This is a genomic window from Haloarcula sp. CBA1127 (assembly GCF_001485575.1).
Classification (GTDB): domain Archaea; phylum Halobacteriota; class Halobacteria; order Halobacteriales; family Haloarculaceae; genus Haloarcula.
This window is the reverse complement of sequence record NZ_BCNB01000006.1, coordinates 2,066,595-2,123,274: the sequence shown is the minus strand read 5'-3', so window position 1 is coordinate 2,123,274 and position 56,680 is coordinate 2,066,595. Positions and strand designations below refer to the sequence as shown.

The following is a 56,680-nucleotide window of genomic DNA, read 5'->3' as shown; positions in this document are numbered from 1 at the left end:
ATCGTCGCTTTGAGAGTATCGTAACTCAAATATTTCCGTGAGGTTCCACGAGATTCATTACGCTGGGCGGCAGTGAACCGAATATATGTCGTTGCTGCCCTCCCGCGGTCCCGACACAAGCACCTCACAGGACGGGGAGCTACAGGTCGTCGGGGTCGACGAAGACGTCTCAGCCGTACTCGATGCCCTCTCCTCGGAAACGGCCAGAGAGATTCTCAACACCGTCTACGACGAGCCGGGAACGCCTTCCGAGCTGGCTGACCGACTCGATATGTCGATACAGAAGGTCTCCTATCATCTGGAGAAACTAGAAGACGAGGAACTCATCGCTGTCGCCGGGGTCCAATACTCTGAGAAAGGCCAGGAGATGAAGGTGTACGAACCCCCGGAGGACCCGCTAGTGTTGTTCGTCGGGACGCAGGAACGCAAGCAGTCGCTCCGGTCGCTTGTCCGCCGCGTCCTGCCCGTTATCGGTATCCTCACCGCGGCCAGCGTCATGCTGCAACTCCTGCTCGGACAGTTCCCGATCCAGTTCGGGAGTTCGGGGGCCGGCAGCGATGCGGGAACCGCCGGTGACGGTGCGCAGGGTGGCGGAGACGTTGAGAGTCTGGACACGGCGAACCGGACAGCCGCGACGGCCGAATCCACACCGACCCCGACAGCGTCGGATGACGGCGGATTCCAGATAGCCGAGGCGACGGAGACACCAGAGGCCACGCAGGCCCCGAGAAGCACTCCGGCTCCGGAGGCTGACACCCCGGTCGCAGCAATGACCGAGGAGGCACGGCAACTAACGACCGACGCCGCGGCCGGTGGCGGCTTCCATATCGAGCCCGGCGTGGCTTTCTTCCTCGGTGGGCTGCTTGTCCTGACGCTGTACGTCTCGTTCTGGGCGTACAGGAACTACCGCTGAGCCGGTTCAGCGACCCACCCGCTTCAGTCCGAGTCGGTCCGTTCAGCGACCAGCACGCCGGCCTGTTCGGTAACCATCTCGACAGCTGTCAGCGCGTAGCCGGCATCGGTGAAGGCATCGGCGAGGACGCCGACCGTCGCCGGGTCGTCGACTTCGGGGCTGTAAAACGGTGCGTCGGGGTCGTCATCGCCGAACAACATCACGTCCCCAAGGACGATGCGCCGCGGCCCCAGATCGGCGATGGTGTCGATAGCCTCGCGTTTCTCGTCGTCGCCGAGGTGGTGCATCGCGAAGTTCGACGTCACGATGTCGACCGAGCGGTCGACGTTCGGAGAGCGGAAGCGACCGTTGCCGAAAGAAACGTTCTCGACGCCGCGTTCCTCGGCTTTCTCCCGAGCTTTCTCTAGCATCCCGTCGCTGATGTCGCGGCCGATAATATCCGCTGCGTTGGACGCGAGCGCGAACGCGATGGCTCCGGTGCCAGTGCCGAGGTCGAGTACCACGTCGTCGCTTTCGGGGGCCGCGTGGTCGACAACGAAATCCACGCAGGCGCGATACGCCGCCGAATCCTGGTCCTCGTCGTACGCGTCAGCGTGTTCGGAGAACCGCTCGGCGTGTTCGTCGAGTGATTTCTTCATACGCGCTTCTCGTCGTGCTCGCACAAGTGTCTCCCGCTCCGTTTCGCAGTTTTGCCACAGACGCGGTTCGGTTAAAACGGTTTTTGAGCCACGGGTGAATTTTTGCTATCCCCGTCCAAAGCATGAACTGCGCCGTCGACGGGTGACCTTCCCACACGGCCGCCCTGACCCCGTCCCCGCCGACGGCCACCGCCCTCACTCCGCTGACGCTCCCTGGTGGTTCCCCTGCCGACGTGTGCCCCCAGACACCAACCCTTTGTCCGTTCGCTCGCTGTCGTCCGGTATGCGTCTCACGTTTCTCGGCACCGGCAGCGCCATGCCCACCGGCTCTCGAATGCAGTCCGGCTATCTGCTGGAACGCGACGGGAACCGGCTGCTCATCGACTGTGGTAGCGGCGTGTTGCACTCGCTGGCCCGAACAGACGCGGGATACGAAGGCGTCGACACTGTCTTGCTGACACATCACCATCTCGACCACGTCTCCGACCTCGACGTGCTGATGAAGGCCCGCTGGCTGGCCGGTGAGACGGACCTCACGATAGCTGGCCCGCCGGGGACGAGCGACCTGATTCACGACCTGCTTGAAACACACGACTACATGCAGGACCGGCTGGACTTGACACTCAAAGACCTCGACGGTGGATCGTTCGATCTGGCAGGGTTCAGCGGCGACACCTGCGAGACGTGTCACTCGATGCAGTGTTTCGCGTATAGACTTTCAGTCGGTGACGGGCCAGCAATAACGCTCGGTGCTGACTCCGAGGCGTTCACGGACCTCATCGAGTTCGCCGACGGGTCGGCCGTACTCGTTCACGACTGCTCGTTCCCGGACGACGTGGACGTGTCGAACCACCCGACGCCGAAGACCCTCGGTCAGACGCTCCGCGATGCCGACGCCGAGGTCGGCCGCGTGTATCTCACCCACCTGTACCCACACACGGAGGGACGACACGAGGAGATGCTCGAGTCGATAGCAGACAGCTACGATGGCGACGTGCAGTTCGCTGAGGACAGCCTAACGATAACAGTCAGCTAGACGCGTTCGAGCGTGACGCGGAACTCGGCCCCGCCAGCGTCGCTTTCGCCCACGCTGACCCTGCCACCGTAGGATTCCGTCAGCGCTCGAACGAACCCGAGGCCAAAGCCGGTGCCTGAACTCTCCTGGCCCTTCACACCCATCTCGAAGATATCAGCACGCAGGTCCGGCGAGACACCATTCCCGTCATCGGCGAAGCAGACCGTAACCTCGTCTGGACTGGGTTCCGCCGGGTACACTCGCATATGGACCTCGTCTCCGTTGTGGACCGCCGCGTTGGACATGATATTCGTGAACACCGAGTCGAGCAGGTCACCGCCGTACACCTGATACTCGAAGTCTGACGGCGCAAAATCGATAGTCAGTGACCCGTAGTTGGCTCTGACATCACGTACCGTATCCCCAAGGACCGATTCGAGGTCGTGCGGCTCCGGATTGTCCTGTGCTTCCAGCGTCGAGACGAGGTCGCCGACACGCTGGATGAGGTCGGCGGCGCTCTCGGCCGCGCGCTGGATCTTGCCGGCGTACTCCTCGGTCTGGCCGTCGACCTGTCCAGCGACGACGTCGGCGAACCCAGCGATGACCTGCAGGTCGTTACCCAGGTCGTGGCGGAGCAGTCGGTCGTACATCTCGATCATCTCCTTTCGCCGTTCCAGATCCCGGTGTGCCCGTTCTAGCCGTTCACGGGAACGGATATTGGAGATGGCCGTCGCGGCGTGAGTGGCAAGAATCTCCATCGGTCTGACGTACTCGTCCCCGAACTCCTCGACGGTCTGTGATCGAGTAACCAACACCGCAGTCACCTCGTCACCCATCCGAGCCGGGACGGCCAGCGCACCCGTCACATCCGAGTCGGCCGTGACAGCGGCATCAGCGCCCTGTTCGACCAGCGTTTCGCCGGCCTCCTGCGCCCGTTGAGCCAAGTCACTCGGTGGCTCGCCCTGCACGAGGTTCGGGTTTGTACTGTGGACGACGCGGAGCTCGTCGTCGCGAACCTCGACGAACGTAGAGTACGAGAACTCGAACAGCAGCGACATCGCTTCGAGCGTGAGGGAGACGACCTCGTCGACGGACTCACACCGATTGAGCGCCTGGCCGTACTTGTTCAGGTCGGCGACCTGTCTGGCAAAGTCCTGTTGTTCTTCGAACGACATATCACCCACTCCTCGCAGACATTGGAACTACGTACCAATGGAGAGCGGGGCAAAAAACGGTTTCGGGGGAACTCACCGGCGGAGTGAAAGACGGCAGACACGTCTCGTGGGGACGCGGCTCAATCGAGGCGGTAACGCAGCAGCGCCGCGACACCGCCGAGATTCGAGAGTTGCTGTCCGGGCGCGAACTCTGCGGAGAAGACGGTCACGTCCCCGCCTTTCTGTTCTGTCGTTTCGATGATCTGGTCGACATCGATATCCCAGTCGCCCTCGCCGGCCCGCTCCAGCCGGAGGCGCTCATCGAGCACGAGCAGCGTCTCGATAGCGCCGTAGTCGGCCGCTTTTGCGACTTCCTCCGGGCCGTACGCCACTTCCGAGCCCGACCCGATGCGCTCCATCAGTTCGTCGATGTAGTCCGCCTCCTCGGCGATGCGGGTCTGCTGTTGGACATCCTCGACAGCGCCGCGTTTGAGCACTTCGTGGACACCGCGGTCGCCGACGGCGGACGTGTCTACGACGGTAATCTGTTCGGCGATATCGGGAATCTCGTCCTGAAAGTGGTCCAGCGCGTCCTGCTTGGTGAAGCCGGGACCCGCGAGGATGTAGGCGTCCACGTCCTGTCGCTTGAGGACCGATGCCAGTTCGTCGAACAGTTCCTTGCGTGGACGGGCGTACTCTCCTTTCCCGGTCGTCGAGGTGATGGTCGCCCGCTCCTCGGTGCCGTACTGAGCGACGGTGTGAACATGAGCCTCCCCTTCCTCCACGGTCGCAATCGCCACGTCGGGGTTCTCCGTCGCTTCGACGGCCTCCTCAAGCCGGTCGGCCTGATCGGGCTTGAGGTGTTTCTCGACGGTGAGTTCGGTGTGTTCCTCGACGTTGAGCGTGTGGTGAAAGCCCAGCTGGTCCTCGCGGGAGCAATCGACAATTTCGCCGCCGACACGGAGGCGATTGGCGAACTTCGCGAACTCCACGTCGGTGACCTCGATCTGAATCCACATCGGCTCGCGCTCGCCGCCTTTGTCACGGAGGTTGTCGTCGTTGCGCTGGATGCGCCGCGTCGTGTCGCCGGAGACGAGGTCCCCCGGCTCGATGACATACGAGAGATGCCAGAGGTCGTCAAGGGTCTCGGGGACCACCTCGATGCGTTCTGCCCCTTCCGCGGTGGTCTCCTGACTCTGTATTTGCATACTGAAGCGTCCGCTTCAGGGACACAAGTGTTCTGCCATTCACTGCGCTGGGACAGGAAAACCGTGACCGAACTAATCAGGCGACCGAGCCTGCAGCGGGCGTCGCGGGTTCAGAGGCGATATCCGGTATCTCCCTGACAGCGGTCCCGATGGCGTAGGCCCCGGCCACGTAAGCGTAGAACACGACGAAGGGGGTCAGGACAGAACCCACGACGGTGACGCTCAGGACGCTGACGACGACGCCAGCGAGGAGGCTGATACCGAACGCCACGAGCCAGCCGGTCGCGTAGGTGCGACTGAACAAGAGCGGGCGGAGGTCGTTCGGCGAGAACGCCGCGGCGACGCTGTCAGTCCGAACGTAGGCGACGACAGCGGCCGGAACAATGTACACTGCGGCCATGGAAATCGCGAGCATTCCGAGCGCGGCGACTGTGAGGACCAATCCCATGACTAGGCCACCGAAGGCGGTATCGCTGGGTCCGAAAGTGGCAACAGTGAGGAACAGTGCCGCCGCAACGATTACGGTCGGGACCAGCGAGTAGACGAATCCGATAGCGGACGCCTTCAGCCCGTCCATGCCCAGGTCGCCCCATTCGTCAAACTCCGGCGTCGTCGTCTCCCCATTCATCACGGCCCGGAGTGATCGGACGACGTACCCGAACACGAAGAACAGCGGAACGAGGAGGAAGCTCAGGAACAGCAACGCGCCCCCGATAGCGATGGTTTTCACTGCGCTGTCGCTGTCCCGCGGATACGATAGTGCTTCTTGGAACATGATGGTACTTCGTGACATCGGCCTGGCCGGCGTGGCTGCTGCCACGTCAGTCTCGACAATATGTCACATCAATTTATAATACGACCTACAGGTATATATAGCAGTACGTGCGCCGTGCTGTCCGGTGTAGCCAGACAGTTCTCCGTGTTACTGCTGGTCAGTGCAGCCGGACAGTTCTCGGTGTCACTACGTGTCGGCGTCGCCCTCAGCAGTTGCCTGCAGTCGCGCGAACGCCTCCCACGAGGGGTCAGCGCCGGGGTGTGACTGCCGAGTCCCATCGACGTACAGTCCTGAACCGTCCGTCACCTCGCCGACAACGGCGGCCGGCGTCCCGCGGTCCCTGAGCGCGTCGACGACACTATCAGCGTCCGCAGGGTCGACGGCAGCCAGAAGCGTCCCGCAACTACTGACGTGCCAGGGGTCGATGTCGAGCGCGTCACAGAGCGCGCCGACGCCGTCGGCGACCGGTACCGCGTCGCTGTCCACGTCGAACCGGACGCCTGCGCCGTCAGCCATCTCGATGAGCGCGCCGGTGATGCCGCCCTCGGTGGCGTCATGCATCGCGGTCACGTTTCCGGCGTTCGTCGCGGCCATGGCGTCCTCGACGAGTGCGGTGTCAGCCAGACGTTCCTGTGCGGTGGCGGTTCGGTCGGGCGACAGCCCGATCTGCGCCGGGAAGAGGGTCGAAAACAGGCCCGTGATCTCCGCACCGGGACCGGTCCCGACGACCAGTTTATCGCCCGGTCGTGCGCCGTCCGGCCGGACGATGTCTTCGTGGGACCCGACGCCAAGCACCGTTGCGCCGCCGACCCATGAGTAGTCGACGCCCGAATACCGGGCGGTGTGGCCGGTGACGACGCTTACGCCGACTTCTTCGGCCCGCCCGGCGAAGCCGTGCCACATCGCCGCCAGTTCGTCGTCGGTCATCTCGGGCGGGAGTGTGAACGTCACCGAGAGGTGGGTCGGTGGGACGCCGGAGACGGCAACGTCGGCCAGTACCACGTCGAGTGCAAACCGACCAGCCCGCTCAAACCCCAGGTCGGGGAGAACTGACAGCGGGTCGGTGGCTGTGACGAGAGCGTCACCGCCCACGTCGATGACGCCGAAGTCAATGCCGTGCGTCGGCCCCAGCGTCACGTCCTCTCGGTCCGCGCCCAGTTCCGGGTAGATGACGCTGTCGAACAGTTCGCGGTCAATTTTCCCGAGGTCACTCATGCAGTCGGTCACCCCCGGCGCGGTGTTCTCTCCGTCCAGACATGGTCAGTCCTCGGCCATTCGGCTGCCGCCGGGCGGCAGGAACTCCTGTATCTGGTCCGGGCTGGCGACCTTGCGGACGAACGACTCGTCGGCGAAGCGGGACCTGAACTCCCGGTACAGGCGCTTGGCGATGTCGTTCTGGGCGAACTGTCCCGGTTCGACAGTGATGCTGGTCGCGGCCTGTCCCTCGATGGCCGCGGGTGGGCCGCCGATGACCCGCGTCTCGTCGTCACAGGTGATGCCGACCGCGACACCGACCGGCGTGGACTCGAAGTACGTTCGGTCGCCACGGATGGCGAACCCGCCTTTCTCCAGATACTCGCCGCTTTCGGGCGTCTTCGACACCTGATCGGGGTCGACCATGTACACGTCGCCGGCGAACTTCCCGTCTTTCCAGACCGAGGAATACGAAACCGCAAACTGGGCGGCCTGGTCCAGCGAGGACTGGGGGAACTCCACCTCTTTGGACGGCTCGCTGGGGCCGGTGGCCTTGAGCACCGTGACCGGGCCGCCATGTGCCTGCGCGTGGAAGAACTTGTCACCGCCCTCCAGATACTTCTGGACGAGTTCCTCGTTGTCGTCGGCGTCGCGGCCGCCGATGACGAGGAATCCATCCGACGTGTGGAACCAGCGGAACTGCTCGTACCAGCGCTCGGTCGATCGGGTCGGAATGGACTGCATCGAGAGCCAGTCGGTCGGTTCGTCCTCGGCCTCGTCTTCCGCAACCTCGTCCTCACCCTCGTCGGCCTCCCACTCCTCGCGCCGCTCTTTGACCGCTTCGAGGTCCTCGCGCGTGTTCTCGATGGCGGCGAGGGCACCCTCTTTCTTCTCCTCGATGCGTTTGGCCTCCTTGTACAGCTCGTCGGCGTTCTTCTCGACGCCGGTGAAGGCGTCAACTGTGACGCGCGTCCCGTCGATGTCGAGGGTCACCGTCCCCTCGCTCCCGTCAAGCGAGACAACTGCTTCGGCGGCCGCGATGCCGCGGTCGGCCCCCTCGTCGAACTTCGCCTCGATGTCGTCCCAGGACACGTCGTCCTCGCGGGCAGCCTGCACCGTCGAGAGCACGTCGTCGACGAGGTCGTAGTTGGCGTACAGCAGCTCGGCCTTCTCCCGCTCGGCCTCGGCGTCGGCTTCGAAGTCCTCGATAGCCTGCTCCTGTTGCTGGATGATGCGCTGCTGTTTCTCTATCTCGGCCTCGAAGTCCGGGCGCTGTGTCTCGCCGCCTTCGACTTCCTCCTCCCGCTGGAAATTGAAGAAGTAGTCGTCCAGCGCGGGATTGAACTCCGTGAAAGATTCGCTGTAGAGTTCCTCGTACTCCGACAGCGGAATCGGGGTCACGTCGACGCGCCGGCGGTCCGGGTCCTCGTCGGTCTCACCGCCGCTTGCCCCGTCACCGTCATCGAGCGTCTCGTAGTACACCCGTGGGTCGACGTTCCCCTCACGCAGGCGCGTTCCCAGCTCGTCGATGAGTTCGTACAGCCGCTCGAAATCGGATTCGTCGAGGTCGTCGACGGCGACGTTGTAGTCGATGCCGGCGCGGGTACACAGCTCCTCGCCGTAGAGGCCGCCGAAGTTCAGTTGCGTCGCCAGCGTCCGCACGAGGTCAGCGTCGGATTCCTTGATACGGGCGACGAAGCCGTCGTAATCGACAGTCATCGGATTGAACCGCGCCGACGGGAACTCGTAGGGCGTCCCGGGTGCGACGGTGCGGGATTTGAGTCGCACCGTCTCCAGACAGTCGATGACCTCGCCGTATTCGTCCAGCACGGCGACGTTCCCGTCGCCGAACAGCTCCGCAACGATAGTCGTCGACGCGTCCTCGCGGTCGAACTCCAGTTCGATGATGCGGTCGAACTCGAACTGTTCGACGCGGACGAGGTCAGCGCCCGACAGCCGGTTCCGGAGCATCATCGCGAAGTCCGGCGGCCGACCCGGCGCGTCGGGGACGTGGCTCTGGTCGGCAACGTGGGCGCGCTTGACGTCACCGACCTCGATGAGGAACTCGACGCGCCCGCGGTCGAAGTCCCGGAGCTTCAGTCTGACGAGGTCGTCCTCGGGGTAGAGGTACGCCTTGTCGAGCTTCGCGCCCTCGTAGCCGGCGAGTTCTCCCTCAAGAGCGGCGAGGTCGACGCTCGTCAGTTCCCGCTTGTGGTCCATGTCGGTGGCTGTCGGCGGGCACCCAAAGGCGTTCCGTTACCCGCTGTCGGCGATTGCCTCGCCCGTCTCCAGTCCGTTCCGTAGCGCCGCGTGGAGTCGCCCCTTGCCGGCCACCCAGTCGCCGGCGAAGTGCAGGTCGTGCTCGGCCGCACACGACAGCAGGTCGTGGTCGACCTCGCCCTCGGGCTGGGAGTAGCGCCAGTGCTGGTGGTCGGTCCAGTCGGGGTCGGCCAGCCGGTCGTCGTCCAGCAGTCGGGCCGTCCGCGACGCGATGTCGTCGATGAGCGTGTCGGGGTGTTCGTCGTAGTTCGCAATCGACCATGGTTCGTTCATCTGGACCAGCAGCAGGGACTCGCCGTCGGGAACGTGCCCGTCTTTGCACTCTTCGCGGCCGACCCAGCCGATGTCGTGGTCTTTGTCGCTGTTGACCGCGGCGTACCACGGCACGTCGAGTTCGAAGGGGTAGTGCAACACGCCGGCGATGACCGTTCGATAAGGGACCGTGGCGACCTCCTGCCGAAGCTCCCGGCAGTCGTCGTGGTCCCACCGCGACTGTCCCAGCAGGTCTGCCGTCTGGGGCGCTGGCGGTGTTAGCAGCGTGGCGTCGAAGTGTCCAAGGTCCACCCCCTCATCGTCCTCAAGCCGCCAGCCGTCGCGCTGTCGCTCCAGACGCTCGACCCGCACGCCGTTCTCTACGTCGGCGTCTGCCTCGTTGAACAGCCGCTTTGCGACCTGTGTAATGCCCGCCTCGTACGTCCATTTGTGTTCGTCAGCATCCCGGCCGGCGTCGATGCCGCCGGTCCTGTCGAACGCGTACACCGGTTCCTCGATATCGACGAGTCCCTCGGTCGGGAGGGCCTCTGTGACCAGTTCTGTCACGCGGCCGTCGTCGGCCTTGAGATAATTCGCCCCGTACTCGTACGTACAGTCGCCGTGTCGCCGGGTCGCAGCGCGCCCGCAGACGCCGCGGCTCTTCTCGAACACTGTTACGTCGACGTCTGCATCGTGAAGCGCGTACGCTGCCGCCGCACCGGCACCACCGGCACCAACGACTGCGAGGTTACGAGCCATACCGGACTGTCGGACGGTGTGAGTAAAAATCCACCACACAACCAGTTCGGATCGCCCGCCCGTGGTCCGATTCAGCGGTCCCGCTGGCGTCTGAGGGCCCGGCGCGTCCAGCCGACGACGGTGAGTATCGCGACACCGACGCCCACCTGTGCGAGTGAGAACCCGGGGCCCTGCGCCGCGGTCGTCGCCTGTTCGTCGCCGTCAGTAACCGGAACGGATTGGTTTTCGACTGTGAGCGGGCCCGCCGTCTCGCCGTTGACCCGAACGGTTCCGTTGACCGCCTCGAACTCGGTCTCGACGACCGCCTCTTCCTCGGGGTCAAGCGCCACCCGGTCCGTCGTCACCGGTTCGCCGTCGACCGTCACAGTCAGTGTCTCGTTAACCGGCCGCTGACGGGCATTCTTTACTGTCGTTCGCACAGTCGTATTGAACCCGGATCGAACCCAGTCAGCCGACAATGACGCCTCCCTGATCTGCAAATCGGCGTTCCCCCGTCGTTCGGGAGTGGGTTCCCCACCGGTACTCACTTCGGTCCCGAAACCGGCGGTTTCGTTCCCGTCGCCAGTCGTGTTGCCGGCAGGCGCGCCCCCGCCTGCTGTTCCGTTCCGCGCGGTTGCGTTCTTCGCATCGGTCGACGTCCCGTTTTCATTGCCATCCGACCCCGTGATATCGTCATAGAGTCCATCGTCGGACTGGGAGTCATCGTCGTTGTCCGAACCGTCAAAGTCATCGGAGCCGCTATTGTCGGAGTCGCCTGAATCGTTCGAACCACCACCATTGGTATCGCTGTCGTCGTCGGAGTTGTCATCCGAGTCGTCGGTGTCGGCAGCACCGACATTGTCATCTGTTTCAGTTGCGTTCTGTGTCCCGTTTTCAGTCTCCTCGCTGTCAGTTGGTTGTTCAGTCCCTTCACCCTCAGTCGGCTCCTCGGTCTCTCCGCTGTCCGTCGGTTCCTCGGTCTCCCCATCGTCCGTCGGTTCCTCGGTCTCCCCATCGTCCGTCGGTTCCTCGGTCTCCCCATCGTCCGTCGGTTCTTCGGTCTCTTCACTGTCGGTCGGCTCCTCGGTCTCTTCACTGTCGGTCGGCTCCTCGGTCTCTTCACTGTCTGTTGGTCCCTCGGTTTCCTCATTGTCCGTCGGCTCCTCGGTCTCTTCACTGTTGGTCGGTTCTTCGGTTTCCTCATTGTCCGTCGGTTCCTCGGTCTCTTCACTGTTGGTCGGTTCTTCGGTTTCCTCATTGTCCGTCGGTTCCTCGGTCTCTTCACTGTTGGTCGGTTCTTCGGTTTCCTCATTGTCCGTCGGTTCCTCGGTCTCTCCACTGTCGGTTGGTTCTTCGGTCTCCTCGCTGTCAGTTGGCTCTCCAGTTTCCTCACCGTCCGTCGGTCCTTCAGTCTGGGTCTGCCTCTCGGTATCTCTTTCTGTGGGGTCCTCGGTTTGCGTCGGCTCTTCCGTTTCTTCGTTTTCGGTCGATTCCTCCGTTTCCTCGCTCTCAGTCGGAGTCTCCGGGCTCTCCGTGGGTTCCTCCGTCTGATCGCTTTCAGTCGGTGTGTCCGTTTCGTTCACCTGCCCGAGTACTCTCTCAGAGTCGGCCTCAACGATAGATTCGACGGTGACTTCAGGTGTGCTTACTGTGGCAGCCGATACACCGTTCTGGGAGCCGGCGTCGGAGGCGCCCACGCTGCCGACAGCGAATACAGATACGAGTGCAGCGGTGCCGAAAACGATAGTGACAGCAGCAAAGAGTTTTTTGACCTCGCTCATACAGGGAGGTACGCGAGTAAAGGATTAGTTACCCAGCAGCCAAACCCTCGGTAAGGTCGTCCTTCATACACACAACCGGTAGTGAGGCCGGAAAATCTGCCGTCCGTACGACCGCTACACGCTACGATGGACTCTGACGAGACCGGCGACCAACGCCAGCACAAGTGCGACCAGCTGAACGGTGAATCCGGGTCCAGAGGCTGAGACCGTCTCGGAGGCTGGCTCCGCGCCGCCGCCGCTTTCACCAGTCTCGTCAGTCCCGGACCCACCCGTGCTCTGGGCGGTAGTCGAGCCGACACGCAGGTCACCGGCACTGACGCCGTTGACCGCGACTGCGCCGTCGACAGCCTCGAACTCTATTGTCACAGTAGTCTGTTCGCCAGCGTTAAGCCGGACAGTCCGAGAAGCGACCGAGTCGCCGTCAACAGTGACCGTCAGCGTCTGTTCGACGGTTTCGTTGGTCGGGTTCTCGACTGTCGCCCGCGCCGACGTGTTGAATCCGGACCGGACCCAGTCAGCCATCAGGGACGCATCGGCAACGGTGAGTTCTGCGGGTGTCGGAGTCGATGTATCCGTATTCGAAGGACCAGATGCCTTCGGAGTGGACGCATTAGTGGCCGGGGAAACGACAGCGATAGTTGATAAATTGGACGCCGTCGCCTGAATGGACCTGTTAGTTATATTGACAGTACTGGGCAGCTGACTCCAGGACCCGTTGTGGTACTGGAACACCCGGACAGCGTCCATCGACCCGTTGGCCGGAAGCGCCGATTCGTTGAGCCGCAGGGTGTACGTCGCCCGGCTGATGGCAGACGCATTTGCGCCGGAAGTGACGGTCACGTATCCGCGCACGCCGTCTTCTTGGACCGCAGCCATATCGTTTGGCGTGGCGTGTGGGCCGAGCAGCGTCGTGTTGAACCCATCGCTTTCGTTGGTCACGTTGAGCGAGAGTTCAGAGAGGGTAAACGCCGGCGCGGTCTCAGACGGACCGGAGCGGTTCAGCGACTGGGTGACCGTCGAGTTCGCAGCGTCGGCAGTCACTTGGACAGTGACTCCGTTGTCGATCTGTGACTGCGAGATGGGGGGAGCCTCTGCGCCGCCGCCGTTGTCGGTCTCGTCCGACTCGTCACTGAGATCGAAGCCGCCGCCGCCTCCACCGCCTCCGCCGCCACCACCACCGCCTCCACCGCCGTCGCTACTGCTTTCAGCTTCGACGGCGAGCGTTTCGGTGGTTGCGTTGCCAATAGCGAGCGACCGGTTGCCCTCATTGTCGAAGGAGATACTGAATGACACAGTTGCTGTCTCACCGCCGGCAATCGGACCGATGCTTTTGGACTTGAGCGTCTGGTTGCTCTCTGTGAGCGCCGCGGTGTAGTTCCCACTCTCTGTGCCGACATTTGCAACAGTCGCTGTCACGTCAACTGATTCGCCGGTTGCAACGGATGAACTGCTCAGTTTTGCGTCACGAATCTTGAACGTCGCGGGCTGGGTTACTGAGATGTTTCCGCCGGAGTCACTGTTGACTGCCACGTCGTACTCCCCGCCACTCTCGAAGACGTAGACGAAGGAGACCTCGGTCTGTTGCCCGCCCGAGAGCGTAACGTTCCTCGTGTCCACGATGTCGTCGTTGGTCTGCAGGCGAACTGGGGAAGTCCCCTCCTCGTCACCATCGTTGACGACCGTTGCAGTCACCTCAACGGGCTCGCCTGTTCGAGCGCTCGTCCGGTTCAGTTCGACAGCAGTCGTGTCGAACGCCGCCGGCTCCTTGACCGTGACAGTGCCAGCCCGCTCGCCGTTGACGTCGACAAGGTAGTTCCCGCTGTCGTTGAAGACGTGGTTATACGTGATTTCCGTCGCCTCACCCCCCTCTAGCGTCACTTCCCGGCGCTCCACAACAGAGCCTGCGACGGCGAATTCGCCGGTTACAGTCCCCGCTTGGCCACCGGTGTTCGTGAGGGTCGCGCTAAGCTCGACAGACCCCCCCTGGGTCACGGACTCGCTACTGACCGCCGCGTTGCTGACCTCGAACGTCGCCGGTTCCGTGACCGTCACGCTGGCTCCGAACTGGTTGTCGACGGCGATGTCCCGCGTCCCCGCATTGCTGAACGACTGGACGAACGTGACGGTCACTTCCTCGCCGCCGTCGAGTGTCACCGACTGCGTGTCTATCGTGTTGCCGTCCTCCTGCAGCCGCACGTCCGCAGTGCCTTCCTCGTCGCCCTCGTTGCGGACCGTCGCCGTGACGGATATCGGCTCGCCCGTAGCGACATCAGTCCGGTTTATGTCTACTGTCGTTGTCTCGAAGGTCGCTGACTCAGATACCTGAACGGTGCCGACGCGCCCACCGTCGAGGTTGATCGCATAGTTTCCGACGGCACTGAACGTCTGGGTGAACGAGACAGTCGTCGATTCGCCAGGGTCGAGTTCCACCTCAGTCGTGTCGACCACTTCATCGGACACCGTCAGCGGCATCTCGTAGGTCCCCGCTCGGTCGCCGGTGTTCGTCACGGTGGCAGTCACGTCGACGCTGTCGCCCTCACCGACGGCTCTCGAACTCAGTGACCGGTCTGACACCTCGAAGGTTGCCGGCTGTTCGACAGTAATCGTCTCAGTTTCGCCGCCGACAGAAAACTCGAATGTCCCGGCTTCTTCGAACGTGTGTACGTACGTGTCCGTCCCGGACACGCCCGGTTCGAGGTTGAAAGACACCGCGTCAACGGACCGGCCGTCAACGTAGGTAAAGATGTTCCGCTGGCCGGAAACAGCGCCAGTGTTCTCTGCGGTGACGGTCAGTTCAACGGCTCCGCCTTCGCTGACCGTTGTCGTGTTCCAGGCGTAGTCCGTGACAGTGATGTTCGGCTTACCAACGATGAGCGTCCCGGCGGATTCGCCGTTGACCGTCACCTCGTGTTCCCCGTCATCGATGTAGCCGCCGTCGCTGGTTTCGAGTACGTACGTCGTCGTGACGTTCCTCCGTTCATCGGCGTCGACGGTCACCTCTTCGGGGCCGATGACCGTCACTTCCCGCCCGCCGACCTCGACGGTTATCGGGACCGTCTCTGCCGAACCGCCCGAGTTCTCGAAGGTGACCCATAGCTCGGGCTCAGGCGTATTCATCTGCCCCGTATCGACCCGTTTGTCGATCAATCCGGCGTCCTGTACCTCAATGTCCGGCGGTGCCGCTCCACCACCATCCTCACCTTCGACGGTTATTGTCTGGGTTTCCTCAGCGGTACCGAACTCGAATGTCCCGGATTCCTCGAACGTGTGTACGTACGTGTCCGTCCCGGAATCGCCCGGTTCGAGGTTGAAAGACACTGCGTCAACTGACGTTCCGTCTACGTAAGTGAAAACATCTTGCTGGCCGGAAACAGCGCCGGTGTTCTCCGCGTCGACGGTCAGTTCGACGGCACCGCCTTCGCTGACTGTCGTCGTGTTCCATGAACGGTCCGTGACGGTGATGTTGGATTCGCCGACGACCAGCGTGCCCGCGGGTTCACCGTTGACCGTCACCTCGTGTTCCCCGTTTTCGATATAGCCGCCGTCGCTGGTTTCGAGTATGTACGTCGTCGTGACGTTCCTCCGTTCATCGGCGTCGACGGTTACCTCTTCGGGGCCGATGACCGTCACTTCCCGCCCGCCGACCTCGACGGTTATCGTTTCTGTCCCGACCGTGTCGCCCGTGTTCTCGAAGGTGACCCACAGCTCGGGCTCAGGCGTATTCATCTGCCCCGTATCGACCCGTTTGTCGATCAATCCGGCGTCCTGTACCTCGATGTCCGGTCCCGTAATCGTCTCTGTCTCGTGGTTGGACGCAGCCGCGACACCCGGCCCGAACATCGGGGCCGTCGACACCGCAACCACAGCCAGTAGCGTCATCGCTGCTAGCCACAGGCCCGTAATCTTACCCATGGGAGAGCCGATGACAGTATGGTAATTAGTTAGCGGGAGCGAATCGCCAAGTAAGGTCTTATTATCGCTGCTACCGTCCGCTACCGCCGGTTCTAGCCTAATAAGGGCCGAAGACTGGCATTACTAATAATGGTTCGTTCAGCGCAATCGGTCCGCCAGGCTTGAGCATCGGTATACATATAGTAGCTCAAACGGCGGCCGTTCTTTCGGTCGTCGCCTGACTGCTGCCGCGCGATGAAGGTAACTCTCGGCTAGCCAGACACACAACAGCGCAGTTCTGCAGCTATGAGCTATCGACAGGCCGCTCAGTCACACATCCGAGGATGACAGAGGGAAAATCAGATCGGAAGGCTATCAGAGGCGCTTGCTCACGTACGGCCCGTCCTGCTTGTACCCCAGCTTCTCCCGGTAGTACTGCCGGACGCCGATGCCGGAAATGACGGCCAGTTTCGGGAAGCCGGCGTCCCGGGCAAGTGCCTCCGCTTTCTCCAGCAGTTTCTTTCCGTAGCCTTTGTGCTGGTGGTCCTCGTCGTCGCCCTCCTGCCCGACACCGACGGCGTTGCCGTAGACGTGGAGTTCGCGGACGATTGCGGCGTCCTGTAGCTCCCGTCGCACCGGGTCGTTGGGGAACCGGAGCCGACAGAAGCCAACGAGGACGTCGTTCTCGAAGTCCTCGAAGGAGATGAAGTGTTCCGTGCCGCCACAGGCCTCGTAGGTCATCACGTCAAGTTCGATGTTCTCGGCGTCGTCGTCGCTGTGTCCGGCCTCCCGACAGCGGATGCAGTCACACGTCCAGCCGTGTTCTTCCATCCGCTGCCAGGCGAGCTGGCGGAGGTTCGACTTCCAGACGCCGCCCTCGATGAAGTCCGCCGGGATGTCCCGCTGGACGCGCTGGAGGCGGGTGTAGCGGGGGATCATGTCCTTGATTTCGGCGACTAACTCGGCGGCCTCGTCGTTGTCCAGCGGGTCGAACTCGTCTTTGCGCCACCAGTCGTAGGTGACAGTTCCCTCGACGATCAGCGTCGGGTATATCTTGAGATAGTCCGGTCGCCAGTCCGTCTCGTCGAAGATGCGTCGGAAGTCCTCCAGACACATCTCCTTTGACATCCCGGGCTGGCCCGGCATCATGTGAAAGCCGACTTTGAACCCCGAGTCGCGCAGGCGGCGGTTGGCGTCGATAGAGGCCTGGACGCCGTGGCCGCGGTGCATCTCGCGGTTGATGCGCTCGAAGGTGGTCTGGACGCCCACCTCGACTTTCGTGGCGCCCAGGTCGAGCATCCGGTCGATCTGTTCGGGATCACACCAGTCGGGCTTCGTTTCGAACGTCGTGGCGACGTTGCGGACATCAGCGGTCTCGTTTTCCGCGATGACATCCTCCAGATACCGGAACTCGTAGTCGTCTTCGGCGAAGCTCACGTCCTCTGCGGGCGTCGGCTCTCCGTCCACGTCGAAGTCGTTCATCGCCTCGAGGGCTCGCTTGACGAACCACTCCTGATAGTCGTGGCTCCGGGCCGTCATCGTCCCGCCCATCACGATGAGTTCAGCCTTGTCGACGGGATGGCCGATCTCCCGAAGTTGGTTGAGCCGAAGGGTGACCTGCCCGTACGGATCATAATCGTTCTGTTCGCCGCGTGCGGCCGCGGGTTCGTGACCGGTGTAGGACTGGGCGGAGGAGAACTCCGAATCGGGGCCGCCGGGACAGTACAGACACTTCCCGTGGGGGCACCGCTCTGGCGATGTCATGATCGCGATAGGGGACACACCTGAGGCGGTCCGAACCGGCTTGCGCTGGAGGACCTCCTCCAGCACCTCGCGGTGTTCCTGTGGCGCGTAATCGAGCAATTCGGAGTTTTTCGGCACTTTCGGCGCGGAGTACTCCCGACAGACGTCGATCTTGGCTGATTCGACGTCGTCGCGCTCGACCTCGCCTGCGAGAATCCGGTCGACCAGCTCCGCACACACCTGCTGGAAGGTCTCTGTCTCGTCTGGGTCCGGCGTCTCCGTGCTCATCGGCGTTGTGCGAAATCGGCGTCTCGGCCGAATAAGCGTGTCGCTCGGGTATCGTCAGCGACAGGGGTAGCCGTGGGGTTCATTGTGCTGTCACACCAAGTAGATGTATGAGCAGTGAAACAGACGACACCGGGAGCCTCGACCGGCCGACCTTCCGCGGCTGCGTGTTCTGTTACAGCGCCGAGTGGGCGTACTACGGTGCGAAGAAGGCAGCCAGGTCCGTCTCGGCGACTGACACGTAGCGGGACCCGGGTCACAGTTGAGGTCGAATGAGCCATCTGAAAACAACTCCGAAGTCGTTGAAATGGCTCCTCAGCCCCTCTACCCAGTTATTTCGTATGATACTGTCAGGAGAGTCTTTTAGTCATTGCTTCCCTCGTCTGTGAGTATATGCCAGACACGACCAGTGGGTCTGCACAAACTCGCTCCCGGGAATTGACGCCGACGGAACGATTCCAGGAGTTCATTGCATACATTCCGAGTGGCGATACGATCCCCGACGAGACATGGCGAGGCCGGCACCGTAATATCCTCATTCTGCTGCTTGCGCACGTGCCGTTCCTGCTGGTGCTCGGGCTGTATTCGGGAACCGAATCGCTCGTCACGGGCGCGACGCTTCCCGAGATCGACACGCTCCACGTGCTCGCAGAGGTCGGGGTCGTCGTCGGCCTCGCCGTGTTAGCGCGGTTGCCGTGGTTCGGTCGGCGGACGCGAACCGCGCTAGCGACTATGGGGCTCGTCACGACATCCGGCTTCCTGGTCCACTTCTCCGGCGGATACATCGAGGCCCACTTCCACTTTTTCGTCGTGATGGCTGTGGTTGCCGTCTACGAAGACTGGCTGCCGTTCTTCCTTGGCATCGGTTACGTCTCCGTCCAGCACGGGATTTTCGGCATGATAGACCCGAGCCGGGTGTACAACCACTCGGCGGCGATCAACAATCCGTGGGTGTGGGCGTTCATCCACGCAGGGTTTGTCCTCATGTTGGCTGCGGCGCTGATGGCTCACTGGTCGTCGACTGAGCGATCTCGTGAAGCGGCTGAAAAGCAACTCGAACAGGCGAAAGCGAAGACCCAAGAGGTCGAGAATCTGGAAGAAAAGAAAGCCGAGATGGAACGGACCATCGCCGAGGCCGAAGAGGCGAAAGCCGAGGCTGAGGCCCGGCAGCGAGAGGTCGAGGAGTTCAACGACCATCTTGAAACCACAGCCGACGCGTACAGCGCAGCGATGACCCAGGCGGCGGACGGCGACCTCACAGTCCGAATTGACCCCGACAGCGAGAGCGACGCGATGGCACAAATCGCCGAGTCGTTTAACAAGATGATGGCGGAAACGGAGTCGGCGATGGAAGAGATACAGACGTTCTCTCAGGAGGTTGCGTCCACGAGCGATCAGGCCACGGCCGGTGCCAACGAGGCAACGGGGGCCAGCGAGGACATGAGCGAGTCGATTCAGGGCATCGCCAGCGGGGCGGACGAGCAACGGGAGATGCTCGAAACCGTCTCCGGCGAGATGACCGATCTGTCGGCGACCGTCGAAGAGGTCGCCGCGTCCGCCGAAACCGTCGCGGAGCGGTCCCGCGAGACGGCTGAGATTGCAGACGCGGGCCAAGAGACGGCACAGGAAGCGATAGCGGGCTCCCGTGAGGTCCAGACAGCGATCGATTCGACCGTTGAAAACGTGGAGCGACTGGACGAGAAGATGGCCGAGATCGGTGACATCGTCGAACTCATCGGCGACATCGCCGAGCAGACGAACATGCTGGCCCTGAACGCCAACATCGAGGCTGCACGGGCCGGAAACGGATCGGGCGGTGACGGGTTCGCCGTCGTCGCGGACGAGGTCAAACAGCTAGCCGAGGAGACGCAGGACTCTGCGACCGAGATCGAACAGCTCATCGCGGAGACCCAGGCGCAGACCGAAACCACGGTCACGGAGGCACGGGGAGCCAAGGAAGATATGCAAGAGAGCACCGAAGCCGTCGAAGAAGTCGTCGACACGTTCACGCAAGTGGCCGAGAACGCCGAGGCGACCGACAACGGTATTCAGGAGATCAGCGACACAACCGATGACCAGGCCGCCACGACCGAGGAAACGGTGTCGATGGTCGAGGAAGCCGTGGACATCAGTGAGGCGACCGCCGCGGAAACCGAAACCGCGTCGGCGACGGCGCAGGAACAGGCCGCGTCGATGTCGCAGGTCAGCGCCAGCATCGAATCCCTCGCCGAGCAGTCCGAACGACTCCAGACGATGCTGTCGGAGTTCGACGTCGGCAGCCGGTAGCTCACTCGTCCCAGTACTCTTTTTCCGCGTTTCTATCGAGATACGTCGACAGCGTGCGGTCCGCTTTCTCGCCGCCCGGGGGCGACCCGGCGTACAGTCCGACCATCTCCCGGTCAGGGTAGACGGTGATATCCGGCTCTTCCATCGTCGAAACCATCAGCAGTCGGAGTTCAGACTCACCAGCTTCGATTTCGTGCGCGCTCTCCTCGCCAGCCGGGAGCGCGACGTAATCGCCCGGTTCCAGCGCGTGCTCGTCGGCCTCGGGGCCGAGCCGGAGCGTTCCCGTGCCGTCCCGAACGAATATCGCTTCTTCGTTGCCCTCGTGGTAGTGGCGCACCCAGAGTCGCTTGCCTGGCGGCACCGCATAGAGGCTCGCGCCGAGTTGCTCACCCCCGGCGGCGTCACCGATTTGCTTGCGCTTGAACGTCCGGTCGCCGTGTTCGTGGTCGGTCCAGTCGAGATCGGCTTCGTTGACGGGGCCGTCGCTCATGCCCGGTCAGACTGTCGGCGGGTAAAAAAAGTCCCCTGCGCTACAGTTCGTCGGCCAGCACGTCGAGCGTGGCGTCGAGGACGGCCGGGCGTTCGCCGGCCAGGTAGCGGATGGTCCCCTCGCGGACGCTCCGCGTCGCGACGCCGCCTTCGGGAACTCGCTCGCTGACTTCGCTGACTAGCTCGTGCAGGTCCAGGTCGCCGTTGGCGCGGACGTACATCGTGTCCGTCGAGATGCCGAGCACGGCGTCGCTCTCGTCGCGAACGTCCCGGTGGAGTTCATCAAGCAGGAGCGACTCCGGCGGGAACTCGTACTGGTGGGTGAACGCATCCGTGTCGAGCACGGCGATGTCCGCGTCGCCGACACTCCGGTGGTCGAGGTTGGCCCGAGCGGTGGACACCTCTTCGTCGACCTTCTCGCGGAACTGCTCGGCGATGTGGCCGGCGAGGCCGCCCACGTCCTCCTCGTCGTCACCGAACACGAGGTCTGTGATGAGTTCGCGCTTGTCCTCGTAGGACTGGTAGTGGGCTTCCAGCGCGACGGCTTCGCGGAGCTCCGACACTGCGGTCTCGTTGTAGCCGGCCTCGCTGGCTGCGTCCAGGTATGGCTCAGGGATGTCCTCCCAGAAGCTCACGGCCGGGAGGTGCTGCAGGTCGTCGCGAACGTCCTCGTTGACGTGTGCGGCGACGTTGGCCGCGAGCGACGTCGAAGTAGTCTCCGAAACGGCGTCGGCCGACGGTGAGACGACAGCGTCGACCGTGTCGACGACCGCGCCGTCGACGTCAATGTCGTCGATGACGACGCTGGGCGCGCCGTAGACGTTCAGCAGGTCGAAGCCGTCGAGGCTCTCGCGCGTGCCGCCGGCGGCGACGAAGACGAACAGCGGGAGCTTTTCCTCGTGGCGCTCCCGGTTGTCGAGCATCGTCGTCGTGTCCTTCGTCGCGTCGTCCATGTCGTAGACGCCACCCTCGATAGGTCGCCGGTCGAAGTAGTGGTACTTCGCGTCGGCACGGCGGTGCTGCTCGGTAACGAGCGGGAGCGCGGCCCGTTCGAGCGCGCTGCCGGCGAGGTAGCCGTCCGCGGTGTTGGCGTGGCGGACGATGACCGGTCGGTCGGTCAGCACTGCCTTCCGGATCTGGGTCGCCGCTTCGACCAGTTCCTCGGAGAGCGCCGCGACCGCCGTATCGTCAGCGAACGGTTCGGCCGTGTCGGGTCGGGCCTCGTCGTCGAGGGCGTCGGCGAGTCGCTGTTCGACTTCCTCGCGCTCCTCGGCTTCGAGGACATCGAGCTCCTCGGTCTCGACCTGCAGTTCACCGCGACGCTCACGGACGTCGCCCGACAGTCGGATGTAGTTGTCTTCCTCGACCTCAGGGTAGGCACGGACGCCCGCTTCGACGAAAGCCGCACAGTCGACGGTCCCGGTCTCGTCCTGCAGTTCGAACACCGTCGGTCCGGAGGTCTGCCGGATGCCGACGACTTCGCCCTCCAGTCGAACGTCCGCACCGACGTGGTCGTCGAGGTCGCCGATAGCCGCGGCGACCGGTTCGGCGGTGGTCGCTTCGTCCGTCTGCTCATCGCTCTCTGCGTCGGCCTCCTCGTCGGATTCGGTCATGACGGCGGTGTTCGACCCGCTGTCGTTGCCGCCGACGGCCGCAGTGCCCTCGACGCGGTCGTCGTCGCTGGCCCGGCTGACAGCACCGGCGCTTGTGGAACTCTCGGATTCAGACTGGCTTGTGCCGGAGTCGTCGTCCGCACTCGATCCGTCGTCGCTTTGGCTTGTTGACTCGTCGGCTGTCGATTCGGACTCGACATCGCCAGAGCCGTCGTTGGACTGCACCTCGTCTTCGTCGTCTTCGTTCTCAAGCAGGACGGAGTGGCCGATTTCCGGGTCGTCGACGAGGACGCCGCGGAACTCGCGTTCGGACTGGCGGATCGACCAGCCGAGGTCGACGTTGCCGTTGTCCCGTACGTTCTTGACCTGGACGTAGACGGTGTCGCCCGAGTCCCAGTCGAGGGAATCGAGCCGTTGGTCCAGTTCGCTCCGGTGGAGCAGCCCCGTTACGCTGTCGCCGATGTCGACGAACACGCCGAACTCGGCGAAGCCGTCGACACTGCCGCGGTAGTAGCGGTCGACCGATAGCTGGTCGGCACGCGAGCCACGGAACTCGAACAGGGCGTCCTCCTCGTGGAGGTCACAGATGCGTCCTTCGACAGATTTGCCGCAGATGATACACGAACCCATTACACGGTGCAAGCATGTCGGGCCTAAAACGGTTGTCGAATTCCGGACGAGCTAGACAAGTTCGCTATTCGAACATCTCGCTCTCTTCTTCTAGCAGTTCGAGCCCTGAAGCGACGGCTTTCGCCTGTTCCGGGAACAGGGCGACCTCGATTTCACTTCCCTGTTCGTCTTCGAAGGCAATTTTCACGCGCTTGTCGCCGTACTCGCGAACGTCGACGCCCTCCACGTCGTACATCTTGATCGTCGCTTCCTTGTTCGACGGCCCGACGCTCTTGAACGCTCCATCCTTGAGTTCCAGCATGAACTGGTCGATGTCAATACTGAGCATCGTGCGGTAACGCACGCCGGCGGACCCTAAAACCCGTAGTCGGCGACCAGCACCGAGAGGGCCTGGAAGCCACGGAAGCCGTAGCCGAAGATAATTGCCGCGGGAACGGCCCCGACGATTGCGGCGACCGGGAGCCTGACGTTGTGGATCACGGCGGTTCCAAGCAGGTACAGCCCCGCGCCCCAAGCGGTGACGAGCACCCGGACCTCTGCGCTCGGCAGCCCCGCCAGCAGACAGGGAGCCATTGCGTAGCACATCACCTGCACGGTCTCGCTGACGCCGCCGCGGTCCGACGCGACGGGGAGCAATCCGAGGGGAAGCAACAGCAGCGTCTGTAACGCCGCCGTTAGATGCACTGTCGCCGGCGTGACGAACACCAAGATAGCAAACAGCGCCAGCACCGCGACGCCGGGAGAGAAGCCGCCGATAGCAGGGTAGTCAAACGGCCCCGTAGAGAGGAGTCCCCGTTGAGCCAGCTTGACGACGGCGTAGCGGCTCACTTCCTCGAAGAGGACGACCGTCGCCGCGAACACCAGTCCCGGGGCCTGGTCGCCCGGCGCGACACCGGTGCGGAAAAAGCGCCGCGGACGGCTGAGTATTTCTACCCACGCGCGAACCAGCGCGGTTGGCCCCCGGTCCCGGCCACCGGTCGGATTCTCGACCCACTGAGTCACGACCGCCTATAGGGCGTGGGTCGGTTTGACCGTTTCCTTCTCTCGGTCAGCGGCCGCTTGAGGCGCAGACACGCACAGCGGTCCTCGCGGGTACTCGTCTGCTCCTTCGAACCGGACGCTCACGGCTCGGACACCCACGGCGGTCCTCGCGGCTAATCGTCCGCTCCGACGTTCTCCCCACTCTCGAAACACGCTGGGTCCGGCTCGATGTTCGCGTACTGGACCGCTTCCTCGCCGAGCGTCGTCACGCGGTCTTCGATGTCAGCGTCGGTTATCCGGCCGTCTGCGACGTAGTTGCCCGCGTTCGGCACCGCGGCCTGATGCGGGATGACCCAGCAGTTCAGTGCCCGACAGACCGAGCGAAGGTGTTCGAGCGCGGTGATGGGAAAGCCCCCGCCGGCGACCGCTAGCAACCCGACCGTCTTGTGTTCGAACTCGTCGAAGCCACAGTAGTCGAGTGCGTTCTTCAGCACACCGGAATAGGACCCATGATACACCGGCGTCCCCAGCAAAATCGAATCAGCCGCGTGGATGCTGTCAGCGAACTTGACGGCGTCGCCGACCTCGCGGTGATCGGCATCAAACACCGGTAGGTCGAACTCCTGAAGGTCCAGCAGTTCCGTCGTCGCACCTAACTCCTTGGCAGCGGCGAGCGCGCGCTCGATACCGACCCGGGTGTAGCTCTCCTCTCTGAGACTGCCGACGACACCGACGACGTGTGGTTCGGACATAGCGGCTCTATGGAGTGGGGCCGGTATATCGATGGGGGAGACGAGGCGCGCCGCTAGTCCCTTTCCCGCTGCCGGTTTGTCAGGCCATGGAGGTCGCTCTGGCCGACATCAGTTGTCGTGGTACACGTAGAGGAGGTTCGGATACGGGATGTATGCGACGCGTTCCAGTCCGCCACCGCCGACTTCCTTTTTTAGATGAACGCCGTTCGATCCTTCGACCACGTCGTGAATGTTCTTGATTTCGGTGCCGTCACTCAGCTCAGCTGTCATGTGTGACATTAAATATCATACGCGCCCTGGTCGTAAAGCACCCCGGGCTGTGCGTGGTCGACGGCGGCAGTGGCTGAGAGTATCCCCGATTACGCGTGACTCGCTGGCGCTAGCGGCAAGAAAAGGAGTCCGTGGCTCAGGAGCCGAGCTGAACCTTCTCGGACGACGCTTCCTCGCGGGAGCGGTGGCCGAGATCGGCTTTCAGCGCCTCGATGGCTTCCTCCGGGTCGGTCTCCGAATCGAAGACCCGGTCGAAGCCGAGCGCTTTGAACGTCTCGCGTGTCTCCTCGAAGGAGTCCTGGCCGACAGCGAGGTTGCCGCCGATGTAGGTCGTCACGTCCAGCCCAGCCTCGTTGATCTCTTGCTGGAACCCCTGGCAGTCCTGCTCGGCGTGGCCGTACAGCGACGAAACGAGTATCGCCTCGGCGTCGTGTTCATCCGCGGCGTCGATGAACTCCGACTGGGACGACTGGACACCGAGGTTGACTACGTTGAATCCCGCCGCTTCGAACGCTCGTTCCAGAATGGTAATCCCAACGACGTGCGCGTCGGAGCCGATGACACCGAGGATGACTGTCCTCATACAAGAGCATCAATGGGTGTCACCCACATAAACCTAATGATAAACCATGATAGATTATGAGAACAGTTCACACACAGCAGGGGAGGATATTAGCCATGATAGCACAAACGAACCGATAGACACAGCATCTATGGTACGCGACACGCCTCAGCCTCTGTCCGAGCATCGGGTACTGCGCCCCCTATCACGTCAGTCCACCTACTGTGGCACCCGCTCGCACCAATCTGTCTGTCCGTCGTCGGGACACGCATGACGACCATCCGCCGGGCCTTCGACGCCGACGCCGACGGCATCCGCCGGGTCGCACGGGCAGCGTGGCACAACGCCTACGACTCACTGGACTCCGAGGTCATCGACGAGACGATATCCGACTGGTACGCCGACCCGCTGGGGAGCGCGCTCCACGGGTGGGCCGGCGGCGTCCCCGCCAACGACCTCGACGACATTGAGGCGACACTGCTGGTCGCCGAACAGGACGGCGAAATTATCGGCTTCACTCAGGGCATCACCATGCATACGATGGGGACGATGCTGCGGCTGTACGTCCATCCGGAACACCACGGCGAGGGTGTCGGGACGGCGCTATACGACCGGCTCGAAGATATCTTTCTGGAGCACGGCGTCGAGCAGTTCCGGGCGCTCGACCTGGCCTCGAACGCCCGAAGCCGGGAGTTCTTCGAGAACCTCGGCTTCGAACAGACCAACACTCGGATGCTCACTATCGGCGGCGAGCCCCACGACGAGGCTGTCTACTCCCGCGAGATATCGCCCGAAGAAGACAACGAGTAGCGCGAGCGGGACGCTGGATAGCTTGTCCCGACGACCCGTCGGTATCACTCCCGCTGTCCGAGAGTTGTACTGTCACCCCGCCAGTGATAGCACTGTGGTCCCGCCTCAGATGCCACTGACCGTCTCGACGAGCCCGACTGATTCGAGGGCCATCCAGCAGACGAACACCACGTACAGACCAAGCAGCGTGTACGCCTCGCGGTCCGAAAGTTCGAGGTCCGTCCGAATGAACACGATGAACACCAGCGTCGCGAACCCCAGAAACCCCATCGTCGGGATCGCCACGAGGAAGTCGATTGTCGCCCGCCCCGCCAAGAGGACGCCGACGGGAATCGCTACCAGCAGATTGAACGTGTTGCTTCCCAGGACGTTCGTCAGGCTCGTGACGCTGTCGTCGTTTTTCGCCGCGCGGACGCTGACGAAGGCATCGGGAAGGCTCGTGCCGGCGGCGATGACTGTCAGCCCCCAGAGAAACGTCGGTGTATCGAAGATGACACCGAGAGAGAGCGCGCCCTGAACCATTCCCTCGACGCCGACCGTGATGACGACGAGTCCGACCCCCAGCATCCCCCACTCTCGTCCCGGACGGACACTGTGGGTTTCGTCTGCGACATGCTCGCTGGCGTCCTGCTGGTGCAAGAAGACGTAGACACCGTAGGCCATGAGCGGAACGGCGACGAGCGTCGGGGTCAGGATAGCCGCCCGGTTGGTGCCGCCCGGAACGTACGTCGCCCCGAGCGCGAACACGATAAAGAGGATGAGGACGCTGATGACGTAGAACTGGGCGTCTTTGTGGACGATGTCACGCGTCGACCGGAGTTCCTCGCTTGCGAGCGCCGCGAGGGCCGGGATCACCAGGAGATTGAATATCGCGCTCCCGACGATGGCACCGACGCCCAGCGAGAACTCGTCGTGGACGACGGTGCTGATAACGACCGAGCTAATCTCAGGAAAGCTTGACCCGACGGCGACGACGATTGCGCCGTGGACCGCCACTGGTAACCCGTAGTACTTGCTCAGCCGTTCCGCGGCCCGCTCGAAGTAGGCACTCCCTTTCCAGATGACAGCAGTTGCGACGACAATAAGAGCGACCGAACCCAGCAAGCCAGCCATTGTGGACGTATTGACCGCATGGGTTCAAGGGTGTATGCCACTGGCGGTCAGCGCTGGAGGCGCGCGACCGTCTCGCCATCGCTACCCTCGACATCAACCAAGCCGTCGTCCGCAAGGTCGTCCAGCAGGCCGCGGAGCCACTCCCGGCCGTACTCCCCCTCAGGTGCGTAGTCGACGCGCACACGCGGGCCGAGTTTGTCCAGTCGCAGGTCGTCGTACTCCTTGAGTGCTGAAATGACGCGGCCGCGCATCTGTCGGCGGCTTCCCTCGAACTCGGGCTGGGTCGGGACATCCGGTGCGGTGAAATCGCCCGTCTCGTAGGCCGAACACCACTCGCGCCAGGGGCACTGCGCGCCGTCACAATCCGGCGTTTTCTCGCAGGCGACACCACCCAGTTCCATGATGGCGTTGTTCCAGACCCGCGACTGTCCGTCTGGCATGAGCGTGCTCGCTGCCGCTTCGAACGCCGAATCGTCGTCTGGCACGTCGAAGGCGCGATACAGGACACGCTTGACGTTCGTATCGACGACGGCGTTCCCGTTGTTGAACGCGAAGGAGGCGACGGCGTTGGCGGTGTAGGGACCGACGCCCATCAGGTCGCTGAGACCGTCCGGGTCGCGGGGCCACTCGCCGTCGTAGTCATCGACCACCTGACCGGCCGCCTCGTGGAGGTACTTCGCTCGGTTGTTGTATCCCAGCGAGTGACTGGTCCAGAAGCCGACCACGTCCGAGCGGTCGGCCTCGGCCAGCGCCGCCGCGGTCGGCCAGCGGTCCAGAAAATCCTCCCAGGCGTCGACGACCCTGTCCAGTTGGGTCTGCTGGCTCATCACCTCGGAAACGAGAATCTCGTAGGGGTCGGTCGTCTCCCGCCACGGGTACGAGCGGTGGTCCGCCTCGTACCACTCCACGAGCGCGTCCTGGACAGCCGACGGGTCCGCGGGCACGCCTTCCGGGCGGTCCGTCGCTGTCGACTGGTCGGTCATACCCTCGCTTAGCCCCGTCCTGATTTGTGCGTGGCGGTCGTTGCCGCTCAGTCGTCGACTTCGGACCGTCCCCACTCGAACTCGGTCCCGTACCAGTCCGGCTCGTCCTCGCTGAACACGTCCGCAAACACGAACATCGCGCCGTCGGGGTAGGTCGTATCGATGTACAACCGCCAGCCATGGGCCTCCGCGATGGTCTTGACGATAGAGAGGCCGAGCCCGGTTCCGTCCGCGCTCGTCGTGTGACCGTACTCGAAGATATCGTCGACCGCGTCGCTCGGAATCCCCGGCCCGTCGTCGGCCACGTAGAAGCCGTGTTCCGTCAGCCCGACCGTGACGGTCACCTCTGGGCCGACGTGGTCGAGGGCGTTGCGAAACAGGTTCTCGAGGGCTCGCAAGAGCCGCGTCCGGTCGGCGTCGATGGTTCGACTGCCCGCGACTTCGATGCTGGCGCTTTTGTTGTCGATGTTGTCCCACGCATCAGTAACGACAGCCTCCAGCGGAACCGGAGCCGTCTCCTCGACGCTTGCGCCCTTTCTCGTCAGCGTCAACACGTCGTCGATTATCGACTCAATGCGGTCGTGTGCGTCCTCAAGTTTCTCGATGTGGGACTGGAGGTCAGCCGAATCCGTCTCCGGGTCCGACAGCCGCGTCGCAAGCAGTTCGACGTGCCCCCGGGCGACCGTGAGCGGATTTCGGAGGTCGTGGCTCAGCGTCGACGCGAATTCGTCCAGCCGCTCGTTCTGACGTTCGAGTTCATCGCTCGACCGCTCAGCCTCTTTCCGGGCCGCCTGCGCCTGCTGTATCTGTCTCCGGAGCGTGTCCCGCATATTTCCGAAGGCGTCGTACAGCCGCCCGATCTCGTCCTGCCGAGTCGTCGAGATATCAACGCCGAGATCACCCTGTTCCATGGCCTGTGTCCGGTTACGAAGCTGTCTCAAGGGCCGAACCGTATGCCGTCCGAAGAGGTATCCCGCGATGCCCAGCGAGACGACTGTCGTCCCGATGACAGCGAGGAATCCCCAGCGGACGAGCCGACTCGTTCCGTACAGCGACTCGCGCTCGGCGCTCGTCGTGACCACCCACGACGTACCGTTGACGGGCGTGTACGTTGCGACATGGGCCCCCGTTTCGATAGTCGTCGTCCGGCCCGCTGTTGCGGCCCGGAGGCCGTCCTGACTGATGGGCGCGGAACCGCCCTGGCCGCCGATAAGCGGGTCCCCGTCCCCGGTGAGCAGTTGCGTCTCGAACCCGTCGCGCCCGTCCTGAAACTGCTCGGCCGGGACCCGGGCAACGAGCACCAGCGCTCCATCGCCATCGGAGACGGGAGTCACGAACGCCATTGAGTGGTTGTCACCGTCCGCGTATGCTGTCGAATGCACCACTGTGCCAGAACCGGTGGTGCCGTTCATCGTCGCCATCACGGGGGACTCCCACGCGGGTCCGACCGCCCACGGTGACCGGCCTTCTGTGCTCGTCTCAGTGCTGGCGACAACCATCTGAGAGTCGTCGACTGTGGAGACGTAGTGGAGCGAACGAATCTGTGACGACTCTGCCGTGGCCGCTGTGGTGAGGTACTGTCTAATATCTGCGGGCGTTCCAGTATCGTACACCCCTGCGGCTGCGATCGCAATAGTCTCCGTCTCGGTGGTCGTCCGCCACTGCTCGATACTGTCGGCGCGATGCGTGGCCGACGTTTCGAGGTCCGTCGCCGCGTCGCTGACGACCCGGTCCTGTATCTGCAGGTAGCTGCCGAAGCCGACGGCTGCGAGTACGACGACGATTACTGCCAGGGCGACAGCGAACTTCGCCGTGTAGCTCCTGTTCAGGACGACTGCATGAAGCCGCTCTAGCAGCCCATCGGATTGACTGGACGCTGCTGTCTCGTCCCCACCTCCTGTCATTATCTAATCTGAATCCTTCGGTAGTCGACCGCTACCCATCGTTATGTTCAGCCCATGATATAATTTGTCATATGTTATAATTGTAGACATCTGTGTTCCGAGGGAGCAGTCCCAGACGAGTCGTAAGGGGTTTCCTCGCGCTCACCGTCCCCTTTCGTATGAGCCTCGACGATCTACAGGAGGATATCGAAGCGGCGTACGGCGACTTCGATGACGAGTTCGAGCTGTCCATCGACCGCGAGACGCGCAACGAACTCGCGATGCTGTCAGTCGCACTCGACCCGGACGACCCGGACGAACTCGTCAGGCGCGCGGTCCATATGCTGTTTCAGTCGACCGTCGACCGCGGGACGCTGGATTTCCACCTCCGGTCGAGTTACGACTGTACGTACGATGAGTACCTTTCGGGGATGACCTTCGACCAGATGACCGGGAATGACTTCCCCCAGCAACAGGACAAGGACGACCGGCGCTATCAGTTTTAAACGAAGAGTCCAAGCACCAGCACCGTTGCGACGCCCAGGACCACCGAACGAAACATCCCGAGTACCCCCGTAAGCAGGATACGAAACACAGTCGTCTGAATCGGCTCCGGGGATCGCCGCAAGAGGGTCGGCATAGTACACATATACCACATTAGTTGACAGTTGGTGGTGCTATGGGATCTTTCCTCGCTACTTGTACGGCGAAGATATCCGCGACACGGCAACTGTCTCACCCATCTATCCGTCAGGACAGCGTATCCGCGGAAAACTACCCCTGGACTAGAATCCCGCTGACATGAAATCGGCAGTGCGTCCCGCCAATGATCGGGGTCGGATCGCGTACCCACTCACCGCCGCCGGTAACCAATACAGACTACCATCTGTTTCCGATACCCTTTTCCAAAAATTATCAATAATTGAAATACAACTTTCGATCTACTCTCTTTTATCTTCCGAGAAATACAGTACAAGCGGCCAATTCGAACATGATATGTGTGTTCTCGAACAGGCTTATCAGCTTTGATAGACAGAGAGAAGTTATAAAACGACCCTAAATCAACTCTGATGTGTGGGATTAGCGCCAGGCATACCGACGTGGATTCTCCTCAGTGCATTCGGCATAAACCTGGGAATTGCCGGTATTGCCGTTCGTCGTCGGAGTGTACGCGGGGCAGTGCCGCTCGCCGCGATAATGATCTCTGTAGCACTTTATTCGCTCGGCAACGGCGTTCTGTCGGCAAGCACGACAATGCCGACGTACCGGACCGGTCTCGTTATCAAATACATCGGGGCGGTCGGACTCGGGCCAACACAGTTCTGGTTCGGGCTGACGTACAGCGGCCGGGAATCACTCCTGACCCGCCGACGCTGGGCGCTACTGCTCGCTCCGCCGGTTGTCATTTTGGGGTTTGTCGTGACCGCACAGTCGCACGACCTGCTGTGGACCCTCGACGGGTTCGTGCAGGGACCGCCACTCGCGAGCCCGGTGCGCGAGAACGGCCCCGTCTTCTGGTTCAATCTCCTGTACCAGTACACTCTGATAGGAACGACGTACGTCATCGTCGGGCTCTTTGGGCTCAAGCGAAGCGGTCGGTACCGGACACAGGCGACGTTGATGTTGCTTGGCGGCATTATTCCGCTGATTGCGAGCGTGGTGTTCGTCTTCAGTAGCGATCCGATGGGTTCCGCCGACCAGACGGCGTTCGCGTTCACCTTTACGGGGATTGTCTTCGCGATCGCGCTCTTTCGCTTTGACCTCCTCGACCTGATGCCCGTCGCAAGGCACACGCTCGTTGAGGAGATGTCCGATCCCGTCTTCGTCGTCGATAAAGACGAGCGGCTTGTCGACGTAAACGAGACTGGCACAGACCTCCTCGATGACGAAGGGACGGCGATTGGCCGGTCTGCGTCGGAAGTCATGCCGTCCTACGACTCTCTCCCGGACGACGACGGCAATGCCGACGCGGATGTCGTCATTGAGGCTGACGGCGGACCACACTACTTTGACATCAACCGGACAACGCTCACCGACCAAACCGGCTCAGTGATCGGACAGCTGCTCATCTACCGTGACGTGACTGAGCGCCGTATCGCGGAAGAGCGCTTCCAGCGCCTCATCGAGCGGTCTTCGGACATGGTGACGGTTCTGGACGAAGACGGGGATTTCACGTACGTCAGCCAGCCGGTCGAGAAGATACTCGGATACGACCCGACCGAGCTGGTCGGTGAGGACGCCATCGAGTACATCCATCCCGACGACAGACAGCGCGTTGTTGAGGATTTGGCCAAATACGTTGACGATCACGGCTACTCCGGCACGTACGTCGTACGATTCCGCGACGCAGCGGGTAACTGGCGTTTCATCGAAGCGCACGCAACAAATCTGCTCGCCGATCCGTTCGTCGAGGGGATCGTCCTCAACTCCCGAGATGTGACCGAGCAACTACAGCGGAAGCGAAAACTGGAGCGACAGAACGAACGGCTCGACCAGTTTGCGAGCATCGTTGCGCACGACCTTCGGAATCCACTGAACGTCGCGAGCGGACGACTGAGCCTACTTGAGAGCGATGTCGATGCCGATCACAGCGCGTCGGTTGGGACGATTCAGGAGCAACTCGAGCGTATGGAGTCTATCATCGACGGCTCGCTCACGTTGGCTCGCTCAGGTGAAACGGTGACTGAGACCGACAAGGTAGACCTTGAGCTGATCTCCTACGATGCCTGGCAGAGCGTCGAGACTGACGGGGCGACCCTTGTCGTCGAAACGACACTCCAACTCAACGGTGACCGTAATCGACTTCGGACCCTGTTTGAAAACCTGTTCCGGAACAGTGTCGAACACAATGAATCGACCGATCTGACCGTCAAGATCGGGTCCGTACCTGACGGAGTAAGCTTCTATGTTGAAGACACCGGAACGGGCATCCCCAGCGAGGAGCGTGATGCCGTGTTCGAACAGGGATATACGACAAACGAAGAGGGAACAGGATTCGGCCTCGCTATCGCTAAAGACATCGTGCAGGCCCATGGATGGGACATCTCTGTCACTGAGGGCGAGAGCGGCGGAGCCAGATTCGTGGTCGAGTGCCACGAGTCACCCATGGTGAACCAACCTGACACCACATGACACTGAACGACTCCGTCGACTGGGCTACAGGCGTACAGGGTGTTGTATGTCTCCGGCGACGAATGCCGTCATCGTAGCGTTGCCCGTTCCCGTCACCGAAGACGGGCCCACCGCTACCGACGATACGACGGCCTCGGCACAAGCCGCGGTGCGACATCTTCAGAGGTCGACGTACTGGTCTTCCCACTCGCGGCGGGCGTCTATCTCACGACGCCCGCGGCGCGTGAGCGTATAGAAGTTGGTCCGCCGGTCGCGCTGGCCCTTCTCGACCAGTCCCTTGTCGACCAGTGTATCGAGGTTCGGGTACAGGCGACCGTGATGGATCTCCTTCTCGTAGTACGCTTCGAGTTCCTCCTTGATAGCTAACCCGTGGGGCTCCTCCCTGCCAGCGATCACGTAGAGAAGGTCACGCTGGAATCCTGTCAAGTCGTGCATCGATTTTCCTATGTAATGATTTAGTATCTATACTGTTAAATATATCGGCCCAGAGAACATGATGTGGTTTCGGTAGTCCGGGGTGTCGAATTTTCTGTATTTAGGCCCTCAGTCATCGTTTTGTCCATATGGTAAATACAGTCAGTATATCATCATTCTTCGGAAACTGATGGGAACAGTATTATTTGTCACTAGAGGACACAGAGAGGATAGTAGAAACAGTCCTGTTCGAAAGCGAGCAAGGTCTCGACCGCAGCGCCGTCGCGGCATAGCTCAGAACGATGGCCGATGCGCTGGACGCAGGACCCGAGATCACGCTCAGCGCAGGGACAAGAGGCCACGTTCGCGTCACCGTCGCAGGTGGAATTTGTGGTGAACGCCGAGCGCGAGAGCCCGGAGGGCGGCGACAGCAACTCGACATCGGAGTCGAACCGGAGTGGCCCGAGAACGCGACAGACACAGAGTGGTCTATCGAGTACGTCGTATCGTTTAGTAGTCAATTTCCGGATATACAGAAATCACTCGTAGCAGGTCGTTTGCAGCGAAGTAAGTGGAAAGCGGTCGCGAAAAACGCGACCGCTTGCCGCCCTGAATTGGTCCCCGCTGACGCTTCGGCCCTCCAAGCGAAGCGTCACTTGGTCGAATGGGGCAGAATAACTTAAAAGTACCGGCCCCGTCCAGCAGATGTTAGTTATCGAATTAGAAGCGAATGTAAGCTGTAACTAACCTAGATGTGTTCCTCCTCAAGCGCCCAACCAAGTGCCCGCTTGTAGTGGGTAAACATCATTCGGACCCGCTCGTGGTCCATCTCCTCGTCGTCTAACTGTTCAGCAAGGAACTCGTACTGCTCACGGATCTCGTCTTCCGAGCGCATACGTTGGCGTAGACAGCCCTCACGGAACAATCTTGAGGGCTGGCCTCTCAGCATCACGTATGAAAGTCCGCGGGGAGCGCGAGTGTCAGGACTGTGGCACGCGGTGGCGGTACTACGAGACGGGAAGCATTGCCTGTCCGGACTGTGGCAGCATCCACAGTGTCGGCATCGACGAGCACACCGAACACACTGACTCACCGGCCACACTTGACCTGACGCCGGTGCGGAGCCGAATCGATGCGGATACGACCCGAGAAATCGCCGACGCGGCAGCGGAGCGCTGCCGGGAGTACACGCGCAAGCGAGGGTTCATCGACGCGGGCGAACTTCGCCCGCTCGACCCGACGTTCGTCGCCGCGGTCGAACTCCAGCACGTTAGCGCACACCTCGCCCGGGAGTTACGCAGCGGCGACCCGGCAGAGCGGTACTTCTACGAACTGCTCGGTGGGGCTGACGACGGCGACCGTCCGGCCGTCGACGAGGTCCCGTCGGCCCTTCGCGTGCCGTACGGCCTGGCGATGGCAGCCACCGTCGACAGCTATCAGCGGGACGTGCGGACGTATCTGGACGCCAATCCGGAACCGACCGCACGACAGCTCTCCGGGCGGATTCGCGACCATCGAAAGCGGGTCGAGGCGCTGGACGGCGATGTCGACCCCGCGGACGCGAACCGCCTCGTCCATGCGGCGCGGGACCTGGGTTCGTACATCACCGGCGACGAGAGCGCCTTCGTCAGAGCTGAAAACTGGCTCGCCGGAATCGAGGACGACACCGTCTAACTCCTGAGCCGCCGCACCAGCGACTCGTCCAGACAGTTTTCGGGCACCGAGTCCCGCCACGTGACGGTCTCTATCGATTCGCCGTCGAGGCCGGGGTCCGACGCGAGCGCCGTTGCATCTGCCGTCCCGCGATAGGTCCCGAAAAAGAACGTCGCCTCGCGGTCGCCGTCGGTTACTGTGACCTCAGTGACGGCAGCCAGTTCATTGACGGCGATAGGCACACCAGTCTCCTCGCGGACCTCGCGGCGCACCGCCTCCTGGCGCGTCTCGCCGGTTTCGACGCCGCCGCCCGGGAGCTTCCAGATGTCGTCCTCGTAGACGAACAGCAGGCGGTCCGCCGGGTCGGTGACGAGCGCGCCGACCGCCCAGCGAAGGCCGCGGTCGGCACGGGCGCGGACTCCCTCTACGCCCCCTCTGTCGGTCTCTCTGGTCACTTGGCGGGTGAGCACGTCGCGGTCCGCAAAATCCGCAAGCCTCGGCATTCAGGGGAGGTCGACGTCGATGTCGTGTTGCAGGCCCGTCGCTTTGACCGTGTTGTACAGCAACATCGCGCGGGTCATCGGGCCGACGCCGCCGGGGACCGGCGTGATTGCGCCGGCGACCTCCTTTGCGCTCTCGTACTCAACATCGCCGACGAGTTCGTACCCCTTCTCCGTGTCGGCGTCGACGCGGTTGATACCCACGTCGATGACCGTCGCGCCCTCCCCAATCATCTCGCCGTCGATCATCTCCGGGACGCCGGCCGCAGCGACGAGGATGTCAGCGTTGCGCGTCCGTTCGGCGAGGTTCTCGGTGCGGGAGTGACACACCGTTGTCGTCGCATTGCCACCGGGTGCCTTCTGGATGAGCAGGTTCGCCATCGGCTTGCCGACGATGTCCGAGCGGCCAACGACGACAGCATCTTTACCCTCAGTGTCCACGCCCGCGCTCTCAATGAGCTTCTGGATGCCGTGGGGCGTACAGGGCTTGTAGCGGGCGTCGCCGGCCACGAGCCGGCCGACGTTCTCCGGGTGGAAGCCGTCGACGTCTTTCATCGGGTCAATGGCGCGCAGGACCGACCTGTCCTCGACGTGGTCAGGGACGGGCATCTGGACCAGAATACCGTTCACATCGTCGTCGGCGTTGAGGTCCTCGACGGTGTCGTACAGTTCGGCGGCGTCCGCGTCGGGGTCGATGTCGATGTCGATGGCCTCGATACCGACCTCCTCGCAGTCGTTCTGTTTCATCGAGACGTACGTCTCGCTGGCCGGGTCCTCGGACATCAGCACCGTCGCCAGCGACGGGCGGTGGCCGGCGTCGGCGAGGCGGTCGATGGACGCAACAAGGTCGTCCCGAATCGACTGTGCGACGGCGTTGCCGTCGATAATCTCTGTCATTAGGTACAACGGCGGCGCGGGGCGGTATGAACGTCCCGGATTCCAGTCAGCCGCGACAGGCTAGCACGCTCCCACTCAGGGACAGTCCGACTCGGCAACCGACTGCCGCTCGGCCCCCTGCTGGATAGCCCGTGTCGTGCCGCTCGGGACAGCCACCGTCATCGCCCGCCCGCCGTACCCGTGAGTCTGGTCGTGCCCCCGGACCACGACACAGCCCACGTCATTGGGAACCGTAATCGTCGCCGACCGGGTGAACGGGGCCGTCGAGTGGGCGTGCAGGAGGTCCCGGCGGCCCAGTTGCTCGCCACCCAGGGTCTCGACCTGCCACCAGTTCGCGTAGCCGTCCTCGCCGTCGTCGTCGTGGTACAGCGTCACGTCGAAACGGTAGTCGCCGCCGTCCTCATCGTCTACTTCGACGCCGACAACGTTGGCCTCTCGCAAGTCGAGGTCCTCGGCATCAGGTGTCTGGCCAGCAGCGGCCTGCTCGTCTGTCGCAGTGGCAGCGTCCGTCTCTGCCGCCGTCGCCGCTGTTGTGGGCTCGCTCCCGCTGCCATCGCTGTGCCCAGTTTCCTCCCTCGACTCTCCCTCGAACTGTGTACAGCCGGCGAGTGTTGACAGGGAGGTACCCAGTGCATAGAGCAGCCGGCGTCGAGTTGTGCGCGGCATACCGGGTGTGTCGGATGGAACTGATAAAAAGTGAGTCGCGAAGTGTGCGGATAGCAGAACTGCGGGCTAGAGCTTCCGGCGTTATTCGTACAGCGTGTACTCGTCGGTCATCTCGTCCACGCGGTCGCTGACCTCCGCGACGACATCGTCGTCGTGCGGGGCATCGACGACCTTGTAGATGAGGTCCGCGACCTCGCGGCAGGCGTCCTCGTCGAAGCCACGCGTGGTGAGCGCGGGCGTACCGGCGCGGATGCCCGAGGGGTTGAATGCCGAGCGGGTCTCGCCCGGAACGGTGTTGGCGTTGAGGACGATACCAGCTTCCTCCAGCGCTTCCTCGACTTCCTTGCCGGTGGTGTCCGGGTGGGACGGCCGGAGGTCGATGAGGACGAGGTGGTTGTCCGTGCCGCCGGAGACCAGCGAGAGGCCGTGCTCTTTGAGGCGTTCGCCAAGCGCGATGGCGTTGTCAACGGTCTGCTGAGAGTATTGCTCGAACTCGGGGGCCAGCGCCTCACCGAAGCCGACAGCCTTGCCGGCGACGTTGTGCATCAGTGGGCCGCCCTGCGAGCCGGGGAAGACGGCAGCGTCGATGTCGTCGGCGTACTCCTCGTCGCACATGATGATGCCGCCGCGGCCGGCACGAATGGTCTTGTGCGTCGACCCAGTGACGAAGTCGGCGACGCCGACCGGCGACTCGTGGACGCCGGCGGCGACGAGACCAGTGATGTGGGCGATATCCGCGAGGTGGTAGGCGTCGACCGCATCGGCGGCTTCCTGAATTCGCTCGAAGTCGACCTCTCGGGGGTACGCCGAGTAGCCCGAAACGATGATATCCGGTTCGAACTCCTCTGCGTGGTCGTGGAGGCCCTCGTAGTCGACGTAGCCGGTTTCCTCGTCGACCTTGTACTGTTCGACTTCGTACACCTGGCCGGCGAAGTTCGCCGGGTGGCCGTGCGAGAGGTGGCCGCCGTGGGTTAGGTCAAGCGAGAGGATCTTGTCGCCGGGTTCGAGGACGCCGAGATAGACGCCCATGTTGGCCTGTGAACCGGAGTGTGGCTGGACGTTGACGTGGTCTGCGCCCCACAGCTCCTTCGCGCGGTCGATAGCGAGTTCTTCGACGTCGTCGGCGTACTCGCAGCCGCCGTAGTAGCGCTCGCCAGGATAGCCCTCGGCGTACTTGTTCGTCAATTCGGAGCTCTGTGCCTCCATCACAGCCTCGCTGACGTGGTTCTCACTGGCAATCATCGCCAGTGTGTCGTTTTGCCGGCCTCGTTCGCCCTCAAGGGCGTCTGCAACTGCCGGGTCCGCTTCCCGTACGGTTTCGTAGCTCATGTATCCGATTCAGGACCGATACGACAATAATCTACCCTTTGACCCACGCGCGTGTAATGTTATCAACCCTCGTTTGGTGCCGGGGTATGGTGGGGGGTGACGACGTGCTGACAACCGTACGTATATATCGGATGACGTTCCACATATGCACACATGGTCACCTGGGGGGTGGCAGGCGAGCGGGTGGGCCGGGACGGCGGTGAAACGCTGGACTGGGATGGGGAAACGGTCGACCCGACCGCACTGGTGCACCAATTACACAATCGAGAGAGTACTGACGGCGAACAGCTACCACAGCGTGTCGACGATTGTTACCGCGGGTCCGTCACCGAGTTAGCGCTACCGGCGGTTGATGTCACGGTAACCCGCGTTGATACTGACGCCGATAGCGGGACGGTTGATTCACCGACAAGGCTTCAGGAAGGGGAGTACCTGTTGACGATGCAGGCCCGCGCTGCGGATAGCGACCGGGACTCACCGCTGGGCGTCGTCGACGACATTCGAATCCACGTCCGCTTCGACGGTCCGGCGTCGCTCCATTCGGCCGGTATTACCACCGTGCTTGGTTTCCAAGAGCCGACGAGCATTACCGTCGGGTTCGTCTGGGAAACGAACGCGGAGCGGCCGCATCTGCAGGTCCCCGCGACGCCCGAAGGGCTCGCAACAGCGATTACGCATCTGAGCGGGGCGCATCACACGATGCAGCCGTCCCGCTCGCACCCGGAACTCCGCGGGCACCCGCCGATAGTCACGACCGGCGAGACAACCCGTATTCCGGAGCCGGTGCGACAGAACCGTCCCGAGACCGGTATCACGCTCCGTGTTCCGGAGTGCGAGGCGGAACTGCTCGTCAGTGCACCGCTGGCATACTATCTCGGGGCCGAAGTGGTGGTCGAGTCACGGGATGCCGCACTGTTGACAGCCGAAGACACGTCGGTACACCTCTCTTTCGACGCGTGGCCGTCGCTTCAGGCTGGCGTCGCAGCGCTGCTCCGCAAGGTGTTCTACCTCGACTGTCTGGTCAGACGCGTCGACCCGGCCGAGAGTGGCGCTCGTATCACGTCCGCCCTTTCGCTCGACCCGGATACAGTGCGGTCGCTGTCGCCGGCTGGACGGCTCGAACGGTACATTGATGTCTCCGACGAAGCCGTGAATTCGATTCTGCCTGAGTGGCCCCTCTCGACGTACGTCTCGCCAGAGCCGGAGCGGGTCCGCTATCTGCCCTTCCTGCTTGACCGGCTCAGTCTTATCTACCTGCCAGACAGCTCCCGGCTTGACCAGGATGAACTGCTCGACAGAACGCTGGCGGATTCGTATCTGAGTCGCGGATCGGCTGAGCGCCCGCCAGTCATCGAGCCGAACCTGCGCGAGGGCCAACTGCACTCGTGGCTCGCCCCGGGGAACCCGATAGACGCCTGCAAAACGCCGCCGGAAGCGTACGTGAACCGCTACCGGAGTCAAAACCGTGACACCGACAGTCAACAGGTCGCGGTCGTCCTCAACGACGAGGAGATGGCCGATGAACACACGGAAGTCACGGAGATATACCGGGCCGCGGACCTACCGATGGACGTCCGGGTCAGCGAACTGCTGTCGGTCAACGAACTGGCCGACGTGTTCGAACAGCCGGCCGATTTCGTCCACTTCATCGGCCACTGCGACGAGGAGGGACTGCGCTGTCCCGACGGTAATCTGGCGCTGTCGTCGCTGTCGGAAGCCCGAACACAGACGTTCTTCCTGAACGCCTGTGGCTCCTACGATGAAGGGATTGACTTGGTCAAGCAGGGTGCGGTCGCCGGTGCGGTGACACTCACCGACGTGCTGGACAAACACGCTGCCCTGGTCGGGACCGCCTTCGCGCGCCTGCTCAGTAACGGATTCAGCATTCAGCGAGCGCTGGAACTCGCTCGCCGACGGATAATGATGTGCAAGGACTACGCGGTCGTCGGCGACGGGACCTACTCAATCGTTCCCAATCCCGCGCATCCTGCAGTCGTCTGGCTCTCCGAAGGGGAGACAGGATTCGACGTGCAGTGTACGGTCGTGTCCCCGGAACGGCCCGGCGAGAGCTACCGCCTGCCGTTCGACGACAGCGCCGCGCTGAACGGCGAACAGACGAGCCACTCGCTTGGTGCTACGGAGTTGGCCGACGCGCTGGGCCAGACCTCGCTGCCTGTCATCTACGACGGGGAGTTCCACTGGTCCGATGACCTGGCCGCGCGCCTCCGGACGGGCTTCTGAGGAAGGGAGAGCTGTCAGACTCCATGGCCGGAGCCGAGGCGGCCGCCGTCTGTTTCCGAACCGACCGAGTCGTTGCGGCGATGCGACATCTTCCGGGAACCTTTCGTACTGGGGGTCAGATTTGAGACGATGCCCGGGTCGTAACTTCCGGCGGGAAGGAAACAGTGACACCAGCCACTTATCGGGCCGAATTTACGCGGCGTCACCGAGCGGCATTGGTGGTTCAGTCCGTGGGTCGAACGGCTTCTGCTTAGGATAATTGACCAATATTTTATCGCTGTTCGCTGGTGGGTGTTGTCGGATTGTTGGCGAAATCAACACAGTATGGCCGGTAAAATTAAATATAGCAGTACACTATATACTGGCAAGGGACAATGACCGAAAATCTCCTGCAAGACGACATCGGGTCCATGCTGACCACGGTGTTTGGGGCAACTGACGAGCCGGTGTACGTCGTGAACCCGTCGCGGCGGACCATCTCTGAGCTTGTATCGACACTGGACGCAGATTCGGGCGCTCCCGAGGTTCGGCTGCTCGCCGACGAGCGCGCACTGAAAGACGTCATGGACGACTTCCTCGTTGCGAGCACTGCGGCCGACCTCATCAACGAGGGGCGGCTCACCATGCGACTGCTTGACGACGTGCCGAACCACTCGGTCGCGGTAACCGTTGACACGGTGTACGCGCTCGTCACGATCAGCGACACGGTCGGCGGTCTCGGGACCGACGACGCGGCGTTCGTCGATAACGCCTACGACTACTACGGCTCGACCTGGCAAGACGCCGACGAGTACTCGCTCCGGACACCGCCGCTCAACCGCGTCCAGAGCACGCTGGAATCCGATATCGGCCCGGAAACCGCGTCGGACTTCAACGACGTTCTCAGCTCGCTGTCGACGGCTCGCGGCGATGGCGACGGGCTTGATGAGGTCACCATTAGCCTGCTCGTGGCCGCACGGAACGGCGAACTGCTGTATGACATCAGCAAGTGGGGCGAGGATGTCGGGCTGGCGAGCAAGGCAACGTTCTCGCGGACGAAGACGAAACTCGAAGACATGAACCTCATCGACACCGAGAAGGTCCCAATCGACGTGGGTCGCCCGCGACTCCGCCTGATGCTCGGTGACGACCGGCTCAAAGACGCCGACCCGGACGAACTGGCCTCCGTCGCCCAGTCTATCCTCGCCGCGTAGGTTTTTCTCCCTTCACCACGAGGGCTTCGGCATGCGAACTGTCGAAGTCGTCGGGCGTGGACCGGCTGTCGATGCACTTGCCGCGTTTCTCGCCGATATCGACGTTTCAGTAGCACAGCCGTCGACACCGGCGGACAGCAGTGGCAACCTCGCCATCGTCGTCGATACCGTCGGTTCGGAGCGGTTTGCGGCGTGGAACAACCGGGCGAAAGACGCTGGCACGCCGTGGGTCGCCGTCGAACTGGGCGGCGTCGGCGGCGTCCCGGTGAGTGACGCCGCGATTAGTGGGTTTGGACCTGAAACCGGCTGTTTCGACTGTCTACGGACGCGGGTCGAGGCGACGGTCGATGACACCGAGGAAGTCACAGAAGCCCCGGCAGCAGCCACGCAACGATTCGCGGGAGCGCTGGCTGGTCGACTGGTGACCCAGTTTCTCGACGGTGACACTGCCCTCCTCGGGACTGTCACGGAACTCCCGCACACCCAGCGGCGGTTCCTCCCGGTCCCGGGCTGTGACTGTGGCGGGACACAGAACTATCCTCTCGCCGACGGTCGGCAGACGGCCCCCGACAGCGAGGCGCTATCGCGGGCGGAACTGGGCCTTGACGACCGGGTCGGTATCGCCACGGAGGTCGGTGAGGTCGAATCGTTCCCCGCTCCGTACTACCTGTCAACGCTCGCCGATACCGCCGGATTCAGCGACGTGTCGGCCGCCGCCAAGGCCGCCGGTGTTGCCATCGACTGGGACACAGCATTCATGAAAGCGCTGGGCGAGAACTACGAGCGGTACGCGGCCGGCGTCTACCGAGAAGAGAATCTACGGCACGGGACAGTCGCCGATGTGCCGGCTGCTGTCACACCCGATGCGTTCGTCAGGGATGAGGTCGAGTGGGACGAATCGAATGCACTCCCTTGGGTTCCTGCCGAGAACCTGCTGACCGACGAGCAGCGGTCGCTGCCCGCCGAAACCGTCCACTATCCGCCGCCATCGGACGCTGTCAGACCAGCAACGACAACTGGGCTGGGGCTTGGAAACACCGTCACGGAGGCCTTGCTGACCGGGCTGTACGAGGTCATCGAGCGTGACGCCGCGATGCTGTCGTGGTACTCGACGTTCGAGCCGCTCCGGGTGGCCGTCAACGACCACGAGCGGTACGACACGCTCCGACGGCGCGCGGCGTCTGAGGGCCTCGACGTGACGGCGCTGTTACTGACACAGGACGTGGACGTGCCAGTCATCACTGTCGCACTGGCACAGGACGAGTGGCCGCGCTTCGCGCTCGGGACCGACGCGGATCTGAACCCGGGTGCGGCCGCCGTCGGCGCGCTGGAGGAGGCGCTCCAGAACTGGATGGAACTCGACAGCATGGGTCCCGAGGCGGCCATGGACGCACAGGGCGCTATCGGGCGCTACGCCAAATCGCCCGGTGAGGCGGCCGACTTGACGGCTGCGGAGACGGCGGTCCCGCTGGACTCGCTTGGCCCTGATGCGGACCTCTCTGGCGAGGCAGAGCTAGAGACGTTGTGTGACCGGGCGACCGACGCGGGGCTCGCTCCGTACGGGACACGGCTGACGACGCGCGACCTCGAACAGCTCGGGTTCGAGGCGGTTCGAGTCGTTTGTCCGTCGGCACAGCTGCTGTTCTTCGGTGAGTCGTTCTTCGGCGAGCGGGCCGAAGCCGTCCCGGCCGACCTTGGCTTCGAACCGCGACTCGACCGGGATCACCATCCGTTCCCCTAAGCGGACCAGTGGCTGTCAGATACCGAACGTCGCCCGCAGCATATCCCGCGAGCCCGGCCCGAGGCCGACGGCGGTAACGGCGATGAGCAACAGCAGTGCGTACCGCGGGCTGTCGTCGATGAACTCCTGATTGAACAGCGAGACGACCAGCGAGGCGACGGCGAGCTTGACAATCAAGAACGGCCATGAAGTGCCGATAGCCGCGGAGAGACCGGCCGGCTGGAGTGCCTCGGTAGCCGCAATGATGAACTCGTTGGCCGGGTGTTTCGGATAGTACGTTAGCGGAACATTGAGCGCGTCGAGCCAGTCGGCCAGCAGAACGTTCGCAACACCGTCGATTGCGTGGCCCCAAATGACCAGCAGGCCGATATAGCCAGTTCCGTCGTTCAGCGCCGGTCGGTAGGACTCGAACAGGCGATACAGACCGTACGACAGCGCCGACGCCAGTGCGACAGTCGTGATGAGGACTGACGGGTACAGCGTCGCGTACTCGCGTGTGAGCGCGACAAATGTGAGATACAGAATCGTCACGGCGACAAAAGCCCCGCCGATAGCGCCGGTCGTCCGGTAGTAGCTGTCGACGACCCCACGCTCTTCGAGATCCACGCAGGCGACGAGGACGAGCAGCGTCAGCAGGAACACCGTCCCGTAGATGACGGGACTGATGATGAGCGAACTCAGCGGGTACTCGACGATGGGTGTGACTCCGGCGTCGACCGCGCGGTCGGTCGCATCCTCGACAGTCCGCAACGCGCCGCCGAGCAGCATGAACGGGACGAACGCGAAGTAGAGCTTCGGGTCTTCGGCGATGTCCAGTCGCTCAAGGAGGAAGTAGACACCGACAAGCATGTACACCAGAATCAGCATGTAGCCGATCTCTGAGACGATAGTGTACCCCGGTTCTGCGATGAGCCGGCCTTCCTGTATAGCCGCTTTACAGCCCTCGTACAGCGGTTGTGGGCCGGATGCAGTCATTTCGGCACAGCTGGCCGACTTGGCGTCGGCGTACACCGGCCCCCAGAAGTATTGCCAGAGGAACCGATCCCAGACGGCCTGTGGAGCAGCCATAACGGCTCCGACCGCAACGAGGAGGACTGCAACGAAAGAGCCCACCCAGAGCTGGCCGGGCCCGTACTCATCGACGGCTCGATCGAACGTTTCCATGGCCGAGTGACCGGTGGCAGGCGGTTTCAGCGTTCCGGTCCCGTGTGCGTGGAGCGGGCTTCCGCGAGCCAGACGCGGCGGGATTTGATGGCGAAAATGTGTTTAATCCCCAGTGAGTGCCTCGTTGCCGGCCGCCACGAAGGCCTCGTGTGCCTCGCCGTTTGAGGCGACGACGGAATCGCTGTCGTGGGTCCAGGGCTCGCCATCGAGGTCAGTGACCGTGCCGCCAGCCTGTCGGACCATGTGTACGCCGGCGATCGTATCCCAGGGGTCCATCGAGCGCGTACAAACGAGCCCTTCGAGCGCCCCGTCGGCAACGTGTGCCAGCGTGGCCTGGAACGAACCCAGACGCCGAATGTCACCGAAGCGGTCGCCGACAGCGCTACACAACCGACCGAATTCGTCCCTGTCATCACGGTCCCACCAGCCGACGGGGGCCACGGCAAAGGTCTCCGGGTCGGTTCGTACGCTCACGGAAAGTTCAGTCCCGTCTCGCGTCACGCTTTCGGGGCCAGCCGCGTAGAGGTCGCCATACGAAGGGAGGTAGGTCACCGATGCGACCGGCTCACCGTCGACAACTGCGCTGACGACCGTTCCCCACAGACGCATCCCACGGACGTAGTTCGCCGTCCCGTCGATCGGATCGATTACCCACACAGCGCCGCTACTTGGGATACTATCGACCGCTTCAGGCTCGGAGTCAGCTTCCGGGCCAGCTAACGTTGAGAGGTCCTCTTCACAAAGGAACTGGTCACGGGGGAACTCCGCTCGGATCGTGGCGACGACTTGCCGCTGGGCGTCTCGGTCCGTCTCCGTGACGAGATCGTTTTTGTTGGCCTTCGAATCGACACTGAGGTCGCCCCGGAACTGCTCGCGGGCAACGACACCGCCGGCGCGGGCTGCTCGCTCGGCAACCGCCGCCCGGTGGCTTGCATCTGTCATACCTGACGCTGGACCGCCCGTGTTCAAACCATCTCGCCTTCCAGCAAAACAGGGCCGACGGCCAGGATGGGTTACTCCTCTTCGACAGCCTCGTCAACAGCATCGAGAATGGCTTCAGCGATGTCCCGCGCCTCATTGGGCGTGTACAGGACCTGATTCCCCAGTGACTGTTCAATACGGACGTAGCCGTCATCGTCCTCAATGGAGAAAAACGCTGTATTCTCCAGCGGTGGCACGTGCAGGCTGGCCCCCTCGGACTGGTCTGTGGCCATGTTACTATTTAGCATATAGAGCAGCTTAAATCTACGGCTCTGGACAACAGCGACCGCCCAGTTACAAATATTAATAATTGGGCCACAACGGCTTATACTCAGCCCAGATATGTACGTATATGGCATCGATACGTGGGGCACTTCGGTTCAGCAAGGACATCTCAGTTATCATGCTTTTGGGAGTCGTCTACGTCCTTGGGTTGAGCGTCGCAACGCTGATCAGTGCATCAGAGGAGCGACTGCCACGGATACACGCTGTTAGTGGCGAGATACGGAGTCGACTTCGTCGCCCGGTGTAAACCGCTCGGCAATCATGAAGCCCTAGAGTCGTCGACTGGCACACGGAATCAAGTGGTTGTCTCCAGAGTGCGTCTATCCAAGTTGGCGAATTTTTCCGACCGTGGACAATATCTGGGACCACTTCTCTGTGTCTCTCGTTAGACTCCCGGAGTAGTACGATTCCCGCAAAGGTGGCCGCCCTGTTGGTCATTGTATTGTAGTGTTTGAATGTCTGTAAATGATACCCGCTGTAGAGATAGTCCACTAGTTTGATAGATGTCTGTTTCACAACGTACATTAGTCCGTGAATAATCTGATCTACTGATAGGTGCCCACACTACAATATCGTCATGGTTGGAAGAGATTGTGTACAATCGGAGAAGAATAGGGGAGCCTCATGCTAACTACTGGTATTAATGATGGGTTATCTTACCCAACAGCTTTATTATATGCTGCTTTGACATGATATCCTGTGTGGGAACCATGCGGTACCTATCAGAAGTTAGCTATTGAAATCAGATAAAATGAGGCCTACTAGCCGTATTCAACGAAAGCAGTTCAGGGGAGTGGCGAGCGTATGCCGCTAGCCGCACCAGTTACAGCCGAGGTACGGGAATGACAATACAAGCAAACCAGGCAAATCAAGCGGATGAACGGGGGATCGCAGCCAGCACTGCAGACGAGTTTCTTGTCACGCCGGAGAGCGAAGTCACGCCGGTTTTGAGCGTCGTGATGCCCACTCTCAACGAGGAGAAAGGGATCGTAGAATGTATCGATTGGATCAAGACCGCGATCTCGGAGTTGCGCGTTCCAACTGAGATCATCGTAAGCGACAGTTCGACCGACGCGACTCCGGAGCTAGCTCGCGAGCGGGGTGCAACAGTCGTGACACCTGACGAACCGGGCTATGGCTATGCGTATCGCTACGCGTTCGACAAGGCACGAGGAGAGTACATCGCGATGGGCGATGCCGACACGACGTACGATTTTAAAATGATTCCACAGCTCCTCGAGCCGGTCCAGAACGGCGACGCGGACATCTGTATGGGGAGTCGACTTGAGGGAGAGATCCGTGACGGGTCGATGCCGCCGCTGCATAAATACGTCGGCAATCCGCTGTTGACGCGGTTCCTGAACACGTTCTATGGAGCCGGTGTCAGCGACGCACACAGCGGCTTCCGTGTGTTCACCAAGGACGCGCTCGAAACGCTAGAGCTAGAGACGACTGGGATGGAGTTCGCCAGCGAGATGATCATGGAGGCCGGCGCGAACGATCTCACCATCGAGGAGGTCCCGATTATCTATCACGAGCGGGAAGGCGAGGAAACGCTCGATAGTTTCAGTGACGGCTGGCGACACGTCCGATTCATGCTCGTGAACGCGCCGGATTATTTGTTCTCGTATCCGGCTCTGTTACTCGTCTCTGCCGGGGCCGTGTTGATGTCGCTGTCAGCCGCCCAGCTGTCGGTCGGTGGCGTCAACTTCGGCATACAGACCATGGTCGGCGGGTCGCTGCTGGCAATCGTCGGGTATCAGGTCTGGACGCTGGCGCTGTTCAGTTCCATCGCCGCGAACCCTATAAACAAGCCCGAGGGTGTGCTTGTCGGCATGATACGGGAGCGGTTCCAGTTGGAGCACGGCGCGTCCATCGGCATTCTCGCGGCTGCAGTCGGCGTTCTGTATCTCGGGAGCGTGTTCGGACAGTGGCTGCTCGCCGGGGAAGCGGCGTTGCCGTCAGCCACGGCGACCCTTCTGGCCTCGACAGTCGTGGTCCTCGGGCTACAGACAGTGTTCGGGTCGTTCTTCATGAGTATGCTGGCAGACAGCAGCTAATCATTGACTGCCGTTTTCGCGCACTAATCAGTTCTGCGTACACCTGCTAGAGCACGTTCCGTTCTCGACGCACTCGATATCGGGCTGCGTTCGGTTCTCGGCAACAAATTCCCACTCGTTTCGACCCACACTGTCGGTGCCGTTCGAATAGGTGAGTTGTCTGTACAGCCCGTTGTAGTTCATCACGCTGTCGTACTCTGTCTGGGAGTAGCGCTCCTCGTCGATACCGTCCTGATGGGCGTCGAGCCCCATCGCATGCCCGAATTCATGCATGAACAGCGACGCGGTGATCTTCGTCGAATCGAACCGCTCCATCGCCGCAATTTCAGGTCGTCCCGCGCCGACGAAGTAGTCGTCACCGTTGTAGGCGACGTCATCGGTGAGCAAGACATAGTAGTAGCCGTCAGAACTGTACTCCGAATGGTTGGCCCGGAAGTCGTAGATATCGTTCCCGGCACCAGCGCGGGATTTCGAGTGGACTGTTCCGTTGGCCGAGAGGTTCGTATCGTCCGTGACTAGATGGATATCGATCCCGGTGGAGTCGTCGGGGTTCGAAACGGGTGCATTCGCAAAGGTCTCGACAATAGAGGTCTGGACTGAGTCGCTGAGCGTCGTTGACTGTGTAGAATCGACTTCGACGTAGATGTCCGTTCGCAGCGGGTCTGCATCCGGGATAGCTTGCTCACAGCGGACTTCCATGCCGTCCGGATAGCCGTCGCCATCCGTGTCCGCGTTGGTCGGGTCAGTGTCATAAACGGACCGCTCTAGCGGATCCGACAGTCCGTCTCCGTCTGTATCAGTGGCGTTCGCATCGGCCTGTACCTGCTGTACGTCCGGAGTATCGGCCCCACCACCGCTAGCAGTGTTCACCTGCGACAATGTCCCGGCGACTGGAAACGCGACACCGGCGAGAAGCAGCGCCACGAAGACGACAGCACCGGCGCGAAACATCGGCAGGCGACAGAACCAGTTGTTCGCGAGACGGCGGGCGCCAGCTGAGATATCTGTGAGCATAGTTCTAATATTAATACTGATTCCAGTAGCTATATTCAGCTAAGTTCCTGACTCCCAATGTATCGAAGCCTCAGACCACTCATGACTCAGAATTCCTGTGTGACGGTTAAGTAAATAATCCCCCAAATATCAATATCGATTTCGATACTGATGAGGGGTGCGGACTCTAAGCACTCGGCTGTGTCTGTCGGTATCTTCAATGGGCTCGGTTCAGTAACCGAAGCTAATGCGTGTCACCCGGCGGTTCTGGCTCACGATCACTGCTATCGGTAGTCTCGTCGTGGGTGGTGGGCTGCTCGATGCACCCCTGTTAGTCGTCGGGGCCGTCGGGCTCGCAGGCTGGCTGCTCGCAATGCAGTTTGCGTTCGTCCGCGGCGTGTCACGGCTCAAGGACGAACTCACAGTCAGCCAGTCGCTCGACCGGTCCCGAATACGGACCGACGCCGAAACGAAGTACACCCTTGAGGCATCAGTTGCCGCGGCCAGCGATCACCTGCCGCTCTCCGTTGAGGCAAGGATTCCCCTCGCAGCGCGGATGGAATCGGGCATCGTTCCGGAAATCAATCTCGGTGCGTCGATGCAATCCTCGTCGATGACGCTTCCGCTCACTTGGGGGACTGTTGGCAACTACACCCTTCCCGGAGCCACAGTAACCGTCAGTGACAGCACCGGGCTGTTTACCCAGTCGTTCACGACGGCTCCCGGCCCCGAACTAGCAGTCGAGTCGCCGTCGGTCGGCCCGATTCACGTTGGCCAGAGCGGGAAACAGTTGCTACGCGGTGTCGGCGAGCACGATGCTCGGGGGCGGACGGGTGGCCTGTCAGCCGAGGAGATTCGAAAATATGTCCCGGGTGACGCACTGAAATACGTCGACTGGAAGGCGACTGCCAGGCTAGACGAGACGCACGTCCGCAACTACGAGGCCGAGAGTAACCGTAGCGTGGTGCTCGTCCTCGATCACCGGCAGACACTGGGTGATGGGACACCTGGCGAAACGAAGCTAGATCACCTCAAAGCGGTCGCCGCAGCGTTCCAGCAGCGTGCCGAAACGACCCGTGACCCGTTGGGGTATATAACTGTCGACGACGCGGGCGTGACGGAATCGAGAATCCCTGTGGCGAGAACCGAAGCCTACAGGTCGTGCCGGCATCGGATCAACGACCTCGACACCGAAACTGAGACGCCGGCAACAGCCACCACGAGAGCGGCTCACACCGAAAGGATGACACGGACGGTAAACCCGACGACGGACACACAATCACCGATGGAAACGACGTTGCTCGCGTATCGAGATGCCGCCGGATCAAAACGACACCTTCCCAACCAGCCGCTGTACAACGGGTTCCAGGTGGCACCACACGAGGTACGCAGCGCGGACCTGCTGGTCATCTGTACCGACGACAGCAACCCGAGTGAACTACGGAACACGGTTGGACTGGCGAGGCGCAACGCAACGGAGGTCGTCGTGTTTATCGCTCCATCAGTAGCCTTCGATACAGACCTCCTCACCGATCTCGATACCGCATACGAACGGTATCGAACCTTCGACCAGTTCCGGCGTGAACTGAACGAGGTCGACTCGGTGACAGCCTACGAAGTTGGGTCCCCGGAACAGATCTCGGCTATTCTGTCCGGCAGCCCAGCGAACACAGACCAGAGGGAGTACGCATGAGCGTCGCACTGAAAACGAGGGCACGCTCGCTCCGATCACTGCCCACCGTACTCGGCCTGCTGGGCATCGTCGTAGCCACAGGCGGACTCGTCTGGGACGGGCCGGTATGGCTTGGCTTCGTCGGTGTTGTCCTCGGCGGTCTCTACCTGTCCGGAACACCCGTTCTCGCGGTCGTGCTCGGACAGATAGCGCTCGTCACAGTCGATACACCATCACTGCTACCGCTCGTCCTTGTCGAAAGCGGCCTGTTCCTTGCGCTGCTTTCGGTAACTATCGAGACGCCCGACGGCCGAGTCGCCGGCAGCCTCGTCGCACTTGTCGTTCCGCTGCTGGGCAGTCTCGCCTGGCTGTCGCTCTGGCGCTGGAACGTGGCCCCCCTCAGAGCCGGGTTCGCTCTCCTCGTCGGGATTGCCATCGTCGGCTATCTGCTCCATCGCTATCTGCTGATAGAACTCGACATCGTAACTAAAGACGCAGTTTCGGATCGTGATTTCCTATGAGCCAACCCGAGCCTACGCAACCGGATGCATCAGGTGATGACAGCACCCAACAGACCGATATTGTGCGGGACCGCCAGACACTCGAAGCGGAGATGGAAGTGTTACGGGAGGAGAACCGCCGGTTGCGCGACTCCTACGCGCATGCGAAGCGGGCAACGTTCAGACGGACCGCAGTGGGCTTCTTTGCGGTTGGTGGACTATCCCTCATAGCGGCGTTCCTCTTTCCAGCCCTGCAGACGATCTTCATAGCGTTCGCTGGAACCGGTGTGTTTGCCGGAATCGTCACGTTCTATCTCACTCCCGAGCGGTTCGTCTCGGCGTCGGTCAGTGACACGGTGTTCGACACGCTGGCCGATGTCGAACAGCACCTCGTCAGCGAACTGGAACTCCAGACCGAGACGGTGTATGTCCCAACGGCATCCCGTCCGGAGACGAATGCGCGCCTGTTCGTCCCCCAGCACGTCGAGTACGCGGTTCCCGATCCAGAGCAGTTGGGAGAACTGTTCATTACGAGCGGTGCCGAGGCGGAGCAGGGCATATCGCTTCCCCCGACTGGAGACCGTCTGTACAGCGAGTTCGAGCAAACGATATCGGGCAAATTCGGCAACGACCCCGATGCAATAGCTGCACAACTGACCACAGCCCTGTCCAAGCAGTTCGAACTCGTCGATGACACAACAATCGAAATCGATGGCGGGAACCGAACCGCTTCTATTGCTATCAGCAATCCCGCATTCGGCGACATTCACCAACTAGATCACCCAGTGGTGTCCCTGCTCGCGGTGGGGTTTGCCACGGGACTTGATCAACCGGTTACTGTCGACACGCGCGATGACGACCGGTTCAGCGGTGTCGTGATTGTTTCGTGGGACGCACTCGAACAACCATCGGCGCAGTCCAGTGGCGCGGCGGCCCAAGAACGAGAGACGACATCAGCCCCGGAAAACAGCTAGCGGTCCGGTCGCTACTCGGACTCTCGTTTCGTCCCGCCGTCGCCGACCGCTGTCTCGATACCCGTACTGTGGTCGGTGTCGGACCCCGGCGGCGTAATCGACTGAAGGATTTCTTCGATAACCGTTTCGGCGCTGATCTGGCTTAGTTCGGCGTCGCTGTTCATAATGAGACGATGCCGCAACACCGGAAGCGCCATCTCTTTGACGTCGTCGGGAATGACGTACTCCCGGCCGTTCAGACGGGCGGCTGCTTTGGCCGTATCCTGCATGGCGATTGTCGCCCGCGGTGAAGCCCCGTGAACGACGTTTCGATGGTCCCGTGTCGCGCCAACGATGTCGAGAATGTACTCTTTGATGCTGTCTTCGATGTGTGTCTCGGGGACTACTGACCGGGCGTCCAGAAGTTCGGCCCGGGAGATAACCTGCGAGATAGAGTCCGCATCAAGCGTCGGGTTCGCGTCGAACCGGTCGAGGATGGCACGCTCCTCCTCGGAGTTGGGAATCTCAGTGACGAGTTTCATCTGGAACCGGTCGCGCTGGGCCTCCGGGAGTTTGAACGTCCCTTCCATCTCAAGTGGGTTCATCGTCGCAACGACGGTAAACGGCGTCGGGAGTTCGAGTGTCGACCCTTCGATAGACACCTGCCCCTCCTGCATCGCTTCGAGCAGCGCGCTCTGTGTTTTCGGCGGGGCGCGGTTGATCTCGTCAGCGATGGCCAGATTGGTAAACACCGGGCCTTTCTGCAGTTCGAACTCGCCGTTTCGCTGGTGATACACTGTCGTTCCGGTGATGTCCGCGGGGAGCAGATCAGGCGTCATCTGTACCCGAGAGTGCTGGAGATCCGTCGCGTTGGCGACGAGCGTGGCAATCGTCGTTTTCGCGACACCGGGAACCCCCTCAAGAAGCACGTGGCCGCGTGTAAGCATGGCAACAGTAATGTGCCGAAGAACCTGCTCGTTCCCGATAAGAACTGTTTCCGTCTCCTCTCTGAGACGGTCGTACAGTACCGACGGATCAGTCATTACGCTGACGTTCGGACCGCTGTTTAATAATGGCTTCCGTTACTCGCTCTACCTGTGCGGTTCCCCAGTCTGGATGACGGACTCTGAGATACTTCTCAACGCCATCCCGGGAAAGATGCGGGTCCGGCTTGCGGCCTCTATGTTCCCGGAGTCGGTCTCGGAGTCGATCGTCGAGACGGCGGTCGTACGCGAGCAGCGTCCCGACCAGCACGACGCCACAGAACAGCAACAGCACGTCCGACCGCTGCACGGCGAGGACGGCAGCGGCCACTGGCGGAACACTGCTGGCGCGTGAATAATCCAGTAGGGCCGTGTCGTGATTAGCGACGATGTTCTGGACGAACCGTCGGTTGTCACCACGTTCGAGCATCGCGTTCACGAAGATACTCGGATCACTGACGGCGATAACTCGACCGTCGCCGACCGGTTCGCTCGTGACGACGGGTCGGGACGCTAACTGCTCCTCGCCGTCAAGGTTGGCGTTCCCGTTACTGTCGAGATAGGCGTACTCGGAAGTGTTGACGAGTGTCGTCGCGTTGCCGGCTCTGACAGTCGTCCCGTAGTTGAGGACGACAGTATCGACGCCTGTAGTCTCTGGATAGTCGCCGGCAGGCGTCGCTTCCGGGAGCGAGGAGTTCCGGTAATAATTTCTGTTGTCGTACACCGGGCGGCCGTCGAAGCGTGCATCTGCACCGATAGCAGCGAGTAGCTCATTTCCGTGTGGGCGGTAATCCTCAGCGACGACGAGTGTCCCACCGCTTCGAACGAACTCAGCGATTCGTGTCCGCTCACTTGACGAGTACGGCTCGGCCGGCGAGAGAACGACCGCAACGGTGCCGTCCGCGTCACTTGTCGGATACTGACTGACGTTCGTTCCGACGGTCGCGTTTGCACCGGCGTCAGCTGCGACAGTTCGGAGTTCGCCCGCCCCGTCCCACTTGGAATTATACGCACCGAACGCTGCTGAGGACGTGCTTGCGGCGTAGACGAGCGCGATAATCGTGAGAGCGGTGTAGGTGGCAAGTAGTAGCTGTGGGAGAGTGAGCGATGGCAGCCAGGAATCGTCAGGAGACGGTGTCGATGCCATCAGATCAGCCCCGGCGGTAGAATCGCAAGGATCCGTTTGATGACCACGTAGGCAAAGCCCACCAGACCAAGTGCGATGAGCCACCAGAGCCGCCGTCGCCAGCGCGGCGACACGGCCTGCGGTGCAACCAGTTCGACAGTAACGAGAAATCCGATCAGCGAGACAACGAAAAACAGCTCCAGCGTTAGCGCATCCAGGAGGGTCAACACGAGGATGGTACCAAGTACCCACGTGAGATGCCCGTAGATGAACTGCTGGCGCTGTTGTGTCGCCATGGTAGCTTTGTCACTTGTACTGCCAGTTAAACTTCCGGAATAGACGTGGGCTAATCAAATAGTTAACCACCTTATGGTTTGTGTCGGAATCATACGCCCCAGCGCGAAGGGCGAAATCCGCCCTGTAGTATCTGAGCGATTAACCGTTCTCCTAGCGCTAGTTTTACGAATATTATACTTGTTGATCGTTATAGTGGTGTATTTGAATTTGGTTTACTTTTTGAGAGAGACAGCTGATAGGTTACTATTCATAGTCTTCAGGTGTTGGAATATCGACGCTGAGTGTATCTTCAGTTGAGGTAGAAACCGCAGTGTCAAACAGGTCCTGATACTGGAACTCTCTCTCACCCTTGAATGGCCCGGGCCGCTCAAAACTGGCAAGGTGTATATTCTGAGAATCTGTATTTCCAGTAAATCCGATCTCGATTGTGCCCGCATCAAAGTCAATATCGAATTCTTCATCGGCACCAATATCTGGATACCCACCCCCGTCACCAGTAGGGTTCTCTGCTTTCGTCGGAGAGGTTGAATTGCCTAACGCAGCGCGGACCAGCTTTGCATCTGCTGCGCTGTAATTCGGTGGCTCAGGCACGTCTCCGATTCCGAGATCAGCCTGCCAGAACACTTTTGAACAGAGAAGTACGTTGCTGACTGCCTGAACAGGGCCCTCGCCGTCATGTTCCTGAGCATCAAACGATCCCTCGTAGTCATCGATTGACTTCCTGAAGACACCAGCTCCGGTTTTGACCGATATTGTATGCACGTCATAGACATCGTCAATGGAGGTGAAATCAAACGCGAGCACCTCTTTTTCCTCCTTCGTTTCAGTGACGGTAAAGTCAAAGGAGTCACCAGCCTCCAGAAAATCGCTGCCCTCTTCGAACCTGAATTCTCCACCCTCTACCTCGTATTTGGCGAGTAAAGCAGTCCCCTTAGGACAGGTATTTTTACCACCAGTTGGGGGTCCTCCACCGTTGTTATCGCCTTGTTTGCCCTTTCGTCCGTTTCCATTGCCTCGTCCGTTCTTATTCGCTCTCCCTGAGACAACTCCAGATATCGAGCTGGTCACTGCGATACCGCTTACAGTGCGAATTACAGAGCGCCTTGAAAATCGACTGTCTTGGTTTTCATCTGACATACAACAGTCCTTACGACTAATGCCATTTTAGTTAACACTGGGTTTTGTTAATACTCTCATCTTACCGCGTAAAGTAGATGAAACCTTACTAATCAAAGCACTCTCATTTTCAGCCGAGATCAGAACATGGCGCGACAGCGTTGAATGGAATGGGGCCCCGACGGTACCCCAGAGGATTACCCGGTCGCACGCATTCTAGTAGAGCTGGGTTATACCGCCAAAGGTCTTCGACGCCTGATTCAGTGATCGATTAGAGGAGGGTGCATCCCAGGCGGTAACTGAACGGTCAAAAAATGTAAATAGAGTAGACATTATATTTTGATTGTATTAATATGATACACGATGTTGAAATAGAACAGCTTCAGATGAATGTGGATGAGCGAGGCCATCTAACAGAGATCTGGCGGTCTGACTGGGATTTTTTTCAGGGAGATGACGAACCTCAGATGTCCTATTTTTCTGAGACCTATCCCGGTATTGTACGCGCTTGGCATCGCCATAATCGAGGGCAAGTAGATCATTTC

The 56,680-nt window shown here is 61.6% G+C and carries 52 protein-coding genes (1 of these 52 running past the window's edge); 17 read left to right on the top strand and 35 right to left on the bottom strand.

The window, feature by feature from the left end; all coding sequences use genetic code 11:
• The first annotated feature begins 85 nt into the window (after window positions 1–85).
• Entirely contained in the window at window positions 86–913 is an 828-nt protein-coding gene (locus AV059_RS15205; protein WP_058995740.1) for a winged helix-turn-helix domain-containing protein, read from the top strand.
• 23 nt (window positions 914–936) lie between these two features.
• Here the strand turns inward: AV059_RS15205 and AV059_RS15200 are convergent, their stop codons facing one another.
• The gene (locus AV059_RS15200; protein ID WP_058995738.1) at window positions 937–1,551 is read right to left on the bottom strand and encodes a class I SAM-dependent methyltransferase; all 615 of its coding nucleotides are present in this window, start codon (window positions 1,549–1,551) and stop codon (window positions 937–939) included.
• A gap of 283 nt (window positions 1,552–1,834) precedes the next feature.
• Here AV059_RS15200 and AV059_RS15195 point away from each other — a divergent pair, with 283 nt between their 5' ends.
• Window positions 1,835–2,587, top strand: a complete 753-nt coding sequence (locus AV059_RS15195) for an MBL fold metallo-hydrolase (RefSeq protein WP_058995736.1) — start codon at window positions 1,835–1,837, stop codon at window positions 2,585–2,587.
• Here the strand turns inward: AV059_RS15195 and AV059_RS15190 are convergent.
• The 9 genes from AV059_RS15190 to AV059_RS15150 form a co-directional block, all read right to left on the bottom strand.
• Window positions 2,584–3,741, bottom strand: coding sequence for an ATP-binding protein (locus AV059_RS15190; RefSeq protein WP_058995735.1), 1,158 nt, complete (start codon window positions 3,739–3,741; stop codon window positions 2,584–2,586). The two genes, AV059_RS15195 and AV059_RS15190, sit on opposite strands and share 4 nt — an antisense overlap.
• 119 nt (window positions 3,742–3,860) lie before the next feature.
• Window positions 3,861–4,928 (bottom strand): mRNA surveillance protein pelota, encoded by a 1,068-nt coding sequence (locus AV059_RS15185; RefSeq protein ID WP_058995733.1) that lies wholly within the window; start codon window positions 4,926–4,928, stop codon window positions 3,861–3,863.
• A 76-nt stretch (window positions 4,929–5,004) separates the two neighbouring features.
• Window positions 5,005–5,721, bottom strand: a complete 717-nt coding sequence (locus AV059_RS15180) for a DUF4013 domain-containing protein (RefSeq protein ID WP_228841820.1) — start codon at window positions 5,719–5,721, stop codon at window positions 5,005–5,007.
• A 168-nt stretch (window positions 5,722–5,889) separates the two neighbouring features.
• Window positions 5,890–6,918, bottom strand: a complete 1,029-nt coding sequence (locus AV059_RS15175) for an AIR synthase family protein (RefSeq protein WP_058997630.1) — start codon at window positions 6,916–6,918, stop codon at window positions 5,890–5,892.
• Between the two features lie 45 nt (window positions 6,919–6,963).
• The gene (gene rqcH, locus AV059_RS15170) at window positions 6,964–9,117 is read right to left on the bottom strand and encodes a ribosome rescue protein RqcH (RefSeq protein ID WP_058995731.1); all 2,154 of its coding nucleotides are present in this window, start codon (window positions 9,115–9,117) and stop codon (window positions 6,964–6,966) included.
• A gap of 36 nt (window positions 9,118–9,153) precedes the next feature.
• Window positions 9,154–10,188 (bottom strand): NAD(P)/FAD-dependent oxidoreductase, encoded by a 1,035-nt coding sequence (locus AV059_RS15165; RefSeq protein WP_058995729.1) that lies wholly within the window; start codon window positions 10,186–10,188, stop codon window positions 9,154–9,156.
• Between the two features lie 71 nt (window positions 10,189–10,259).
• Window positions 10,260–11,948: a hypothetical protein gene (locus AV059_RS15160; protein WP_058995726.1), complete on the bottom strand. Its 1,689-nt coding sequence runs from the start codon at window positions 11,946–11,948 to the stop codon at window positions 10,260–10,262.
• Between the two features lie 114 nt (window positions 11,949–12,062).
• On the bottom strand, window positions 12,063–15,860 hold the full coding sequence (locus AV059_RS15155) for a CARDB domain-containing protein (RefSeq protein WP_058995723.1): 3,798 nt from the start codon (window positions 15,858–15,860) through the stop codon (window positions 12,063–12,065).
• A 354-nt stretch (window positions 15,861–16,214) separates the two neighbouring features.
• Window positions 16,215–17,870: a tRNA uridine(34) 5-carboxymethylaminomethyl modification radical SAM/GNAT enzyme Elp3 gene (locus AV059_RS15150; protein ID WP_058995721.1), complete on the bottom strand. Its 1,656-nt coding sequence runs from the start codon at window positions 17,868–17,870 to the stop codon at window positions 16,215–16,217.
• Window positions 17,871–17,977: 107 nt separating this feature from the next.
• Between AV059_RS15150 and AV059_RS23010 the strand changes: the two genes are divergently transcribed.
• Both AV059_RS23010 and AV059_RS15145 read left to right on the top strand, forming a co-directional pair.
• Window positions 17,978–18,112 (top strand): hypothetical protein, encoded by a 135-nt coding sequence (locus tag AV059_RS23010; protein WP_255356161.1) that lies wholly within the window; start codon window positions 17,978–17,980, stop codon window positions 18,110–18,112.
• Window positions 18,113–18,260: 148 nt separating this feature from the next.
• Window positions 18,261–20,153: a methyl-accepting chemotaxis protein gene (locus AV059_RS15145; protein WP_058995720.1), complete on the top strand. Its 1,893-nt coding sequence runs from the start codon at window positions 18,261–18,263 to the stop codon at window positions 20,151–20,153.
• Window position 20,154: 1 nt separating this feature from the next.
• Here AV059_RS15145 and AV059_RS15140 read toward each other — a convergent pair whose 3' ends face one another.
• The 7 genes from AV059_RS15140 to glmS all read right to left on the bottom strand — a co-directional run bounded on the left by AV059_RS15140 (window position 20,155) and on the right by glmS (window position 25,471).
• Window positions 20,155–20,643 carry a cupin domain-containing protein gene (locus AV059_RS15140; RefSeq protein ID WP_058995718.1) on the bottom strand — a complete coding sequence of 163 codons (489 nt, stop codon included), beginning with the start codon at window positions 20,641–20,643 and terminating at the stop codon, window positions 20,155–20,157.
• A gap of 40 nt (window positions 20,644–20,683) precedes the next feature.
• Window positions 20,684–22,885, bottom strand: a complete 2,202-nt coding sequence (locus AV059_RS15135) for a DHH family phosphoesterase (protein WP_058995716.1) — start codon at window positions 22,883–22,885, stop codon at window positions 20,684–20,686.
• A 64-nt stretch (window positions 22,886–22,949) separates the two neighbouring features.
• Window positions 22,950–23,213: a hypothetical protein gene (locus tag AV059_RS15130; RefSeq protein ID WP_004592637.1), complete on the bottom strand. Its 264-nt coding sequence runs from the start codon at window positions 23,211–23,213 to the stop codon at window positions 22,950–22,952.
• Between the two features lie 26 nt (window positions 23,214–23,239).
• Window positions 23,240–23,887: a YIP1 family protein gene (locus tag AV059_RS15125; protein ID WP_058995715.1), complete on the bottom strand. Its 648-nt coding sequence runs from the start codon at window positions 23,885–23,887 to the stop codon at window positions 23,240–23,242.
• A gap of 152 nt (window positions 23,888–24,039) precedes the next feature.
• Window positions 24,040–24,618, bottom strand: a complete 579-nt coding sequence (locus AV059_RS15120; protein WP_058995713.1) for an NADPH-dependent FMN reductase — start codon at window positions 24,616–24,618, stop codon at window positions 24,040–24,042.
• Between the two features lie 108 nt (window positions 24,619–24,726).
• Window positions 24,727–24,897 (bottom strand): hypothetical protein, encoded by a 171-nt coding sequence (locus tag AV059_RS22480; RefSeq protein ID WP_011223357.1) that lies wholly within the window; start codon window positions 24,895–24,897, stop codon window positions 24,727–24,729.
• A gap of 127 nt (window positions 24,898–25,024) precedes the next feature.
• Window positions 25,025–25,471 (bottom strand): methylaspartate mutase subunit S, encoded by a 447-nt coding sequence (gene glmS / locus AV059_RS15115; protein WP_008309041.1) that lies wholly within the window; start codon window positions 25,469–25,471, stop codon window positions 25,025–25,027.
• Window positions 25,472–25,720: 249 nt separating this feature from the next.
• Here glmS and AV059_RS15110 point away from each other — a divergent pair, with 249 nt between their 5' ends.
• Complete coding sequence (locus AV059_RS15110) at window positions 25,721–26,260, top strand: GNAT family N-acetyltransferase (RefSeq protein ID WP_058995711.1); 540 nt, start codon at window positions 25,721–25,723, stop codon at window positions 26,258–26,260.
• Window positions 26,261–26,365: 105 nt separating this feature from the next.
• On the opposite strand, the gene AV059_RS15105 is transcribed toward AV059_RS15110, so the two are convergent.
• The 3 genes from AV059_RS15105 to AV059_RS15095 are packed head-to-tail and all read right to left on the bottom strand — an operon-like array spanning window position 26,366 to window position 30,260.
• The gene (locus AV059_RS15105) at window positions 26,366–27,373 is read right to left on the bottom strand and encodes a sodium:calcium antiporter (RefSeq protein WP_058995709.1); all 1,008 of its coding nucleotides are present in this window, start codon (window positions 27,371–27,373) and stop codon (window positions 26,366–26,368) included.
• A 47-nt stretch (window positions 27,374–27,420) separates the two neighbouring features.
• Entirely contained in the window at window positions 27,421–28,356 is a 936-nt protein-coding gene (locus tag AV059_RS15100) for an A/G-specific adenine glycosylase (RefSeq protein ID WP_058995707.1), read from the bottom strand.
• A 47-nt stretch (window positions 28,357–28,403) separates the two neighbouring features.
• Entirely contained in the window at window positions 28,404–30,260 is a 1,857-nt protein-coding gene (locus AV059_RS15095; RefSeq protein WP_058995705.1) for an ATP-binding protein, read from the bottom strand.
• A gap of 158 nt (window positions 30,261–30,418) precedes the next feature.
• Between AV059_RS15095 and AV059_RS15090 the strand changes: the two genes are divergently transcribed.
• Window positions 30,419–30,745, top strand: a complete 327-nt coding sequence (locus AV059_RS15090) for a hypothetical protein (RefSeq protein WP_008309033.1) — start codon at window positions 30,419–30,421, stop codon at window positions 30,743–30,745.
• 568 nt (window positions 30,746–31,313) lie between these two features.
• Complete coding sequence (locus AV059_RS15085; RefSeq protein ID WP_079990787.1) at window positions 31,314–33,371, top strand: histidine kinase N-terminal 7TM domain-containing protein; 2,058 nt, start codon at window positions 31,314–31,316, stop codon at window positions 33,369–33,371.
• Between the two features lie 159 nt (window positions 33,372–33,530).
• On the opposite strand, the gene AV059_RS15080 is transcribed toward AV059_RS15085, so the two are convergent.
• The 3 genes from AV059_RS15080 to AV059_RS22475 form a co-directional block, all read right to left on the bottom strand.
• The gene (locus AV059_RS15080; RefSeq protein WP_004518082.1) at window positions 33,531–33,806 is read right to left on the bottom strand and encodes a PadR family transcriptional regulator; all 276 of its coding nucleotides are present in this window, start codon (window positions 33,804–33,806) and stop codon (window positions 33,531–33,533) included.
• A gap of 191 nt (window positions 33,807–33,997) precedes the next feature.
• Complete coding sequence (locus tag AV059_RS22115; RefSeq protein ID WP_154021038.1) at window positions 33,998–34,306, bottom strand: hypothetical protein; 309 nt, start codon at window positions 34,304–34,306, stop codon at window positions 33,998–34,000.
• Between the two features lie 227 nt (window positions 34,307–34,533).
• The gene (locus AV059_RS22475; RefSeq protein WP_195156665.1) at window positions 34,534–34,680 is read right to left on the bottom strand and encodes a hypothetical protein; all 147 of its coding nucleotides are present in this window, start codon (window positions 34,678–34,680) and stop codon (window positions 34,534–34,536) included.
• 59 nt (window positions 34,681–34,739) lie between these two features.
• Here AV059_RS22475 and AV059_RS15075 point away from each other — a divergent pair, with 59 nt between their 5' ends.
• The gene (locus tag AV059_RS15075) at window positions 34,740–35,459 is read left to right on the top strand and encodes a hypothetical protein (protein WP_058995704.1); all 720 of its coding nucleotides are present in this window, start codon (window positions 34,740–34,742) and stop codon (window positions 35,457–35,459) included.
• Here AV059_RS15075 and AV059_RS15070 read toward each other — a convergent pair.
• The 4 genes from AV059_RS15070 to glyA all read right to left on the bottom strand — a co-directional run bounded on the left by AV059_RS15070 (window position 35,456) and on the right by glyA (window position 38,830).
• Window positions 35,456–35,941: an NUDIX hydrolase gene (locus AV059_RS15070; RefSeq protein WP_058995701.1), complete on the bottom strand. Its 486-nt coding sequence runs from the start codon at window positions 35,939–35,941 to the stop codon at window positions 35,456–35,458. The genes AV059_RS15075 and AV059_RS15070 overlap by 4 nt on opposite strands.
• Entirely contained in the window at window positions 35,942–36,835 is an 894-nt protein-coding gene (locus tag AV059_RS15065) for a bifunctional methylenetetrahydrofolate dehydrogenase/methenyltetrahydrofolate cyclohydrolase (RefSeq protein WP_058995700.1), read from the bottom strand. It lies immediately after the preceding gene.
• A gap of 75 nt (window positions 36,836–36,910) precedes the next feature.
• The gene (locus AV059_RS15060; RefSeq protein ID WP_058995698.1) at window positions 36,911–37,501 is read right to left on the bottom strand and encodes a hypothetical protein; all 591 of its coding nucleotides are present in this window, start codon (window positions 37,499–37,501) and stop codon (window positions 36,911–36,913) included.
• Window positions 37,502–37,582: 81 nt separating this feature from the next.
• Window positions 37,583–38,830: a serine hydroxymethyltransferase gene (glyA, locus tag AV059_RS15055; protein WP_058995696.1), complete on the bottom strand. Its 1,248-nt coding sequence runs from the start codon at window positions 38,828–38,830 to the stop codon at window positions 37,583–37,585.
• Window positions 38,831–38,983: 153 nt separating this feature from the next.
• Here glyA and AV059_RS15050 point away from each other — a divergent pair, with 153 nt between their 5' ends.
• The 3 genes from AV059_RS15050 (at window position 38,984) to AV059_RS15040 (ending at window position 44,005) form a co-directional block, all read left to right on the top strand.
• Window positions 38,984–41,071: a hypothetical protein gene (locus AV059_RS15050; RefSeq protein WP_058995694.1), complete on the top strand. Its 2,088-nt coding sequence runs from the start codon at window positions 38,984–38,986 to the stop codon at window positions 41,069–41,071.
• 374 nt (window positions 41,072–41,445) lie between these two features.
• The gene (gene tbsP / locus AV059_RS15045; protein ID WP_058995692.1) at window positions 41,446–42,264 is read left to right on the top strand and encodes a transcriptional regulator TbsP; all 819 of its coding nucleotides are present in this window, start codon (window positions 41,446–41,448) and stop codon (window positions 42,262–42,264) included.
• A gap of 31 nt (window positions 42,265–42,295) precedes the next feature.
• Entirely contained in the window at window positions 42,296–44,005 is a 1,710-nt protein-coding gene (locus AV059_RS15040) for a YcaO-like family protein (RefSeq protein ID WP_058995690.1), read from the top strand.
• 15 nt (window positions 44,006–44,020) lie between these two features.
• Here the strand turns inward: AV059_RS15040 and AV059_RS15035 are convergent, their stop codons facing one another.
• The 3 genes from AV059_RS15035 to AV059_RS15025 all read right to left on the bottom strand — a co-directional run bounded on the left by AV059_RS15035 (window position 44,021) and on the right by AV059_RS15025 (window position 46,383).
• Complete coding sequence (locus AV059_RS15035) at window positions 44,021–45,169, bottom strand: DUF63 family protein (protein WP_058995687.1); 1,149 nt, start codon at window positions 45,167–45,169, stop codon at window positions 44,021–44,023.
• Between the two features lie 102 nt (window positions 45,170–45,271).
• Window positions 45,272–46,111 carry an inositol monophosphatase gene (locus tag AV059_RS15030; RefSeq protein WP_058995685.1) on the bottom strand — a complete coding sequence of 280 codons (840 nt, stop codon included), beginning with the start codon at window positions 46,109–46,111 and terminating at the stop codon, window positions 45,272–45,274.
• A 71-nt stretch (window positions 46,112–46,182) separates the two neighbouring features.
• On the bottom strand, window positions 46,183–46,383 hold the full coding sequence (locus AV059_RS15025; RefSeq protein WP_004518094.1) for a hypothetical protein: 201 nt from the start codon (window positions 46,381–46,383) through the stop codon (window positions 46,183–46,185).
• A gap of 119 nt (window positions 46,384–46,502) precedes the next feature.
• Here AV059_RS15025 and AV059_RS22110 point away from each other — a divergent pair, with 119 nt between their 5' ends.
• Together AV059_RS22110 and AV059_RS15020 are read left to right on the top strand one after the other, a co-directional pair.
• Window positions 46,503–46,682, top strand: a complete 180-nt coding sequence (locus AV059_RS22110; protein ID WP_129755198.1) for a hypothetical protein — start codon at window positions 46,503–46,505, stop codon at window positions 46,680–46,682.
• A gap of 595 nt (window positions 46,683–47,277) precedes the next feature.
• Window positions 47,278–48,495, top strand: a complete 1,218-nt coding sequence (locus tag AV059_RS15020) for a glycosyltransferase family 2 protein (RefSeq protein ID WP_058995684.1) — start codon at window positions 47,278–47,280, stop codon at window positions 48,493–48,495.
• A gap of 27 nt (window positions 48,496–48,522) precedes the next feature.
• Here the strand turns inward: AV059_RS15020 and AV059_RS15015 are convergent, their stop codons facing one another.
• The gene (locus tag AV059_RS15015; protein ID WP_058995682.1) at window positions 48,523–49,509 is read right to left on the bottom strand and encodes a hypothetical protein; all 987 of its coding nucleotides are present in this window, start codon (window positions 49,507–49,509) and stop codon (window positions 48,523–48,525) included.
• A 226-nt stretch (window positions 49,510–49,735) separates the two neighbouring features.
• On the opposite strand from AV059_RS15015, the gene AV059_RS15010 reads away from it, so the two are divergent.
• From AV059_RS15010 to AV059_RS15000, 3 genes are read left to right on the top strand one after another with little or no spacing between them, the layout of a single operon-like run.
• Window positions 49,736–51,181 (top strand): DUF58 domain-containing protein, encoded by a 1,446-nt coding sequence (locus tag AV059_RS15010; RefSeq protein WP_058995680.1) that lies wholly within the window; start codon window positions 49,736–49,738, stop codon window positions 51,179–51,181.
• Window positions 51,178–51,681, top strand: a complete 504-nt coding sequence (locus tag AV059_RS15005; RefSeq protein WP_058995678.1) for a hypothetical protein — start codon at window positions 51,178–51,180, stop codon at window positions 51,679–51,681. Before AV059_RS15010 ends, AV059_RS15005 begins: the two co-directional genes overlap by 4 nt.
• Window positions 51,678–52,634: a hypothetical protein gene (locus AV059_RS15000; RefSeq protein ID WP_058995677.1), complete on the top strand. Its 957-nt coding sequence runs from the start codon at window positions 51,678–51,680 to the stop codon at window positions 52,632–52,634. The genes AV059_RS15005 and AV059_RS15000 overlap by 4 nt, the downstream gene beginning before the upstream one ends.
• Before the next feature lie 11 nt (window positions 52,635–52,645).
• On the opposite strand, the gene AV059_RS14995 is transcribed toward AV059_RS15000, so the two are convergent.
• From AV059_RS14995 to AV059_RS22105, 4 genes are all read right to left on the bottom strand, one after another.
• Window positions 52,646–53,656 (bottom strand): MoxR family ATPase, encoded by a 1,011-nt coding sequence (locus AV059_RS14995; protein ID WP_058995675.1) that lies wholly within the window; start codon window positions 53,654–53,656, stop codon window positions 52,646–52,648.
• Window positions 53,649–54,743 (bottom strand): DUF4350 domain-containing protein, encoded by a 1,095-nt coding sequence (locus AV059_RS14990; protein WP_058995673.1) that lies wholly within the window; start codon window positions 54,741–54,743, stop codon window positions 53,649–53,651. The genes AV059_RS14995 and AV059_RS14990 overlap by 8 nt, the downstream gene beginning before the upstream one ends.
• Entirely contained in the window at window positions 54,743–55,018 is a 276-nt protein-coding gene (locus AV059_RS14985) for a hypothetical protein (protein ID WP_058995671.1), read from the bottom strand. Before AV059_RS14985 ends, AV059_RS14990 begins: the two co-directional genes overlap by 1 nt.
• 244 nt (window positions 55,019–55,262) lie before the next feature.
• On the bottom strand, window positions 55,263–56,156 hold the full coding sequence (locus AV059_RS22105; RefSeq protein ID WP_154021037.1) for a hypothetical protein: 894 nt from the start codon (window positions 56,154–56,156) through the stop codon (window positions 55,263–55,265).
• A 332-nt stretch (window positions 56,157–56,488) separates the two neighbouring features.
• Here AV059_RS22105 and AV059_RS14975 point away from each other — a divergent pair, with 332 nt between their 5' ends.
• Window positions 56,489–56,680, top strand: the start of a protein-coding gene (locus tag AV059_RS14975) for a dTDP-4-dehydrorhamnose 3,5-epimerase family protein (protein WP_058995668.1). 279 nt of this gene lie beyond the right edge of the window; only the first 192 of its 471 coding nucleotides appear in the window; the start codon lies at window positions 56,489–56,491; its stop codon lies off the right edge, out of view.

Excerpts from the sequence above, each read along its gene's own strand:
- AV059_RS15025 (WP_004518094.1), bottom strand. The coding sequence starts at position 46,383 with ATGGCCACAGACCAGTCCGAGGGGGCCAGCCTGCACGTGCCACCGCTG.
- AV059_RS15050 (WP_058995694.1), top strand. The coding sequence starts at position 38,984 with ATGGTCACCTGGGGGGTGGCAGGCGAGCGGGTGGGCCGGGACGGCGGT.
- AV059_RS22480 (WP_011223357.1), bottom strand. The coding sequence starts at position 24,897 with ATGTCACACATGACAGCTGAGCTGAGTGACGGCACCGAAATCAAGAAC.
- AV059_RS15175 (WP_058997630.1), bottom strand. The coding sequence starts at position 6,918 with ATGAGTGACCTCGGGAAAATTGACCGCGAACTGTTCGACAGCGTCATC.
- AV059_RS15140 (WP_058995718.1), bottom strand. The coding sequence starts at position 20,643 with ATGAGCGACGGCCCCGTCAACGAAGCCGATCTCGACTGGACCGACCAC.
- AV059_RS15080 (WP_004518082.1), bottom strand. The coding sequence starts at position 33,806 with ATGCACGACTTGACAGGATTCCAGCGTGACCTTCTCTACGTGATCGCT.
- AV059_RS15020 (WP_058995684.1), top strand. The coding sequence starts at position 47,278 with ATGACAATACAAGCAAACCAGGCAAATCAAGCGGATGAACGGGGGATC.
- AV059_RS15100 (WP_058995707.1), bottom strand. The coding sequence starts at position 28,356 with ATGACCGACCAGTCGACAGCGACGGACCGCCCGGAAGGCGTGCCCGCG.
- AV059_RS22475 (WP_195156665.1), bottom strand. The coding sequence starts at position 34,680 with ATGCGCTCGGAAGACGAGATCCGTGAGCAGTACGAGTTCCTTGCTGAA.
- AV059_RS15035 (WP_058995687.1), bottom strand. The coding sequence starts at position 45,169 with ATGGAAACGTTCGATCGAGCCGTCGATGAGTACGGGCCCGGCCAGCTC.
- AV059_RS15150 (WP_058995721.1), bottom strand. The coding sequence starts at position 17,870 with ATGAGCACGGAGACGCCGGACCCAGACGAGACAGAGACCTTCCAGCAG.
- AV059_RS15040 (WP_058995690.1), top strand. The coding sequence starts at position 42,296 with ATGCGAACTGTCGAAGTCGTCGGGCGTGGACCGGCTGTCGATGCACTT.
- AV059_RS15010 (WP_058995680.1), top strand. The coding sequence starts at position 49,736 with ATGCGTGTCACCCGGCGGTTCTGGCTCACGATCACTGCTATCGGTAGT.
- rqcH (WP_058995731.1), bottom strand. The coding sequence starts at position 9,117 with ATGGACCACAAGCGGGAACTGACGAGCGTCGACCTCGCCGCTCTTGAG.
- AV059_RS15165 (WP_058995729.1), bottom strand. The coding sequence starts at position 10,188 with ATGGCTCGTAACCTCGCAGTCGTTGGTGCCGGTGGTGCCGGTGCGGCG.
- AV059_RS15180 (WP_228841820.1), bottom strand. The coding sequence starts at position 5,721 with ATGTCACGAAGTACCATCATGTTCCAAGAAGCACTATCGTATCCGCGG.
- AV059_RS15105 (WP_058995709.1), bottom strand. The coding sequence starts at position 27,373 with ATGGCTGGCTTGCTGGGTTCGGTCGCTCTTATTGTCGTCGCAACTGCT.
- AV059_RS15205 (WP_058995740.1), top strand. The coding sequence starts at position 86 with ATGTCGTTGCTGCCCTCCCGCGGTCCCGACACAAGCACCTCACAGGAC.
- AV059_RS15030 (WP_058995685.1), bottom strand. The coding sequence starts at position 46,111 with ATGACAGATGCAAGCCACCGGGCGGCGGTTGCCGAGCGAGCAGCCCGC.
- AV059_RS22110 (WP_129755198.1), top strand. The coding sequence starts at position 46,503 with ATGGCATCGATACGTGGGGCACTTCGGTTCAGCAAGGACATCTCAGTT.
- AV059_RS15060 (WP_058995698.1), bottom strand. The coding sequence starts at position 37,501 with ATGCCGCGCACAACTCGACGCCGGCTGCTCTATGCACTGGGTACCTCC.
- AV059_RS15095 (WP_058995705.1), bottom strand. The coding sequence starts at position 30,260 with ATGACAGGAGGTGGGGACGAGACAGCAGCGTCCAGTCAATCCGATGGG.
- AV059_RS15195 (WP_058995736.1), top strand. The coding sequence starts at position 1,835 with ATGCGTCTCACGTTTCTCGGCACCGGCAGCGCCATGCCCACCGGCTCT.
- AV059_RS15130 (WP_004592637.1), bottom strand. The coding sequence starts at position 23,213 with ATGCTCAGTATTGACATCGACCAGTTCATGCTGGAACTCAAGGATGGA.
- AV059_RS15070 (WP_058995701.1), bottom strand. The coding sequence starts at position 35,941 with ATGCCGAGGCTTGCGGATTTTGCGGACCGCGACGTGCTCACCCGCCAA.
- AV059_RS15155 (WP_058995723.1), bottom strand. The coding sequence starts at position 15,860 with ATGGGTAAGATTACGGGCCTGTGGCTAGCAGCGATGACGCTACTGGCT.
- AV059_RS23010 (WP_255356161.1), top strand. The coding sequence starts at position 17,978 with ATGAGCAGTGAAACAGACGACACCGGGAGCCTCGACCGGCCGACCTTC.
- AV059_RS14995 (WP_058995675.1), bottom strand. The coding sequence starts at position 53,656 with ATGACTGATCCGTCGGTACTGTACGACCGTCTCAGAGAGGAGACGGAA.
- tbsP (WP_058995692.1), top strand. The coding sequence starts at position 41,446 with ATGACCGAAAATCTCCTGCAAGACGACATCGGGTCCATGCTGACCACG.
- AV059_RS15135 (WP_058995716.1), bottom strand. The coding sequence starts at position 22,885 with ATGGGTTCGTGTATCATCTGCGGCAAATCTGTCGAAGGACGCATCTGT.
- AV059_RS15200 (WP_058995738.1), bottom strand. The coding sequence starts at position 1,551 with ATGAAGAAATCACTCGACGAACACGCCGAGCGGTTCTCCGAACACGCT.
- AV059_RS15110 (WP_058995711.1), top strand. The coding sequence starts at position 25,721 with ATGACGACCATCCGCCGGGCCTTCGACGCCGACGCCGACGGCATCCGC.
- glyA (WP_058995696.1), bottom strand. The coding sequence starts at position 38,830 with ATGAGCTACGAAACCGTACGGGAAGCGGACCCGGCAGTTGCAGACGCC.
- AV059_RS15015 (WP_058995682.1), bottom strand. The coding sequence starts at position 49,509 with ATGCTCACAGATATCTCAGCTGGCGCCCGCCGTCTCGCGAACAACTGG.
- AV059_RS22105 (WP_154021037.1), bottom strand. The coding sequence starts at position 56,156 with ATGTCAGATGAAAACCAAGACAGTCGATTTTCAAGGCGCTCTGTAATT.
- AV059_RS15000 (WP_058995677.1), top strand. The coding sequence starts at position 51,678 with ATGAGCCAACCCGAGCCTACGCAACCGGATGCATCAGGTGATGACAGC.
- AV059_RS15190 (WP_058995735.1), bottom strand. The coding sequence starts at position 3,741 with ATGTCGTTCGAAGAACAACAGGACTTTGCCAGACAGGTCGCCGACCTG.
- AV059_RS15120 (WP_058995713.1), bottom strand. The coding sequence starts at position 24,618 with ATGTCCGAACCACACGTCGTCGGTGTCGTCGGCAGTCTCAGAGAGGAG.
- glmS (WP_008309041.1), bottom strand. The coding sequence starts at position 25,471 with ATGAGGACAGTCATCCTCGGTGTCATCGGCTCCGACGCGCACGTCGTT.
- AV059_RS15005 (WP_058995678.1), top strand. The coding sequence starts at position 51,178 with ATGAGCGTCGCACTGAAAACGAGGGCACGCTCGCTCCGATCACTGCCC.
- AV059_RS15065 (WP_058995700.1), bottom strand. The coding sequence starts at position 36,835 with ATGACAGAGATTATCGACGGCAACGCCGTCGCACAGTCGATTCGGGAC.
- AV059_RS15075 (WP_058995704.1), top strand. The coding sequence starts at position 34,740 with ATGAAAGTCCGCGGGGAGCGCGAGTGTCAGGACTGTGGCACGCGGTGG.
- AV059_RS15145 (WP_058995720.1), top strand. The coding sequence starts at position 18,261 with ATGCCAGACACGACCAGTGGGTCTGCACAAACTCGCTCCCGGGAATTG.
- AV059_RS15185 (WP_058995733.1), bottom strand. The coding sequence starts at position 4,928 with ATGCAAATACAGAGTCAGGAGACCACCGCGGAAGGGGCAGAACGCATC.
- AV059_RS15090 (WP_008309033.1), top strand. The coding sequence starts at position 30,419 with ATGAGCCTCGACGATCTACAGGAGGATATCGAAGCGGCGTACGGCGAC.
- AV059_RS14985 (WP_058995671.1), bottom strand. The coding sequence starts at position 55,018 with ATGGCGACACAACAGCGCCAGCAGTTCATCTACGGGCATCTCACGTGG.
- AV059_RS15160 (WP_058995726.1), bottom strand. The coding sequence starts at position 11,948 with ATGAGCGAGGTCAAAAAACTCTTTGCTGCTGTCACTATCGTTTTCGGC.
- AV059_RS14990 (WP_058995673.1), bottom strand. The coding sequence starts at position 54,743 with ATGGCATCGACACCGTCTCCTGACGATTCCTGGCTGCCATCGCTCACT.